A 57,671-nucleotide genomic window follows, 5' to 3' on the forward strand; every position below is an offset into this window, starting at 1 on the left:
GCTAGATTGAGTTCTAGACCATTAGCATGGAGTATAGTAGGTGCTGATCAAATGGCACGACTAAGAGTACATCGTGCCAATGGTGGGAAAGTATATGAAACAATGATAAAAAAGAGAAAAGAAAAGCAGAAAGAAAAAAGAATCGAGAAGTTAGATAAAAGAGTTGTAAAAAGAAAATTAAATAAAAAAGTAGAAGAAAAAATTGATAATATAACTGTTTTGAATATTGGGAAAAGAACTTGGGCTAGTGAATTACTCAAGTCTGTTCGTGGTGCTTAATTTCATCAGAACATAAGAATTTTTTTTAAATTTTTTTCCTACAGTATCTTGACACTATCATATGAAAAACTTTTGTTGAAGTTAAGTGAATTTTGATGTAAACTTGTCATAGAAAGAACCTCTTTTCGTGATATAGTTTTTGTTTTAACGCTTTAACTTTAACACAAAATTAGGTTCTTTTCTTTATTTTTTTGTTATTTCACCCAATGGGTGCAAAGTCCAATTTGTTGGACTACTTGTTAATACTACGATTCAATCATTTTTGATGTTTTCTATGAATAATTCAGGGTAAAATAAAAAAATTAAGGAAAACATATTACTGCTATGCTTTCCTTAAAATTTTTTATTAATCAGCAAGTTATTTGTTTGTAAAGTAATTGACATAGAAATATTTTAAATGATAAGATAGTATCAAATATAGTGATTTTGGAGTGAGAGTCGTGTTATCAAAGGATAAACTAGATAGAATCAATTTTCTTGCAAAAAAAGCAAAAACTGAAGGACTAACTAATCTGGAAAAGCAAGAACAAAAAAAGCTAAGGGAAGAGTATTTAAAGGTATTTAGAAAGAATTTTAGAAAACAGCTTGAATGTATTGAGTTTCAAGATTAATAAACACTATGTTAAAAGGGGGAATATTAGTGGCTGAGAAGCAATATGTAATATTTAAATTAGGAAATGAGGAATATGGTGTAGATATAATGAAGGTAAAGGAGATAAGTGAATTTAAGGATAGTACTAAGGTTCCCAATGCTCCATATTTCGTTGATGGAATAATTAATTTGAGAGGCGAGATTATTCCGATAATAAACTTGAAAAAGAGGTTTAATATATCAATTGGGGATATCGATTCTGACACAAGAATTATTGTTATCAATATTAATGACAAAAATGTTGGATTTGTTGTTGATGAGGCTTCTCAAGTGTTAAGGGTTAATGATGAAGATATTGATGCAGCTCCTGAGATAATAGCAGGAGTAGATAGGCAATATATCACAGGGGTAGGAAAAGTAGGAGAAAAAATTATTATCTTGCTAGATCTAGAAAGAATTCTTACAGATGAAGAAAAAGAAAAATTAGGAGATTTGGAATAATATTGTATTAAATGTTGATAAAAAAATCCCTTTTGACAACAGTATAAGTCATCATTTGCACTATATATAGTGTATAATCACAATATCAATACAATATATAGTGAGGTGGAAATGATGAAGAAGATACTGTTGTTATTTTTATTATTAGTAACTTTAATGATTAACAGAAATATGATATTTGCAGTTGAAAATATTTCTAATGATGTTAAACAAGAAGAAATCATTAAGGTTAAGAATGAGGTACATGATTTATTGAATAAAAGAGCTGCTTTATGGAACAAATTATTTTCTCAAAAAGTAGAATTGGAAGAAGTAAATAAGGAATTAAAGAAAATCGTTGCACCGCCTTTACTTACATACGATATGGAAGCTTTTAATGAGATTAAAACTAAACATACAAGTATGGAAAAGATATTGAAGGTTGATGTTTTAAAGGTAAAAGGTGTTAGTTTAGAAGAAGAAAAAATTATTGTTGATATAGAAGTTGAATGGCTAATGGAAGGATTTGAGGAAAACTATAAACAAAAAGTGGATTACCAGATGGTTCTCATTAAAAGAGAGGATATATGGAAAATAAGCGATTATGATGTTATATAGTTTGAAGCTATATAATAAAAAGCAGTTAAAATTTAAAACCATTATACTTGTGATGTGAACTTTCCATTCACATTTTTCTTTTTTGTAAAAATTAGATGTGTAATACTATTTCATATATTCTTGAGATTAGTTATAATAAAATAGTATTATTTTTATTAATAAGTTTTGAGGTGTTTTAATGACGAAAAAATTAGATGTTGAAGTTTTAAATGAGGTTATAAACAAAACTATTCAAGCTATTGAATCAGGAAAAAAAGAAATATTCGAGATTTCTGAATCTGCTAGAAAAGAATGTGATGACATCGAAAATGAGCTTATTGAACTAAAGAAAAAAGCTGCAAAGATAATTGAAGAAGTAGATTTGCTTGAAAGGCTTGAAAAAAGCAGCAGAAAAAAATTATTAATTGTTAGTAGAAATTTCAGCCAATTTGATGAGGAAGACATTAAAAGGGCATATGAGGATGCAAATAATCTTCAGCTTAGTCTTAGTTTAAAAAGACAAGAAGAAAAGCTACTAATCAGTCGAAGAAGTAATCTTGAAATGAAATTAAAAAGATATAAAGCTGTTGTTGAAAAAGCTGAGTCATTGACTTCAAAGGTAGGGGTAGTTCTAGGATATTTAAGTGGAAACCTTAAAGGAGTTTTTGAACAATTAGAGGATATTCAACAAAGGCAATTCATGGGAATCAAGATTATAAAGGCTCAGGAAGAAGAAAGGCAGAGAGTATCTAAGGAAATTCATGATGGACCTGCTCAGACAATGGTCAATGTTGTTCTTAAAGCAGAATTATGCGATAGACTTTTAGATATTGACAAAGAAAAGGCAAAGAAAGAATTGCAGTTATTAAAGGGAATTGTTAGGGATAGCCTAAAAGATATAAGAAAAATTATATATGATTTGATGCCCATGTCACTAGATGATTTAGGTTTGATACCAACTATTCAAAGATTAGTCTTAAATTTTAAGAATGATACTAAAACTGATGTAGATTTTATTGTTAATGAAAAAAATGAAATAAAAGAATCAATTATTCAACTTACAATTTTTAGAATAATCCAAGAAGCTCTTAATAATATAAAAAAACATGCTGAAGCTAATAGGGTTTTAATTAGACTAGATATTGGTATCCAAAAAATTTATCTTAAGATAATAGATGATGGAATTGGATTTAATGTGAATGAGAAAGTTAATTCGACAGATGATAAAAATGGTTTCGGGCTTTATAGTATAAGGGAAAGAGTAGATCTCCTGAATGGAAATATTGATATAGAGAGCGAAAATAGAAAAGGTACTATAATAAATGTTTCTATACCTTTATGTGAAGAGGAGGAGTAAATATGGAGCAAAATAAGATTAGGATTTTAATAGTGGACGATCATTCACTTATGAGACAAGGATTGAAGCAAATTTTAGAGATAGAAGAGGACATTGAAGTAGTGGGGCTAGCTGTAGATGGTGAAGAAGGTTTAGAAAAGTGTATAAAGTTAAAGCCCGATGTCATGCTTTTAGATATTAATATGCCTAATATGAATGGGATACAGACATTAAGGAGAATTAAGGATATGGGCATTGAAACAAAAGTGATTATGCTAACTATCCATGATGATAGAGAATATTTGTTTGAGACAGTTAACATTGGAGCAGAAGGCTATGTGCTAAAGGATGCTGAGTCAAGCAGCTTAATTAGTGCTATTAGAAATGTTCATTGTGGAGAATCCTATATTCATCCTAGCTTAGCATCAGAATTTGTTAGAGAATATAAAACTCGTGGGGCAGATTGTGAAAAAGAGCATAGTAAAAACAAGTTAACACGAAGAGAATATGAAGTTTTAACACTTATTGCTGAAGGACTTAATAATAAAGAAATAGCTGAAAATTTATTTATTAGCGAAAAAACTGTTAAAAATCATGTATCAAATATATTCAAAAAAATTGACGTTAATGATAGAACTCAAGCAGCTATTTATGCTTTTAAGCATAATATAAAAAAGATTTAGTCATTTGACTAAATCTTTTTTATGGAAAAATAGTAAATTTTTATAGAAATAGTAAAATCTATATTAAAAGAACTGTATTTCAAATGAAAAATTTTGCTTTATTTGGATAAAATAAAATTTAATAATAATATTACATAGGTGTAATTATGAAATTTATGTTATTGACAAATATCTACAAAAAAAATAATATTAAAGTATAAAAAAATATGTATATAAAAATATTTTAAGATGGAGGTTATTTATGAATAAAGAATTTAAAGAAGATCATGAGAGGATAATGTTTTGTTTTCAAAACGCATGGGAAGGATTAAATGAAGGGGAAAAGAAATCAATATTCAGTTTTGCAGATGAATACAGGGATTTCTTAGATAATGGAAAAACAGAAAGAGAATGTGTGGATGAAATAGTTAAAATTGCAAAGCTTAAAGGGTTTAGAAATATTCAAGAAATTATAAAAAATAATGAAGAGATAAAACCAGGTATGAAAATTTATGCCCATAATAAAGGTAAGACAGCTTTATTATTGGTGGTAGGACAGGAGAAAATTGAAAAAGGAATGAATGTAGTAGGAACTCATATAGATTCTCCAAGATTGGATTTAAAGCCATTTCCATTATATGAAGATGGTGGACTAGCTCTACTTAAAACCCATTATTATGGAGGAATAAGAAAATATCAATGGACGTCTCTTCCCCTTGCCCTACATGGAGTGATATTTAAAAAGAACGGGGAAAAAATTGACATAATTATTGGTGAAGAGGATAATGACCCAGTATTCTTTATAACAGATTTACTTCCCCATTTATCTAAGAATCAAAGCGAAAAGAAACTTGAGGAAGGTATAACTGGTGAAGGATTAAACATTGTAGTAGGTAATATACCATTAGGTGATAATGATATAAAGGATAAAGTTAAATTTAATATAATGAAAATTTTAAATGATAAATACGGTATTGAAGAAGATGATTTTACTGTAGCAGAAATTGAAGTAGTACCAGCTGGTAAAGCTAGAGATGTAGGATTGGATAGGAGTCTTTTAAGCGGATATGGTCATGATGATAGAGTGTGCTCTTTTGCGGCATTAAAGGCTATTCTAGATATAGAAAATCCTCAAAGGACTTGCGTATCATTTTTTGCTGATAAAGAAGAGGTTGGAAGTCAAGGAAATACTGGTATGGAGTCTATGTTCTTTGAAAATATGATTTCAGAACTTATAGCATTGCAAAATAAAACCTATAATGAATTGTTATTAAAAAGAGCACTTTCGGCTACTAGAGTCTTATCAGGAGATGTTGCAGCAGGATTTGACCCAAATTATCCAGATGTACATGATAAGAGGAATGCAGCCTTTATAGGTAAAGGAGTTGCTATAGTCAAATATACGGGTTCAAGAGGAAAATCAGGATGTAATGATGCAAATGCTGAATTTACTGCACAAGTAAGAAAAATATTTAGTGATAATAATGTAGTATGGCAAGTTGGAGAACTAGGAAAGGTTGATCAAGGCGGTGGAGGAACCATAGCCTATATATTAGCTAACTATGGTGCAGAGGTAATAGACTGTGGTACCCCAGTATTAAGTATGCATGCTCCTTATGAATTAATAAGCAAGGCTGATTTATTTATGACTTTTAAAGGTTACAAAGCCTTTTTAAAGGATGCGTAAGAATTATTTTAGTTCTAAGATTGATATCGTTTTAGAAAAAAACAATAGAAATAAATTCCACCTGTATTTAGGTGGAATTTATCTTACACGCTTATGAGACTGGCTTTAAAACTTGAAATTAAAATACGTCGAAGATGTCTTTATCCTTATTTGGATTCTAGAACAAATTTTTTGAAGGTCTCAGCTAAAGGAGACAATGCTCTACTTTTATGATAAACAAAATAAAACTTTCTTTTGACTTGAAAATCTTTTATATGAATGTCTTTTAAAAGTTCATTTTCAATATCCCAAGCAACTGCTTGATGCGATATAAATGTGAAGCCTAAGCCTTTTTTTACACATTGCTTTATTGTTTCTGTATTTTCTATATAAGCTACTATATTTAGATCATCTAAAGAAATATTATTTTTGCTTAATACATTTTCAACAATATTTCTTGTTCCAGAACCTTCTTCCCGTATAATAATGGGAAGCTTAAGAAGCTTTTCCAGTGTTATAGAATCAATATTTAAATACTTACCTCCTGCATTTGGTCCCACAAAGACAATTCTATCATCCATAATTTCTATATATTCTAATTGTTTATGTTCCTTCTTAGCACCTACAATACCGAAGTCTATCTCTCCATATAAGATTTTATCAATAACTTGACCAGTATCATATTTTTTTAAATCATATTTTACATGTGGATAAATTTTACTGAATTTCTTCAAAAGCTCAGGAAGAAAATATTGTTCAGGTATAGTGCTAGATGAAATTTCTAGTATGCCTTCAATTTTTCCTTTAAATTGATTAAGAGTAAAAATAGCATTTTCCTTTTTGTTGAGAATATCTATAGCATGCTTATAAAGTAATGCGCCAGCAGTAGTTAAAGTAATTTTTTTATTAGTTCTATTTATCAATACAGTATTAAGCTCTTTTTCAAGATTAATAATATGGTTACTTACAGTTGGTTGTGTGATAAATAGGTTTTCAGCAGCCTTGGAAAAGCTTTTAAGCTTTACTACTGCTACAAAGGTTTCTAGTTGTTTAAAATCCATAATTAACACCCCAATATTGTTATCATATGATAATATTAACATAATGAACTTTCAAAATAAAGATAATTGTGTTTACATGATAATTATTTTAAATGGCAAAATAAATTAGTTTAAATTTTAATTTAAGGATTAGCTTTTTCAATTTAATATATATTTTACAATCTTGAATATATAGGATTTACATAGTAATAGAGAAGTATAAAAAATATAGAATTGAAGGGGTTAAGATATATCAAAAATAAAAATTTTTATTTACATAATATTGTTAATAATGTATAATTTATATATAATTAGCATATGCCAATATTATGTTAATAGTTAATCTAAGGGACGGAGGGGATGAAATGGAAGCTATTTATGAAAGTGTTGAGAAATATTTTAAAGATTTACGAAATGGGTGCAACAATCTTATTGATTGTCAGCAGTTAAAAGAAAAAATTGTGGCAGGAGAAAAGCTATTTTTACTTGATATTCGAAAAAAGGAAGATTATGATAAAGGCCATATAGAAGGAGCTTTTCATGCAGAATGGCCAGAGGTATGGGATTTTATTCAAGAGGGAGTTTTTAGAAAAGACGAAAAAATAATTGTTATCTGCTATACTGGTCAAACAGCTGGACAGACTGTTTCTATACTTAAAATTTTAGGTTATGATGCTTGTTCATTAAAGGGCGGCATGAACAATGGATGGAATAAAGAGGATATGCCTATTCAAGCTAGTTGTAGTACATGAGATTAAGATTAAAGCTCTAGTTTAGAGATTAAAAAACCTAGGTCGAAGGGCCTAGGTTTTAGATTGTTAACAAAGTCAACAAGATAACAGGCTTTTGAGAAAGCCTAAGTTCGAGGCGTGCTGAAAAGGGGTGCAAGTGAATTGATGATAAAAATCGATTATAGTAAATGCAATGGATGCCTACAATGCTTAGAAGCTTGTCCTGTAAATGCGATTACTAAGGAGGGCACAGTTGTAATAGATTATAGCCGATGTATGAAGTGTAGAACATGTCTTATTTCATGTCCATTAAATGCCATTAATATTAAATAGAAAGGTTATAATCTTAGAATTTAAATATAAGTATGTATTTAAATACTGTCGTAAGGAGGTTGATCTTAATAGATAATGTAAGTCTATTTGACAAGATTACAGCTATAGTGGCAGGTGGGATTATACTAGTTTTTATAGTAACATTAATTATTTGTAGGGTTCGATATGAGTGGGAAAGAGAAGAACTTGATGAATATTGGAAAAAATGCAGAGATGATGACTGGTAGATAATATAAGGTGGAGGTATGCTGATTTTTATACAGTATGCCTTCACCTTATATATTTTAGAAAGCTGTATGGACTGCATAGTAACGGATATTATGATGAATATAAAATGAATAGAATAGAGTAAATAAAGAAAAATATACAAAATGTTCTTAAAATTTAATAAAATTCAAGAATTCTATTGACAGGAAAACGGTTTTGCTATATTCTATAATTAAATATGAAAGGTGATTCATGTTTCATGTTTTTTTCTATAAACTATACTTTGAAATATGGCTAGTATGACGTATAAGATCTTATAAATACAAAAAAAGGGGGATTGATAAATGGATGAGGTATGGCAGTAAAGTGGGTATCAAAGAAATGAATATTTAATTAAAGGGGGCATTGGAATGAATTTGAGTAAAAAAACAACATTGTTTATTGTACTGATTGCTATATTATGGGTAACAATTACAATTATGGGTTGGACGGGAAATTGGTTCCCAGCAATGTTTCTAGGACTAGTTTTAATGATATTACATATGATGCTAGGTTCAGCTCAAAATGGTAAGCTAAATAAGAGATTGTTTTTTTATCCCTTACTTTGTTGGCTTATATTATGGACTATGAGTTTTGCTCTTTCTTATCATTATGGAAATTTATTTGCAGGTAAATTACCTAACTTCACCATTCTTGGCTTCCATCCATCCTTTGCTTGGACAATTTTAACTTATTGGATAGGTGGGGTAGCTACGTTGTCTTTGGGCTTTGTTGTTCAGAAGGATTTATGGTTATCAGATAAAAACTGGGAAGAATTCAAGAGGAAGATAGCTAAAATGAATGAAGAGAAAGGTGGCGAGTATAGTGACGGCAGGAGTTAAAACCTTAATAGTAATATTTTCATTTGGTATGATTGTAGCATCTTTTCTTATTGGCTGGGTGGCAAAAAGAAAGGTTACATCAGCCCAGGCTTATTTCGGAGGGACAGGACTTTTTGGACCTTTTGTAGTTGGATTTTCAACCATGGCAGCAGTTGCTAGTGCCTTTGCAATAGTGGGAATTCCAGGAATTATTTATTCAACAGGAAATACGATGACATTTTGGATGCTTTCATCAGCGGCTTTTGCTATGGCCTATATGATACTTGGGAAAAAGGTTAGAGCAATGGCGGAATTGGGACCAGTAGCAAGCTTAGGAGACATATCGGATTTAAGATTCAATAATAATAGAGCAATTAAAGCAATAATGTCAATAGTATTATTCTTAGGATGTGTTGCCTATTTAGCATCTCAAATAAAAGCATGCTCTACGCTCTTTGCCCATTTACTTGGTTGGAATCCTATACTTGCAGGTTTTGTAATTTTTGGTGTTCTCACAATATATACTGCTATAAGTGGAGAAGTCGGAGGAATTTTAACACAAGCTTTCCAAGGATTGGTAATGGTAATAGCAGGCGTAATTATGATAGTGGCATTTTTTTCAATTACAAAGGGATTTGGACCTTTGCTTGAAGTGGTTTCAACAGCAGGAAAAGTAACTGATGGAGAAATAACTAAAGTGTTTAGTGCAGATATATTAAATGCATGGGGTGTATTTCCTGGATCTGTTGCAATGGCATGGATGATTATTCCTATTCTCGGGACTATAGGGCAACCTCAGGTTCTAACAAGAATGTATGCATTAAAAAATCCTAAGGATATGCCAAAGCTTGGTTTATATGCATCATTATCACATATGATAGTCGGATTTTTTGCAGTAGTTATGGGATATGGAGCACTATTTCTAGTTGGAAAAGGTTTGATTAAACCCTTAGCTAGTGGAGATCAAGCAGTTTTCGCTTTTGCGGATTATGTTGGTGTTCATGCTCAACTCTTTGTATATGCTGCTGTTTTAGCCGCTGCTATGTCTTCTGCCAGCTTGTTTCTTTCATTAACTTCAGGCATAATCTCAAGGGATTTACCGAGTGCATTTGGATACAGATTTTCTAGTGAAAAGCAAATGAAAATATCTAGAATAACAATATTTGTGTTAGGGGTTTTATCAATACTATTTGCATTAACAAGTAGTGAAATGGTAGCAATTCTAGGAACTTTTGGTTGGGGTACTTTAATGTCAGCTACTTTCCCAGTTTTTATAATCGGATTATTATGGAAGAAGGCAAGTAGCCAAGGCGTATTGGCAGGATTAATAACGGCATTGGGATTAAACATAATTTCATTGATATTGGTACGTACAGGATTTAAATGGCCAGGGGCTTTACCGTGGTATGTGAATGTAATTACAGCTTCTATTGCTGTTACAGTATTTATCTCATTATTCACTAAAGGAGCAACAGAAGAAGATTTGGATGAAAGAGTTAAGGCTGTAATAGATTTATAATGTTTAAGTTTAGCAGAGGAATACTACAAAAACCTCTGCTAGACAAAATATTTTCGGTTATTTCAAAATCAAGAAAGTTACTTTGAATTGGATGTGAAAGGAGAATGAAGTTGAAAATTATTGGTATTTGTGGTAGTCCCAGAGAAAAAAGCAATACGGAATTTTTTGTTCAATTGACATTAGATGAATTAAAGAAAAAAGGTTTTGATACTGAATTTATAACGCTTAGAAATAAAAAAGTTCAAGAATGTAGTGGCTGTTACTATTGTGCGAATAACAATGAATGTAAAATTAAAGATGATTTTGATGATATCTTTAGAGAAATGCTGCAGGCTGATGGTATTATTTTAGGCTCTCCAGTATATCATTCTTCAATAACTCCAAAGTTAAAGGCTTTACTAGATAGAGCAGGTTTTCTTGGACGATGGGTTGCAAATGATATGAAGGAAAAAAAACAGGCATATGATTGGAAGGGCACAGCTTTTTCAGGAAAAGTAGTATCTCCAATAACTGTAGCTAGAAGAGCTGGTCAAAACTTTACATTTGCGCAATTATTATTATGGGCAACAGTTAATGATTGTATAGTAGTTGGGTCTAATTATTGGAATGTAGGGGTAGCAGGCAAAGGTGGAAATGTTGATGCCCATGAAGACACGGAAGGAATAGGAATTATGAAGCATTTGGCAGAAAATATGGCTCATGTCATTAAACAATTAAATAAATAAAGGGGGCAGATTTTATGAAAAATTGCGGATGGATTGGGAATTATTCATATTTTAGGGCAAGAATATCTCCTAATAAAGAGGCAGTTTATGATTTAGATAATGATATTCATTACACCTACTATGATTTAGAAAATAGATCGAATATTGTCGCTAATTATCTAGCAGAAAAACTAAATGTTACTAAAGGAGATAGAGTAGCTTTTATAACTAGAAATTGTGTTGAATTAATTGATGCTTATTACGCTACAAGTAAACTAGGAGCTATACTTGTGCCATATAATGCACGTTTATCAATAAATGAATTAGAACAATTAATCAAAAATGAAAGTCCAAAGATTTTATTTTATGAAGAAATCTTTAAAGATACTGTAAATGAATTAAAGAAAAGAGTTGAAATAAGCAAATATATAGTTTTATTAAATGCTAAAGAAAAAACCGATGATTTACATTACGAAGAAATTATTAATTATGAAAATGATAAAATGCGATTTTGTAGTGAACTTGATTTTGAAGATGCACATCTGATTATACATACTGGGGGAACTACTGGACTACCTAAAGGTGCTATGATTTCTCATAGAGCAATGTTATTTAATTCAATAAATGAAGTTATTACTTGGAATATTTCCCATAATGATAGCGCCCATATTTTACTCCCATTATTTCATACTGGAGGATGGAATTTATTAACATTACCTTTATTGCATGCTGGGGGACGAATAATAATAAATAAGCAGTTTGATCCCAAGCTAGCCTTGAAGATTATAAATGATGAGAAGCCTACATTCGTTTTTGGAGCAGCTACTATCTTTAGGATGATGATTAATTTACCTGAGTTTGAAACCACAGATTTCTCATCGGTTAAATGGATAATGGCAGGAGCGGCACCTACTCCTATAAATATCATGCAGAAATTCTGGAATAAGGGTATAAGATTTGTTTTAGGATATGGAATGACTGAAGCTGGACCCAATAATCTTACTGCACCAGCTGAATTTATGGATTTTGAGCAGATAAAAGAGAAATATGCATCTGTTGGAAAACCCATGTATTTCACACAAGCAAAAATCGTTGATAATGAAGGTAATGAAGTTGGTATAGATGAGCCAGGAGAATTAATTTGGAGTGGTCCTCAGATATTTTCAGGATATTGGAATAATGAAGAGGAGACGAAGAAAACCTTGATAGACGGATGGGTTTATACAGGAGACATGGCTATAAAGGATAAGGATGGATTCTTTTATATTGTTGGTAGAAAGAAAAATATGTTTATCAGTGGCGGAGAAAATGTATTTCCACCTGAGATAGAAAAGATATTATATGATTTTCCAGAGATACATGAAGTATGTGTAATAGGCGTTCCCGACGAAAAATGGGGTGAAGTAGGTAAGGCTGTTATTACATTAAAACCAAATAAGAAAATTACTAAAAAAGAAATTATAGATAGATTAAGTATGAAATTAGCACATTATAAAGTTCCTAAATATGTGCAGTTTATTAATGAAATTCCTAAAAATAACGTTGGGAAAATAGTAAGAGCTAAGATTTTGGAATACTATGGGAAAGCAGAAGATTAGGAAGGAGAAGCATATATGGAAAAAAACAGTATAGTAGGCATAAAAAATATTGGAGTATATGTTCCTGAGAGTATTAGAGATGCAAATTATATTGCGGAAAAATCAGGTATTCCTAAGGATATTATTGAAAATAAGTTTGGAATAAAAAGAGTACACAAAGCAGGACTTAATGAACATGTTTCAGACATGGCGATAAAGGCTGCAAAGGAAGCTCTTGTTGACTTTGATCCCATGGACTTAGATTTAGTTGTATACTGTGGGAGTGAATATAAAGATTATTATTTATTTAATTTAGCTGCCAAGGTACAGTACTCTATTGGAGCGAAAAACGCCAATGCTTTTGAAATTCACTCACTATGCTCAGCGGGAGTTTTATCACTAAATGTTTTGAAAAGTATGATATTAAATAATCCCGATATAGAAAATGTTCTGCTGGTTTCCGCTTCCAAAGAAACAGATTTGATCGATTATACCAATCAAAGGGCAAGATTCATGTTCAATTTTGGAGATGGAGCAGCCGCAGCCCTACTGAGTAAGGGGTACATGAAAAATATAATATTGGCAACTCACATGATATCAGATGGAAGCTTTGCAGATGATTTAGCGGTGTTTGGTGTTGGCTCAAAAAATTATTATAACTATGATATGTTAGGCTATGATTTACGAAATCTAGATGTAAAGGATGCAAAATCAATGAAGGAAAGATTAGACCCTATATCACTAGATAATTTCTGCAAGGTTATCAGTAGATCCGTAGAAAAAAGCGGATATAGACCAGATAAAATAGATTTTATAGCTCCAATTTTCATGAAACGTTCTATACTGGGTAATATACTAGGACGGTTTAATTTAACGGAAGAAAATTCATTTGTTTTAGAAAACTACGGGCATTGTCAATCAGCCGATGCATATATTTCTCTTAAGGAAGCAAATAAATTGGGACGTTTAAAGGATGGGGATGTTGTTGTCATGCTGGGTGCAGGAACTGGTTATACTTGGGCGGCTACAACAATACTTTGGGGGGAGTCAAACGAAAATTATTATCAGTAAAATTTTAGAAGCAGGAATGAAGATTTTTCAGACCTAAAGAAATGACCTTGAAACTTGCAACTAAAAAGCATTGTTAGATGCCTTTGTCCATAATAAGATTATTATAAAAATCACTCAAATGAAATGTTAAAGCCCCTATGGCATTTTAACAAAGATTTTTTGTTTTTTAGCTGTATATGAGGAACGGATAATGTGATAGTTTTCAAGATGACGAGTTAGAATTTATTTACATAAAGTAATAAATATGATAAGCTAATTACTTGTAAAGGTGTATAGATTCTGTAGATAGTGTCAATATTTTACCTAAATAAATTATTCAGCTAAAAAGCATATATTGGAAATTATAATAAATGGGGTGTTTCTTTTGAGTGAAGTAAATCTACCAAAAACAAAAAGGGGTAAAGAGACATTAGATAAAATTTTAAAAGCTGCAGAGGTGCTTTTCAGTAGTCAAGGGTATTATAATACATCTATTACTGATATAACTAGAAAAGCCAATGTTGCATTAGGCACATTTTATATTTATTTTAAAGATAAAAAAAGTGTGTTTGCTTTTTTAATAAACGAATTGAGTAAATCTTTGAGACATGAATTATCATTAGCTATAAAAGAATGTAAAAGCAGATATGAGGCTGAATATATAGGTTTTAAAACTTTTTTTGAATTTGTTAAACAGCATAGAGGGTTATATAAAATTGTATGGGAGGCACAATTTGTTGATAAAAAGGTTTTTAGAGATTATTACGAGGGCATTGCAAAGGGATATATAGAAAGAGTTAACAAAGCAAAAACCTGTGATGAAGTAAAAAAGGAATTAGATACAGAAACAATTGTATATTGTTTAATTGGTATAGCAAACTTTATAGGGCTTAGATGGGTTATCTGGGAAAATGAACCTGTTCCTAATAGAGTTATTGAGGATATGATGAAATTTATCAAAGAAGGTGCTTTTAATTAGAAAAATTAAGAAATAAGAAACTGTATGCATAGTGATATGTTACAGTTTTTTATTTGTTTTTTGAAAAAAAATAAAAATGTATAAAAAAATAATTTTTTTGTAGCACTTTGATATTCTGAATCGTCTAAATATATGAAAATGAAAAACAAAATAAAAGGAGGAATTCTATCATGAACCCACTAAAATGTAAAAATGAAAGTATTAAAAGAGATTTAAAAAAATTGATAATTAAGAGTTTTTCTTTAATTCTTGCAATGACATTATTACTTACTATACCTGCAACTATAGCTTTTGCTGAAGGGAGTTTAGTCATTAGCACACCTTTCACAGGATTAGAAGTAAAAGCTGGAGAAACCCTTGAATTTCCTTTGAAAATTGAGAATAATACTGCAAGCTCACAAAAAGTTGGATTAACAATTAGTTCTATTCCAGATAATTGGAAATGGACTCTAGAAGGAAGAGGTAAATCAGTTAATAAAGTTTTTATAAACGATAAGTCATATGAAAACTTAGACCTTAGCATCGATATTCCTGTAGATGCTAAAAATGGTGATTACAAAGTTGTTGTTGAGGCTAAAGGAACAGGGATTTCCGATAAATTGATACTAGATATAAGTGTTAGAGAATTAACAGAGAAGGATAGCAAGCTTTCTGCTGAATATCCAGATTTAGAAGGAACTCCAACAACAAATTTTAAGTACAGAGTAGATTTAACGAATAATAGTAATAAACCTCAGTCATATAGTCTAGAAGCGAAGGTGCCAAGAGGATGGAAAGCAACCTTTTCACCAGCACATTCAAGTGAAAAGATTGCCAGTATTAGTGTAGAACCCAATACAAATCAAGGGTTAGATATAAATATTGATCCTCCAAAGCTTATTAGTGCTGGAGAGTATACTATCCCCATAATAGCAAAATCCGCTGATGAGACATTGAAACAAGATTTAAAGGTTGTAATCAAAGGCATCTATGAAATAAATATGACGACTCCTACGGGAAGATTAAGCGAAGATGCTTATGCAGGAAAGAAAAAAGAAATAAAGCTTGTTGTAAGCAATACAGGAAGTGGAGATTTAAAGGATATAGAATTTAGTTCATGGGAACCTAAAAATTGGGAAGTTGATTTTGAACCTAAAGAAATAGATATTCTAAAAGCTGGTGAAAGTAAGGAAATAAAGGCATATATAAAGCCTGACCAAAAAGCTTTAGCGGGTGATTATGTAGTTGAGCTGAAGGCTAGAACGCCTGAAGATAGTAGTAGTTCAGAGTTTAGAATTACTGTAAAAACCCCTACTACTTGGGGAATAGCTGGAGGGTTGATAGTAGTTGGATTAATAGTTGGACTATACTCTATATTTAAAAAGTATGGGAGACGATAGCTATGACTACTAATTATATTATAGAAACAAAAAATTTAACTAAAAAATATGATAAATTAACGGCTGTTGACAGTTTAAATCTCAAAATTAAAGCAGGAGAGATATATGGTTTATTAGGTCCTAATGGTGCTGGTAAGACTACAACTATCTTGATGATGTTAGGTCTATCAGAACCAACAGATGGGGAAGTTTTTATAGATGGATATAATTCAACTACAGAACCAATAAAGGTAAAGAGAATAGCAGGATATTTGCCAGATAATATAGGATTTTATGAAGATTTGACTGGTAGAGAAAATTTGAGATTCATTGCAGAATTAAATGGATTGCCTAATAAGGATTTAGATGAGAGAATAGATTCTGTACTAAAAAGAGTAGGGCTTTTAGATGTAGGAGATAAGAATGTAGGAGCTTATTCTAGGGGTATGCGTCAAAGACTAGGAATAGCAGATATACTTATAAAGAATCCTAAGATAGTAATATTTGATGAACCAACGCTGGGGCTAGACCCTGAAGGAATTGAAGATATTTTAAATTTAATTAGTGATCTTTCTAGAAAGGATGGGAGAACTGTTTTAATATCATCTCATCTACTATATCAGATACAAAAAATATGTGATAGAGTAGGGATTTTTGTAAAAGGAAAATTACTTGCATCAGGACCTATTGAATCTTTAGGTGCTCAGGTATTTGATCAGGAGTCTTTTATATTAGAACTTAAAGCTGATGATGAAGGAGATAGGTTATTTAATATTATTAATAGTATTCAAGGAGTAGATGAAGTTACTAAAGAAAATAATAAGATAATCATAAAGTCAGAGATAGATATAAGAAAAAAGCTGATGAAGGAGATGTATGAAAATAATTTTACAATTCTTCATTTAAAGCTGCTTGAACGTGAACTTGATGATATATATAAGAAGTACTTTGAAAAAAAGGAGGGATTACATGAAGCCCTTCATGTGTGATGGATTAAAGGTGCTATATAAGAAAGAAATTTCTGATCATTTAAGAAGTAAAAGATTTATAATAATATTAATATTAATTAGTATTATTGGATTTGCTAGTATATATAGTGCAGGTATAGGAATAAGGGAAGTTGTAAATAAAGAAAATAATGATTTTATATTTCTTAGACTATTTACTAGTAGTGGAGATTCTATACCGTCCTTTGTTTCCTTTATGTCATTTTTAGGACCATTGATAGGACTTTCATTAGGATTTGACCTAATTAATGGTGAGAGGGCAAGGGGGACTTTAAGCAGGTTATTGGCTCAGCCAATTTATAGAGATACAGTTATAAATGGAAAATTCCTTGCAGGAACGAGTATTTTAGCTATAATGGTAGTATCACTTGTATTGGCTGTTGGTGGACTTGGGATTATCTTGATAGGAATTCCACCAACACTTGAAGAAATTGGACGATTAACAGTTTATTTAGTATTGACCATACTATACATAGGAATATGGTATGCTATTTCTTTGATGTTTTCCCTAATATTTAAGCAGACAGCAACATCGGCTTTAGCAGGAATAGCATTGTGGCTTTTTTTAACAATTTTTATAGTACTTATTGCGGGTATAGTAGCAAATGGACTATATCCTGTTAATGATCATCCTGCAATTGATACTGTACTTAAGCATGAAGCTGTAAAGCGAAATTTGAGTAGGATATCACCTATAACTATCTATAACGAAGCAATGACTACTATATTGAATCCTGGAGTAAGAACCATGGGGTTAATCATGACCAGCCAGTTAGAGGGTGCTATAGCTAGTTCACTACCCCTTGGACAAAGCATATTGTTAATATGGGCACATATAGTTACAATGATTGCAATGATCATGGTTTGTTTTGCAATCTCATATATATTATTCATGAGACAAGAAATAAGAGCAATATGAATAATAATGAAGGCACACTAGTTTCTTAAAATAGTATTAGTGTGCCTTAAGGGCTTATGTTAATAAACTGGTATATATAATTTATTGTGTTGGAGTTGGTTTTATGATTGTTAAATCAAAACCTCAAATATCTGAAAACCATAATAAAAACGAAGCCTTGGAATATCTAATGAAGAGATTTGGTGATAAGATAATAAAATTAGCATATTATTACGTGAGAGATAGATATCAGGCGGAAGATATAGCACAAGAAGTATTTTGCAAGGTTTATGAGAATTTAGATGATTTTAGAGGAGATAGTTCCTATTATACGTGGATTTACAAAATTACGGTAAACAAATGTCGTGACTATCTAGCATCAGCAAAATTTAAAAAACTATTATTTTGGGATAATATAAAAAAGTTAGATAGTCTAAACAATCAATCTGATGTAAATCGATTATTTGAAGAAGCTGAAGGCGGAGAAGTATTTAGTAAAGTTATGGATTTGCCCACTAAGTATAGGATGGTTGTAGTTCTATACTATTTTGAGGAATTTACTACTGTCGAAATAGCAGGTATATTAAATCTTAAGGAGAGTACTGTTAGAACTAGACTTTGTAGAGCTAGAGAGAAGTTGAAAAATATTTTGGCTGAGGAGGCGATAATATGAATGATAAAGAGTTAGATAAAAAATTACAAATAGCCAAAAATCAGTCAAAGATATTTTTTGATAAATTCAATTTTGATACAAGTAAGAAAATCGTACATAAAAGAATCGATGCTAATAGGCATGTTAAAAGAAATCCCTTTGGAAAATATTTAACTAATAGGATATGGAGAAAAGGTGCTGTAATTATTTGTGCTATAACACTTATATTAATTGTTACAAATCAAATTGATAATAATAGATTTATGAATAAAGCAAACCTTTTGCTACAGCAAGCAGTAGAACTGGATGATGATCAAGATAGTTATTTAGTTAATTATTTTCGTGTAGATAATCCAAACAACAATAATAATCTATTAGCAATATTATGGCAGAAGAACTCAAAAGGAAATTATGAAATTATATATAGCAGTATGATGGAAAATACAGATATACCTAATCCAGTAGATGTTATCAATGCTACTGAGGGTAAATATGCTCTTGTTTCATCAAGCAATAAACAAGAAAATTTTATTCATTATAGGTTGGTAAAATATAGTAATAATTCTGTTAAGGCTTATTTAGAGGAAAACTATGTACCAGAAGGGAAGATTAAAGTTTGTAATGGTATGCTAATAGAAGAGAGAACAATACCTAAAAATTATTATTCAAATTACAACAATAGAAGTATGGATAAATTCAACAGAGTATATAGATATTTTATTCCAGTTGAATTAAGAAGTGATGGAAGCTTTGCCTTAACCACCAGTAAAGTCAAGTTAAAAAAAGGCGGCACATTAACATTAATCCTAGATGATAAAACTGTGCCTTTAGAATTTGAATACAATAATGATGTTTTAAATAGAACAGATAATAAATTAGAGCCTAACGAAACTATACAAGCTTATATAAATTTTGAAGCAAAAGAAACAGGATTTTCTAATCTAAAGATAAAACAAAAGAATAATATTCAAAAAGAAAATGAACTATTTATAGAGATAGTTGACTATTAAATCTTAGGGAGAGTCCTCATGTTTTTACTGTCATGAGGTTTAAAATGTGTTATAGGAGGGGAAATCTTTGGAAGAACAACAAATGGAAAGGACAAGCTTCTTTGAGGAGAAAAATGTAATATCCTTGTTAAAAGAAGAAATTAATAAAGTGATTATTGGACAGGATTATATGGTTGATAGAATACTTGTTGGTCTTTTAACAGGAGGGCACATTTTATTAGAGGGTGTTCCAGGATTAGCTAAATCATTGACTGTAAGTACTATTGCAAAGACTATTGGAGTGGATTTTAAAAGAATACAATTCACACCAGATTTGCTGCCAGCAGATATCGTTGGAACAGAAATATATAAACAAAATACTGGTGAGTTTGTAATAAAAAAGGGACCTATTTTTGGGAATTTGATACTTGCTGATGAAATAAACCGTGCTCCTGCCAAGGTTCAATCTGCATTACTTGAAGCAATGCAAGAAAAGCAGGTAACAATCGGTGAAGCAACCTATGAGTTAGATAAACCATTTTTAGTAATTGCAACCCAAAACCCCCTTGAACAACAGGGTACTTATCAGCTTCCAGAAGCTCAGCAGGATCGTTTTATGTTAAAGCTAAAGATAAAATATCCTAGCAAGGAAGAAGAAAGAGAAATTATTAAGCGGTTTTCAAGGGAAGAATCTAGTAAGCTTGAAGTAAAGGAGATATTGACTAGTAAGGATATTTTTAAAATGAGAAAGAAAATAGAAGATATCTATATAGATGAAAATATCGAAAATTATGTACTTGATATTATTTTCAAAACTAGGGAAGATTCAAAGTATATTGATTGTGGTGCATCCCCCCGTGCTTCTATTAACCTTATTAAAGCGGCAAAATGCAGGGCATTTATACAAGGACGTAATTATGTTGTTCCAGATGATGTTAAAGCTATGGTCTATGATGTTCTTAGGCATCGAATTTTACTTACATATGAGGCAGAAGCTGAGGAAATCACTTCAGAAGATATAATAGCAGAAATTTTAGAGCAAGTTAATTTACCATAGCTTAGAAATAAAGGTCAAAGGAGATGAAGTACAGAAGGAAGTGGTTAATCATGGTTTCTGGTGAATTACTCAAGAGAATAAGACAGATTGAAATACAATCTAACAAGTTGGTTGAAGAGATATTTAGCGGCGAATATCGTTCTGAATTCAAGGGAAGAGGAATGGAATTTGAGAATATAAGAAAATATTATAATGGGGATGATATTCGGAATATTGATTGGAATGTTACTGCCCGTCATAATAAAGCCTTTGTAAAAGAATTTTGTGAAGAAAGACAGTTGAATATGTTTCTCTTAATAGATATGTCCCGTTCCAACAGCTTTGGTAGAAAAAAGGACTTAATTGCCCAAATAGGGGCAACTCTTGCCTTTTCAGCCAATAAAAATAATGATAAAATTGGTGTGATTTTTTTTACTGAAAGGGTTGAAAAATTTATTCCTTCAAAAAATGGTAGGAAGCATGTATTGGGGATAATCGAAAACATACTAAATTTTACACCTATGGTTAGGGGAACTAATCTTACAAATGCACTTCAGCATTTTAACCGTATACAGAAGAAACGGAGTGTAGTGTTCCTGATATCGGACTTTCTTGACGAAGGTTATGAAAGGGATTTAAAAATCACTTTAGGTCGTCATGACTTAGTAATGATACGTGTTATAGATAGGGCAGAAGAGATGATTCCAGCTGGTGCGATTTTTTCCTTTGAGGATCTCGAATCAGGAGAGACAGTTGTGGTTGATAACCTTAAGAATGAATATAGAAGGTATAACCATTTAGATATACCTAGAAAGAATTTAATTGATATCTATACAGATGAGGATTATGTTAAGCCATTGAAACAATTTTTCAGAAGAAGGAGAAAAAGATGAAAAAGAAAAAGATTGCTTTATACCTTCTATTTTTAGTTTTATTTTTTGTTATTTCATCAATATGGGTATTAGCTGAAGAACGAAGTATTTATGTAGGTGATTTAATTCGAATTAAAGTTTCATCTGATAATATTTCCAGTGAAGAATTAAGAGATAAATTTAAAGCTTTTGAAATAGTTGATATTGAAGATGCTATGGATGGCTATTATATTACTTTGCGTAGCTTCGAAACTGGTAAGAAGAAAGTTCAATTAGGAAATAAAGAAATTGTGATTGATATCAAATCGACTTTAGATGAAATAAAAAGAGACAGTGTTTTTGAAGGAAATTTAAACATAGAAGAAGCTGTTTTTTTTATGAACTGGAAGTATGTGTTTTACCTATCGCTAATGATTTTTATATTAATAGGTGGAATAATTTTTGTAAGCTATATGAAAGATAGGAGAATAATTTTAAAAAGTCCATATCAACATTTTATGAATCAAGCTAATAATATTTCATTAGATGACGATAGCTATTTTGTTAAGCTTACATTTTATTTTAAAGAATATATTGAGTCATGTTATTCCTTCCAGATTAGAGGTAAAACATCCTCTGAAATAATTGATAAAATAAGCTGTTTATCTGGTTTAAGTGGAAGCTTATCAGCAATTAAGTCTTGGCTAGAAGAAAGTGACCGCTTTAAGTATGGCAATATCCATGCTTCTAAGGAGAAGAAACAGGAATTAAATAAAGCTTTAATAGAATTAGTTAAGAAAATTGAAGAGACTAAAGAGGGAGAATTATGATTCGTTTTGCAAATTGGTATTTTCTTATTTTAGTACCATTAATTATTTATATTTTTATGATTAGAAAGAAAAAGTCTGCTTTAAAGTTTTCTAGCGTTAAGCTGCTTAAAGGTCTTGGTTTAAAAAAGACTGCTAAGCATAGGATTGGAAAATATTTTATTGCTCTAGGGCTTATCACAGCAATAATTGCACTTGCAAGGCCACAATTAACGCAAGAGAGCAGTTTTATTAATCAAAATGGTATTGATATTGCAATGGTTTTGGATGTATCAGGATCAATGGAATCCGTCGATTTTGAGCCTAATCGTCTAGAGGTTGCTCGGAAAACCATAGAAGATTTTATAAAAGAAAGAACAAATGATAGGATTTCTCTTATTATTTTTGCAGGAACGGCATATACCAGAGTCCCATTAACTCTTGATCATAATATCGTAAGAGAATCATTAGAGGGGATAACATCTAGATCAGTAAATGAAGAGGGTACGGCTATTGGTATGGCCATTTCCGTGGGATTAAACAGATTAAAAAAGAGTGAAGCAGCATCTAAAATCATGATTCTTGTTACTGATGGTGATAACAATGCTGGAGCAATAAATCCAGATACTGCCAGTGAGTTGGCAAAGGAATTAGGTGTTAGAATTTATACAATTGGTGTAGGTACAGATAAGACTATAATTCCAGTACAAAGCTTTGGTAAAACCTTGTACAAGCAGTATGAAGGAGGATTGAATGAAAAATTGCTAAAGGAAATTGCAGAAACAACCAATGGACAATATTACCGTGCTAGGGATTCAAAGGCTCTCTCACAAATATTTTCTAATATAAATCAATTAGAAAAGACTAAATTCGAGCAGGATAATTTCAAGCAATATACAGAACTAGCTTTTTCTTTAATCAAAGTTGCTCTTGTTTTATTGCTGGTAGGTATTTTCCTAGATCGCTTCTATTTTGTTCAAATTCCTTAATTGCAGGGAATTTATAAGGGAGGTACAATACTGTTGAATCAGTTGGAATTTAAATATCCTTTAAATAGTATATATTTTTTAATACCAATATTAGTTTTGATATTACTAATTTTAGGTTATGGAAAAAAAGAGAAGATTATGAATACATTAAGAATAAGTACAAGGATAAGATTTAAGGTTAGTCGGGTCCTATTCATTACTTTAGGGTTATGCCTTATGGTTTTTTCTTTATTAGGCCCTCAAAGCTTTCAGGGATTTACCGAGGTGAAAAAAACTGGCATGGATATTTATGTTTTAATCGATACATCCAAGAGTATGCTGGTTGAAGATATTAAACCAAATAGAATTAGCAGGGCTAAAAAGATTATTGAAGGTATCATAGATAACCTTAAGGGAGATAGAATTGGATTTATACCTTTTTCATCGGATGCCTACATACAGATGCCATTAACTGACGATTATCGATTGGCTAAGATGTTTTTAGACGTTGTTGATACAGATATGATTGGAGGAGGGGGGACTAATATAGGAGCGGCAATTAAACTTGCAAATGATTCCTTTCAGCGGACTTCAAGTGCTGATCGGGTGATAATAGTTTTAAGTGATGGAGAAGAACATGATTCAGGCAGTCTAGAAACATTAAAAAAAATAAAGGATAAGGATATAAAGATATTTACCATTGGAATAGGAACAGAAAAGGGAGGGCTGATTCCTGTTTATGATGCCAAGAATGAAAAAAGAATTGGCTATAAAAAAGATGATAATGGTAATTTTATAACATCCCATTTGAAACCAGATATGCTTAAAAAAATATCTGATTTTGGTAATGGATGTTATTATCATTCTTCACTTTCAGGTGATGAGATTGATTTACTTTTAAAAGATATTTCTTCATTGAAAAGGGATACCTTAACAACAAAAAAAATAAGGAAATTTAGACAGTATTATCAGTATTTTTTGGGAATAGGAATATTATTGTTTTTGACAGCTTGTCTATTGCCGGAAAGGGGTAAAATGGAATGAAGAAAATCTTTTTTATTTCGGGAACAATTATGATAATTCTTCTGGCAATGTTTCTCATAGGAATTATTGATTTTAAAAATTGTAGTGGAGAAGCTCTTGTTAAAGGAAATAAACTATATGCTGATGGTAATTATAAGGATGCTTTAGAGGCTTATAATGAAGGATTAAAAGAAAAACCTGAAGATTTAAAATTGAATTATAATTCAGGTCAAGCAGCATATTCTTTAAAGGATTATGGGCAAGCCATTGAATATTATAATAAAAGTTTAGATAAAGTAGAAAAATATCTTAATTCAGGTAATGCTAGTCTTAAGCTAGGTGATACTTGTAATGATACTAATGAAAAACTAAAATATTACAATCAGGCTTTAGAAACCTATAAGGAAGGAATCCTTAAATTTCCACAGAACGTGGGTTTGAAATATAATTATGAATATATGAAAAATAAAATTGAGAAGCTACAGAAGGATATTGATAAAAAACAACAGAATAATAATAAAAAAGAAAAAAAACAAGAAGAAAAACAAAAGAATCATAATGTAGATAATCAAAAAGATAGTCAAGGGCAAGATAATGGGCAAAAAAACCAAAGCTCAAACAATAGCAAAAATGAGCAAGGTGAAGATAACAAAGAAAATAAGCAAGGTGAAAAAGCTCAAGAAAATAATCAAAAAGATACCCAGACAGAAAATTCTTCACAGCAAGATAATCAGGAACAAAATAAAGCAGCTTCAAAGAATCAGCAATCTTCTAGGTCTGAAAAGGAAAAGAATAATTCTTCTACTTTAAATCAATCAGAAGCTTCTGAGACTAAGCAAGAGCTTAATGAAATTGAGCAAGTCTTGGAAATGCTGGAGGAGCAAGAAAAAGACAGCCTTAAAAATAATCAGAATATCATAGGCAATGGTAAGGAGGAGGAATATGACTGGTAAAAAATCAAAATTAAGGATTTTTTTCATAATACTTATTATAGCTTCTATATTTTTTTTGATGCAAGGAAGCGTACTGGCAGAAACTCCTCAATTTAGGCTTGATATAGATAGCTTGAATCTGGAAAAAGGTGTAAGTACCAATTTGGTTCTTTTACTGGTAAATGCTAAAGGAGCTAAAGTAGTAGATATTAAAGGATTAGAGAATTTCGATATTGTATCAAAAAGTAATGCTACAACTACTCAGATTATTAATGGAGATATGACCTATGAAAAGAGATTCAATTATGTCATTATTCCTAAAAATATCGGAGAATTTATACTTCAAGGGAGTGTAGAATATAATGGTGTTACCTATCAAACCAATAAATTAAAGGTTAATGTCAGCAAGGCAAGTGCTTCTAAAAAAGAGGAGGTTAAAGATTTATTTGTTAAAACAATTCTTTCAAATGATACCATATATTTTGGACAGAAGGTAGCTTTGTCATATAAACTCTACTCTCGCTATAATATTGAGAGTTTTGGTTTTGCAGATAGTCCGAATATAAAGGATTTTATCAGCAATGATATTCCTGAGGATAAATTAAAGGCAAACTATATTTATCTTGATGGCAATAAATATGTTGAGTATGAAGCAAAACAAATGCTTCTTTCACCAATAAAAACAGGTACATTTACTATTCCAGAATATAATTTTCAAGTCAATGTGAGTACTGGCGATTTCTTTAATTCTTCTAAACCAGTTTATCTACAAACTGATGCCAAAGAATTAAAGGTAAAACCACTACCACAGGAAAATAGACCAAAGGATTTTTCAGGAATTGTGGGCAAGTTGAATTTAGAAGCAAAATATAATAAGCATGAGATTGATTATGGAGATTCACTAACACTTAGCATAACGGCCTTTGGAAATTGTAATCTTGATGATTTGAACAAAATAGTAAAAGATGATATACCTGGATTTTCAGTTTATGAGACCGAAAAGAATATGGAAGAAGGTATTGAAAACAATCAGTACAAAGCAAAAAAAGAATTTGAAGTGATATTAGTTCCAGAGCAAAATGGAGATATAAGCATTGATCCCATATATATATACTATTTTAATCCTGAGACAGGTAGCTATGAACAGGCAAAAATTCCTGGAACGACTATTACGGTTAATGGAGAGGTTCCTAAACTTCAAACAGATGCAAAGAATGAAGCATCAGAAGTTGAAACCATAAAAATAGAGCAGGTGAGCTATAAACCTTTGAATGAGGAGTATCTAACAATACAAATAAAAAAACAAAATTTAATAATAGTTTTAGTATTATTTGCATTTCTATTAATTGTTGCTACTATATTTTTTCTTATTATTCTATACAGAAGGAAAGGGAATAAAGAGCTAGAGGTAATATATAAACAAATAAAAACTACTAATAATCAAAATAAAATCTATAACTTATTTAATGATATGATAAAGCATAGCTTTAATATAAGCTTAAAAGCTAGTTCTAGGAATGATATTGCAAATTGCCTTGAAGGCCATAAAATTACTCAACCAGTGCTAGAAATTATGGATTATATGGAAAATGAAAAATATTATGATGATAAGGGTGAAAAATATTTAAAGGATAAAATAAAGGAAATTTATAGGATGATTAAATATAAGAATTGATGTTAAAAATGTGCTACTTTTTTAAAGTAGCATGTTTGTTTTTTAAGATTTCTAAAACCTTTGTTAGAAAATTGTTAGAGATAAACAACTTCAAGGTTTAATAAATTTCAAAGAAAAAATGTAGAAGCGTTCATTATTTTCTTTGAAATATATTTTAAATGTTAATGTTGTTTATCTATAGAAGAAAAATAATTGAAAAATGAATATATTTAGTTGTATATAAACATATAAAAATTGAATAAAAATTAGAAAATTGAGGGGGGTATTATATTTTAAAAGAGATATTTTTGTCCTTAGAAATTGCTTTTTGCTGGTGCTAATTTATGATAAAATGAATCTGAGGAGTTGATGAATATGGAAAATAAAACCTTTGAATTGCTTGAAAAAATGCATAGTGATATTCAAAGTAGGTTTGATATGATGGAGAATGAAATTAAAGAAGTTCGAAATGAGATGAGAAAAGGATTTGTTAGGCTTGAAAATAAAATGGACGAAAACCATAAAGTTCTTTATGATGGAATATAAACAGAGCATAGAAGGAATAAACGAACTTAGAAAATTAGAAAAGATGTAAAGGAATTGAAGAATACTGTTGAAAATCAAGAGATACAGCTACGTGTAATTAAAGGTGGCAAATAAAATATTACATAGATTCAAATGTTAATCCTAGTTATAATGATGATTAGGATTTTTATTTTGCATAAACAGGGGAAAAAGCCTTTAAACTCAAAGACTATAGTACAGACCTATAGAATACTTCATAAAGCATTTAAAAATAAAACTTGCTAGGGCATTTAACCCTAGCATTTTAGGTGGTGCCGAAGATGGGACTCGAACCCATACGGTATTGCTACCACCGGATTTTGAGTCCGGCGCGTCTGCCAATTCCACCACTTCGGCTAGTGACAAGTAATATGTTAACATATATTTTAACGATATGCAAGACATTTTTTATTAATTTTTATAATTATCTTATGTCGAATTATGTTGTGATAGGGGAGTTATATATGGTATACTTTTAATAGTATGAAAAAAATAACAGAGGGGTGACAAAATGGATCCAATCACACATGGGGTGATTGGGTTGGCAATATCCGCTTTTAATGGAGAACCTGTTAGCCTTATGAACCCAGTTAGTATAGGATGTGCCATTGGAGCAATGGCACCAGATATAGATGTAGTAGTTAGACTTTTTAAGGATGATTTTCATTATTTAAAGCATCATAGAGGACTTTCCCATTCAATACCATCTTTATTGGTATTGGCGGGTATAATTACTTTGGGAGTAGGACGTGTATTTGCTGATACAAATTATCTTAGTATTTTTATATGGACATTTTTAGGTGCTTTTTCCCACACGTTCTTTGATATATTAAATTCTTATGGAGCTAAGCTTTTAGCACCATTTACCCATAAAAAGCTAAAAGCTAGTTTATTAATGTTATATGATCCAGTTATAACTATACTTTGTCTCATGCTTATATTTAAAAGAAGCATTAGTAATACCTTTTTAATATCCGTATCAGTAACCTTTATCATATATATAGCTTTTAGATATGGTATGCGAAAGAGGGCAGAAAGGATTGCTTATAAGCACTATAATAATGGGTATAAATTGATAAAGGTAAATGTTTTACCGGCTTTAATGGCATTTCATAAATGGGACTTTGTAGTTGATACCAATAGTCATAATATTGTTGGACAGGTAAATATTATTAATAAAAAGATTATAGTTAGAGAAAAGTTTAAAAAGCCTAAGGATGAAATAGTAGAGCTGTTTAATAACACTAATGTTGGAAAATATTTCAATGACTTTTCTCCTACATTGCATATAGATTATTCAGAAGAAATGGGTAATTTAGTTTTGAAAATTATAGACTTGAGATATTATTTAAAGGATAATTTTATGCATCATGCAACAGTTGTTTTTGATGAACAAAGAAATATTATTGAATCATTTTTTCAACCATATGATATAAATAAATACATTCCTGTTGCTGAAGATATTTAAGCTGATTTTTTTACTTTATCTTTAGATTTAAGCACCTATATAATGGGTGTTTTTTTATTGCTAAGGAAGTCAAACTTTTTTGCAAGGAATTGCATAGATAAAACAAAGTAAAATAGAAGGTTGGAAGGAAAATAGAAACTATTATCAGTAAAATATTAGCAAAAAATTATTTTCTTTTTTTAAAACTTACAAGAAACACTCTAATACTTGCAACTAAAACCCATCATCAGACGCCTTTGTCCTATGAAAAATAGCTCTATTATAAAAAATAAAAAAAGAGGATAAATTTAAAAAATCGGGAACTTATTTATAAATGTTTACGTCCAATATATGATGTATATATAGTATTTTTAAAATTAATATTGCTTAGGCAAATTGTATAATTTTAGCTTAGACAAGCTGTATATGTCAATGTTATTTATAGTTCAATATTTAATGTTTAGAAAGGAGTGAGTAAAGTGTCAGTCCATGAAAAAGTTTTAATTGAAAAAAGTAAAAATGGAGATATAGAAAGCTTTGAAAAGCTTATTGAGAAATATCAAGTAGTGGCTTTCAATATCGCATATAGAATGGTAGGCAATAAAGAGGATGCTAAGGATATAGCTCAAGAAGCACTAATTAAAGTATATAAATCATTGAAGAGCTTTAAGGGAGATTCTAGCTTTTCTACATGGCTGTATAAAATTGTGACAAATACTTGTATTGATGCAATAAGAAAACTAAAAAAAGTTCAGACATATTCTTTAGATAAAGAATTTGAAACCGAAAATGGAAATTTTAGTTTTCAGATAGCAGATAATAAATATTTACCCGACAGGTTATACGAAGTTAAGGAAAAGAAGGAATTAGTACAAACTGCTTTAAATAAGATTGATGAAAAGTATAAATCGGTATTAGTTTTAAGAGATATACAAGGGTTTACATACGAAGAAATAAGTAAGATTACCCAAAACCCGATAGGTACCATTAAATCAAGAATAAATAGAGGAAGATTGCTACTTAAGGAAATATTGATAAAAGAATCGGAACTTTTTCTAGAAAATTAAGTCTAATTTAATGAGAGGAGGGATACTATGAGATGTGAAAAAGTTATGGAAATGTTATCACTTTATATAGATAATGAACTAAATGAGCAAGAAAAAAATGAAATAGAAAAACATTTAAAGGCTTGTGAAGAATGTAATAGGGAGTACGAAGACCTGTTAACCATAAAAAGATTATTATCTGAAGCACCAATATTACAATTACCAAAAGATTTTAAAGAAGAACTTCATCAAAAACTAGTAAAATGCAATACTGAGGATAATTTAGATAATAATGATATTATAGATTTAAAAGATGAGAAGAAAAAAAGCAAATACAAGAAGAAATCTAATTGGAAGATTTTGTATGGAATTGCTGCTGGGATTTTAGTTACTGTTATTTCGGTATCATCCTTAATTAATTTAATGAATAATGATATAGAGACTAAAGAGTTTGCTCAGATGGAAAACAAGGAGTCTAGATCAGAAGAAGCTGTACCCTTTAATTTGGCTATGGAAGAAGCTAATTATAAAACTGATGAAGAAGGAGCATCTAAACAATATTCAGGTGCAAATATGAAAATTGCAAGAACTAACTTGAAGGCTAAAAATAGAGCAGCAGATTTCCAAAATGAAAAAGTAGAAGAAGATATTAAAGCAATCCCTAAAAAAATTATCTCAAATGGATATATACAGCTTCAAGTTGAGGATTATGATTCTACCTACAATAAGTTAGTAAATCTGATCACTTCAAAGGGAGGCTTTGTGCAAAATTCAAATACTTCATATAAGAATTCGAAAACAAAAAAATTAGAAAAGCCACTAAAAAAAGGCCATTTGCTTTTAAGGGTTCCCAAAAATGAATTAGATAATATGTTTGATGAGATAAAGAACATGGGGAGTACTACCCGTGAAGATATAAATACAAATGATATGACAGACGAATATAAAGAGATTTTTGGTAAAAGAGAAAATTTAAAGCTGCAAGAAAAGAAACTGAGAGAAATAATGGATAATACAAAGGACTTCAAGGAAATTTCAAATATTGAGGAAGAATTGACCCAAATCATAGGTGAAATAGAAGGATTATCCCAAAAACTTTTAACCATAGATGATTTAGAAGCCTTATCTACAATAGATATATATTTAGATGAGATAAATTAACCTATTGTGCTAGTTTCTATCACTAGAGTTTTAATATTTCCTTTTCGCTCATTTAATAAACCTGTTTTTTATATTGTTTTAAAGGTGAAAACAGGTTTATAAAAATCACTCAAATGAAATATTAAAACTTTCTAAGGTATTTTGTAAACAAAAAATTTAATTAACTAGTACAAGAAGTTAAATTAAATATATATAAGGATTTTAAGATGTATTAAACAAGTATTCATAGGTTCTTATTCTTGTATTATGAAGGGAGGTAGGAAATTAATAAATAAAATTAAGAACTACTAGTTTTACATTTGACGTTTTTAAAAATAATTAGGAGGGAAATATGTCATGAAAAAAATTTTTTATATTCTAATGATTCCAATGTTGATTGCCAGTTTGTTTGTCTTCGATAGTTTAGATGTTTTTAGCAGTAAGGCAGCAGCCAATGAATTGTCAAAGTTTGAAGGTAATATTGTCACTGTCAATGGAATGGGAGCAGTAAAGGTTAAACCAGATATAGCTTATATAAGTTTAGGTGTTGAAACATTTAATGTTGATGCAAAGAAGGCACAAGAGGATATAGCTAAGCAAATGGATAAGATCGTTGATACCTTGAAAAAAAATGGTATTGAAGATGAAGATATTAAGACTACAGGATATAATATCTACAAAACAAGTAAATATGAGCCAGCTAATTTAGGAGAAAAGAAAAATAGAATTGAAGGCTATATTGCAAGAAATATTGCGGAAGTAACAATAAGAGATATTGATAAAGTTGGAAATGTTATTGACTTAGCAGGTAAAGCAGGTGCAAATATAATAAATAATATTAGATTTGGAATAACCAATGAAGAAGAATATTATAATAAAGCACTTAAGCTTGCTATGAAAAATGCTTCTGGTAAAGCAGAAGCTGTTCTAAGCACCTTTGGTGTAAAGCCTGAAAAGCCATATAGAATAATTGAAAATAGTTATGGAGCACCTATAGTATATAGAGATAATGCTATGATGAAGGCTTCAATGGTAGCTGAAAACTATGAAACACCTGTAGAAGCTGGAGAACTTGAAGTTACAGCAAGAGTAACAGTTGAATATAAATATTAAATTTAACCTCCCTTAATGGGAGGTTAAATTTTTTAAAAGAAGGATTTTTCATACAAGTTGCGAATATATCGAGTATATAAAGAAACTTTAACCTATAAAGTCTTCATAAAATTCACTTTTATTGATAGAATATTAATATTGAAGTATTAAGGAGATGATAGTTTGAAGAAAAGATTGGTAATTCTCGATGGCAATAGCCTTGTAAATAGAGCCTTTTATGCTTTGCCTGATTTGACTACAAAGGACGGTATACATACAAATGGTGTTTTTGGGTTTATAAAAATGGCTAATAAAATACTAGAGGACTATAAACCTGATTATCTGAGTGTTGCCTTTGATCTAAAGGCCCCAACCTTTAGACATCTTGAGTATAAAAATTATAAAGCTCAAAGAAAGAAGATGCCTAAGGAATTAGCTCAGCAAATACCTATTTTAAAGGAAATATTAGATGCATATAACATACATAGAACAGAGTTTGAAGGATTTGAAGCCGATGATTTGATAGGCACCATTGCAAGATTTTATGAAGAAAAAGATTTCGAAGTAATAATAGTTACTGGAGATAGAGATGCTCTACAGTTAGTATCGCAGAATGTGAAGGTTTTAATAACAAAAAAAGGTATTTCTAATATTGAAGCCTATGATGAGGAGAGGGTGAAGGAAAAATATGGAGTTACTCCAAAACAAATTATTGATTTTAAAGGTTTAGTAGGAGATAAATCCGATAATATTCCTGGAGTACCTGGCATAGGCGAAAAAACAGCTGGGAAACTTTTGAATGAATTCGGAACTGTTGAAGAACTAATAATGAATGTAGATAATATTACTAGTAAAAGGCATAGAGAAAAAATAAGAGAAAATGCTGAAATCGCACTACTAAGTAAGAGATTGGCCACCATAAAAACAGATATTCCTTTAGATATAAATGTTGAAGAGCTTAAGGTGGTTCAGCCTAATTTTAATAAGTTAATTGAGTTGTTTAAGAAATATGAATTTAATAGTTTAATAAAAACATTGACCAATGAAGGTGAAAGCAAAGAGGACGATGGTAAGGAAGCTCAAGATATAAAGATCATAGATATTGAGATTATACAAGACAAGGAAAAATTAACTAATGTAATTGATGCTATACAGAGTAAAAAAAGCTTTGCTGTGAAAATATTTAAAGAGGAAAATAATTTAAGAACCGATGATATTATTGGGATATCCTTGTGTTTGGACATAAAGCATAACTATTATATAGATGTAGAGGATAACGAGGAATTATTGATTTCTTTAAAAGAAATATTTGAAGATGGAGACATCAAAAAGCTAGGACATGGACTTAAAAAGGATATAATTTCCTTGTTAAGATATGATATTATTGTAGATGGAATAGAATTTGATAGCTTTATTGCCTCTTACCTTCTTGATCCATCTAGAAATGATTATGATGTATCAGATTTAGCTTTAGAGTATATTGGAGTTAGGATTAATAGTGAGGAAGAATTACTAGGGAAAGGAAAAAATGCTAAGAAATTTAGTGATTTATCTAAGGCTGTTTTATCACAATATGGAGGAAGCTGCTGCGCAATTGTAATAAAGGTTAAGGATATTCTTATTGAGGAACTTAAAAAGTTAGAATTAGATGATTTGTTTGAACAAGTGGAGATGCCCTTGATTGAGGTTTTAGCAAATCTTGAATATGAAGGTTTTAGAGTAGATCAAGAGATGCTAAAGAACATAGATGAAGAACTCTCTGTTAAGATAGAAGAAATTACTAATAAAATTTTTGCTTTATCAGGTGAAAAGTTTAATATCAATTCTCCAAAGCAGTTGGGTGTTGTTTTATTTGAGGAATTAAAGCTTCCTGTTATAAAAAAGACTAAGACTGGTTATTCCACAAGCCATGATGTTTTAGAAAAGCTATATAATCGACATCCTATAATACCTCTTTTAATAGAATATAGACAGCTTGTGAAATTAAAAAGCACCTATGTCGATGGCTTATTTAATTTAATTAACCCAGTTACAGGAAAAATTCATTCAAGCTTTAATCAAGCGGTAACTGTTACAGGTAGAATAAGCAGTACTGAACCAAATCTTCAGAATATACCTATTAAGCTGGAAATAGGTAGAAGAATACGTAAGGTTTTTGTACCTTCAAATGGTGACTATTTTTTGATAGATGCAGATTATTCTCAAATTGAATTAAGGGTTCTAGCCCATGTTTCACAGGATGAAAACTTAATTAAAGCATTTAAAGAAGATAAAGATATACATACTATCACAGCTTCCCAAGTTTTTAATGTTCCTATAGATGAGGTTACTTCGCTTGAAAGAAGCAGGGCAAAGGCAGTAAACTTTGGTATCGTATATGGTATAAGCGATTTTGGTCTTGCAGAAAACTTGAATATAACTAGGAAGGAAGCTAAAAAATATATCGATGAGTATTTTAAAAAATATAGTGGTGTTAAAAGATATATGGATGAAGTAGTACAAAAAGGAAGGGAAATGGGATATGTTACAACTATATTGAAAAGAAGAAGGTATATACCACAGCTAAAATCAAAGAACTTTAATTTAAGGTCCTTTGGTGAAAGGACTGCCATGAACACCCCTATCCAAGGAAGTGCTGCAGATATAATAAAGATAGCTATGATTAAAGTGTTTAAAGAACTAAAACAAAGAGGGATGAAGTCTAAATTAATCTTACAGGTTCATGATGAATTAATTATAGATGCCCATAAAGACGAAATAGAAGAAGTTAAAAAACTATTAAAGAATACTATGGAAGAAGCTATCAAGATAGATGTTCCCTTGAAGGTTGATATGAATATAGGTGATAATTGGTATAATACTAAGTAAAAGGAGAATATGATTTTAAGATGAAGGTGATCGGTTTAACTGGAGGAATAGCTTCTGGTAAAAGTACAGTATCTAATTACTTAAAAGAACTTGGTGCTATTGTTATAGATGCTGACGTTGTTTCTAGAGAAATTGTTGAAAAAGGTAAGCCTGCTCTAAAGGAAATTGTTAATTTTTTTGGTGAAAAGGTATTAAAAAGTGACGGGACTTTAAACAGAAAATATTTAGGGTCTATCGTTTTTAGTGATCCTCAAAAGCTTCAGGTTTTAAATAAAATCACACATAAAAGGATAATTGAAAAAATTGAAGATGAAATAAAATACTATAGGCACTCCCGTAATATTAAGGCGATATTCATTGATGCAGCCTTGCTGATTGAGATGAAAATGTATTATTTAACCGATGAGATATGGTTGGTTACTACCAGTAAAGAAATACAATTAAGAAGATTGATGCTAAGAGACAATATAACCTTTGAAGAAGCAATGAATAGAATTAATTCCCAAATGTCCTTGGATCAGAAAAAAGATTTTTCTGATGTTATTATTGATAATTCGAAGGATTTTGATTATTTGAAAAATCAAGTAAAAGAGCTATATACTAATGTTTTCGGGGGTGCTTAATTGAGGGTTCTAGATTTAAGGAGATACCGACTTTTATTTTTATTTATTGCTATCTGTATAGTATTTGGAGTTATAATGCTTGCCTGTAATTTTGTATTGAGAATACTATATCCTTTACACTATGAAAATCTAATTAAAAAATATTCACAAGAATATGATTTAGACCCACTTTTTGTAGCCTCGATAATAAGAGCGGAAAGTAAATTTGATGCAAATGCAGTTTCACCAAAGGGAGCAAAGGGACTTATGCAAATAGCAAGTATAACTGGCAAATGGGCTTCTGAAGAATTAAATATTTTACAATACAATGAACATATGCTTTTCAACCCTAATATAAACATAAAAATAGGCTGTTGGTATCTGAATAAATTAAATAAAGAATTTAATAATAATACTGAAAATGTGTTAGCTTCATATAATGCAGGTAGCGGAAACGTAACAAAATGGTTAAAAAATAATAAATATAGTATTGATGGGACTAAACTTAATGAAATTCCATTTGCTGAAACTAGAGAATATATTAAGAGGGTTAATAGAAATTATAATATATATAAATATTTATATAAAAAATAAACAATTGAAGAAATTACATAATTCTAACTTGGCAAAATTGCATATGCGAATATTATCTTTAATAATTTAGTTATTTATAGGTTGTTGAATAACTAAATTTGGAAACTGTTAATTTAGCTAATTCACTATATTACAGGCTTATAATTATTTTTATGAAAAATATCCGTAATAGTATAAACGCAGTATTTTACTGTTGGAAGAAATAGTTATTCAACAACCTGATTTAGAATAAAAATATTTCGATGGTATGGCTTTAGAGATTTTAAAACTATATGAAGTAGTTGATTTTTTAGGATGGTAATTATGCAATTTGCTTAATTGAATAAATTGTTAAACTTAGATATAATTGTTTTGCATTTTTTATAAAAAGACATTATTATATAAAGTATAATATTTTACTATAAAAACCTTAATTATCTTAAATGTACAAATTTATATTTTTGTTCCAAGAAAGGATTGGTTTGATGAAACAAATGAAGAGTCTTGATGATGTGAAAGCTTTACATATAAGTGAAGATAGAAGAATTCATTCTGCTACCCACGAGGAAATATTAAACTGTGCAACCACCGATATCTATTTTTTAAGGACTCTTGATATATTAAAGGAAATGGGTTTAGATAAAACCACAGTAACAGCTGAAATCTTTCCAAGAAAACCTGGAGTTTTTGCAGGAATAGAGGAAGTAAAGAATATTTTAAAGCATACAAATATCGAAATGTGGACATTAGATGAAGGTGATGAATTTAGTCCAAAGGATACAGTTGTTAGGATTAAGGGACCATATAGAGAGTTCGCAGCATATGAAACAGTAATACTAGGGGCGCTGGCAAGTGCGTGTGGATGGGCCACAGCAGCAAGGGAAATAAAGGAAGCTTGTGGAGAAAAGGACTTTCTTTGCTTTGGTGCTAGACATGTTCACCCTTCAGTAGCTCCAGTTATGGAGAGGGCTGCAGTTATAGGAGGAGCAACAGGTGCTAGTTGTATATTAGCTGCTAAATTGTTAAATATTAAGCCTTCTGGAACATTACCACATGCTGCAATGCTTATTGCGGGAGATACAGCAAAAATTGCCGAGGTATATGATAAGGTGATGCCACAATCTCATAATAGAACTGTTTTAGTTGATACCTTTAAGGATGAAGTGGAAGAAAGTTTAAGAATAGCTGAGCTTTTAGGAGAAAGATTATATGGGATACGTGTTGATACTCCAAGTGAAAGAGGAGGGGTTACTCCTGGACTTATTAAAGAGTTAAGGTGTAAATTAGATGCAGCAGGTTATAAGCATGTAAAGATTTTTGTGTCTGGAGGATTAACACCTGAAAAAATAAGGATATTATCTGAAGCTGGAGCAGATTCCTTTGGAGTTGGAAGTTATATCTCTGCAGCATCACCTATCGATATGACCATGGATATAAAAGAAGTAGAAGGCAGGGCTGTTGCAAAAAGAGGAAGATTACCAGGATTAGTTGAAAATCCAAAATTAAAGCGTGTACAGCTATAAGATTTGAGAGCATAGTAGCTCTCAAATTTTATAGCTGTAGCAAATTTATTGATTTTAGGTTTATTATGGCTTATAGCCTTATTTTGGAGTTTTAAATATCTTGACAATATGTTAAAAAAGTAGTATAATCATCTTTGTTACAAAGACGACTTTTTATACTATGCGGATGTGGCGGAATCGGCAGACGCGCTATCTTGAGGGGGTAGTGAGCGACGCTCGTATGGGTTCAAATCCCATCATCCGCACCAATTAATCTGAAATATTTGTGACTTTCATATTTTGAACCTACATTATGAAAAAGGGAGTTCAACATTTAGATGCGGATATGAACCATTACGTGAGACCTCTATATGGCAGTGAAGGAGATAGAAGCATCTGTGAGGACACCCACCTATCGATGAGATAGGTGTCAAAATATGAGGTACGGTATTTTGGATTACATAATAATAAATATTTAAGACTACTTAATCTTTTGGTTGGGTAGTCTTTTAATTTTGTATAGCAGTATTGGAAGATAATCTATTTAATAGAGTAAATTACATAATTACCATCTTGAAATATTCATTGATATATATATTTATAAAAAGCCCTAGAGCTATATTATTTCATCAATTAATTAATAAAATCAAAAAAATTAATAATAAATAATTATAAAATCTATTGAAATGTATTAAAAAAAACTGTATAATAAATACAGAATATTCAGAAAAAGAGAGGGAAAAGATATGACATCTAAAAGTGTTTTTTTACAGCAGCTGGAAGAACTAAGAAGTAATTATGATAAGCTTGATGAAGAAAATAAAAATAAACTTGAAGAAACAATACAGATGGTTTTAACAAAGTTTAAAAAAAGAGTTCAATAGAATAACAAAGTCTCAAAGCTGTGATAAAAAACAATCACGGCTTTGTTTTTTTATTATAATTAATATTGATTGAAAAATTTAGACTAATCTTAGAAAACAATAATATGATATAATATATGTGAATGAGAGGATGACATGATTTGTATAATGAAAATTGTGTAAAATCATCTAAATCCACAGCTTTATTTTATCTTAGGAGGGGTACATATGAGACAAAACAGGACAAAAACTAGGAAAAGAAGTCAAAAGAATTATATAACTATTATTGTACTTTTAGCTGTACTATTTGTAGGTGCGCCAACGATAGGGTATTTTGGGACAAAATATATCTTAATACCAAGGTATTTTAACAATCAAGATAGCAATACTGCTTCTGATGCTAGTAATACTAGTAATGAAGAGTTTCGAAAAAAAATTGAAGAAAAAACTAAGGTTTCTAATGACATAGATAAAAAAACCGATGAAAAAACTAATATAAATCAAGAACAATCGCTGGAAGAAAAAAAATATACCTTTGATGTGCCAGCATTGAGTATTTATAGTATACAAGTTGGAAGCTTTGACAATAAGGAACATGCCAATAATCAAGTAAAGGATTTAAATAATAAAGGATTGGGCGGGTATATTCTTCAATCAGATCGTTTTAAAGTTGTAGCAATGTCATTTACTGAAAGAAGTAATGCTGAAAAATTTAAAGAAATAATTAAAGAGCATTATTCTGATGCTTTTATTTCACCTAAGCAATTATCAACTAGAACAATAAAATATGGTGAGAAAGGTAAGAAATACAGTGAAGCTGCAGCTAAAAGCATAGGAGAATTGATGAAATATTATGAAAGCTTTTCAAGCTTTTTATCACAAAACGATATTTTGAATGGAGATTCAAATGAAATAACTCAATTCATTAATAATGAAATTAACAGATTAGAAGTTATATCAAATTCTATTTCTTCTGCTAATCCCTCTGAGGATTTTACAAGTTTCAACAATAAATTATCCAATATTGTAGAAACTGCTAAAACAAAGCTTATTCAATTAAAAAAATCTAATATTTCAGATAGGAAGCAGCTATTTGAAATTTATATGGAAAGCATAAATTCCTATGAAGATATATTATAAAAGATGCCTGTGAGGGGGTAAAAGACCTAAATGTTAATAAAAGATGTAAAAGAGCTACTAGACGGGGAATTTCTAACAGGACAAGAGTATTCTATGTGTGAAGTGAATGGAGCTTTTGGTTGTGATTTAATGAGTGATGTTTTAGCTTACGTTGAGGATAAAACATTATTGTTAACGGGTTTAACAAATCCTCAGGTGATAAGAACCGCAGAAATGCTAGATATCAATGCAATAGTTTTTGTAAGGGGCAAAGTTCCTTCAGAAGAAGTTATTGCAATGGCAAAGGATATAGGAATAGCTTTAATAGCAACAAAGCATACTATGTATACCTCATGTGGTATTTTATATAATAATGGACTAAAAGGTATACTAATTGGAGGAATATAAAAATATGCACTCAGAAAAAAAGGATATGGGTATAAAATTAGAATATGAAGTGATTAAAGAAGATTTTGGAAGAGCAGGTGAGGCTTCTAGCGATATAAAGAAAGTACTAAGGAAACTTGGAATTGACTCTGCTATTATAAGAAGGGTTGCTATAGCCACATATGAAGCTGAAATAAATATTGTTATTCATTCTGAAGGTGGGAAAATTACTGTTTATATTAAGCCAGACAAAATTGAAATTATTGCTAAGGATAAAGGACCTGGAATTAAGGATATTAATCTTGCTATGCAAAAAGGTTTTTCAACTGCATCAAATAAAGTAAGAGAATTAGGTTTCGGAGCAGGTATGGGGTTGCCTAATATGAAAAAATCCAGTGATGAATTCGATATAGAATCTAAGGTGGGCATAGGAACTACTTTAAAGATGATAATTTATTTTAATAAATAAAATTCAAGTTTTATTTGAATGTTAAAGGTAAGGCATCCATAGAAGATTATATAATTAGATTGAAAAAACAGTATATAAATAATGGGGGGAATATGATGTTAGTAAAGGATATAAAAGATAAATTTGATTTTAAAGTTGTAGCAGGTGAAAAAGGCTTAAATAATGAAGTTAAAGGATTGTACTGTTGTGATTTGCTTAGCTGGGTAATGTCCCATGCTAAAGAAAGAGATGCATGGATAACTGTGCAAACCCATATCAATATTGTTGCTATTGCGTCTTTACTTAATTTAGCGTGTATTATTGTTCCTGAAGCAATAGAAGTTGATGAAGATACAATTGAAAAGGCCAATGAAGAGAATATTACTATTTTTTCTACTGACCTTGATAACTTCAGAATTTTTTCAAAATTTTATGAAGCTGGTATGAGATAAATGAAAATATATTATGATCTTCATATTCATACTGCCTTATCTCCCTGTGGTGATAATGATATGTCGCCTATGAATATCGTTAATATGGCTATGCTTAAAGGCTTAGATGTAATAGCGATAACTGATCATAATTCTGTAAAAAATTGCTTGCCTTCTATAAAAGCAGCTGAAGATAACAATATTATAGTTATACCAGGGATGGAAATTCAAACAAAGGAAGAAGTACATTTGCTTTGTCTTTTTAGAGATATAAAAGCCGCCTTAGAATTTGGTAGTAAGATAGATAATTTAATACCTAACTATACCAATAATCCTGAATATTTTGGCGAGCAATTAATTTTCGATAATGAAAATAATATTGTAGGTAAGGAAAACAGGTTATTAATATCTTCGGTAGATATTAGTATAAGTAAAGTGTTTGAAATGGTTGACAAATTAAATGGAGTGGTTATACCAGCCCATGTAGACAAGAGAAACTATAGCATCATATCAAACTTGGGTTTTTTACCTTTAGACCTTGATATAACTACTATAGAAATTTCTAAAAATTGTCATAAAGAAGATTTTATTAACAGAAACAAGTATTTACAGAATTATAATATGATAATTAACTCTGATGCTCATTATTTAGGAGATATTTCAGAACCTGTTAATTATATGAATATACCTGAAAAAGACATAGAAGAAATTTTTAGATTTTTTAAATTGAAAAAATAAGTTATAGATGTTCCAGCAAAAGAGTTGATTTATACAAATCAAAAATCCTTAAAAACTCTGGATATTTTGATATGTATAAATTAAATTTTACTATTAGAAATCTATATACAAGGGGAAATAGATATGAGAGAATTATCTATGCATATATTAGATATAGCTCAAAACTCAATTAGTGCAGGTGCATCGGTTATAAAAATTGTTATTGATGAAAACCTTGACAAAGATATTCTTACCATTATAGTTGAAGATAACGGTAAGGGTATGGATAAAGAAGAATTACTTAGAGTAACTAACCCTTTTTTTACGAGTCGAACAACAAGAAGAGTAGGACTAGGAATTCCCATGTTTAAAGCTTCTGCAGAGGCATGTGATGGAACTTTTTATATTGATTCAGCAAAGGGTAAAGGGACCTATGTTAAAGCTACATTTAAACATAGCCATATAGATAGAGTACCACTAGGTAATATGGCTGATACTATGGTGGTATTGATTAGTTCAAATACAAACATTGACTTTGTATATAAGCATAAAAAAAATGATAAGATATATATGCTAGATACTAAGGAGATAAAAGAGGTACTAGGGGAGGTTCCTATAAATAGTATAGAAGTTCTAGAATGGGTAAAAAATAATGTTATTGAAGGGCTTAAAGAATTATAGTGAGCTTGTTTACCAAATCCAAAACATAAAGACCTCAGATGGAGGAACTATTCAATCTAAAGCAGAAAAGCTAAAGCTCCCACTTACAGAAGTAGGAGCTGTATTTTTACGGTTATAAATTTAGATGTAAATTTCTAGAAAAATAGTTTAGGGTATATCTTATAAGAATGTTAAAAAATTATTGAAGATTGACATTGAAATTAATTAGGGTTACCATATTATAGTACTAGATTATAGTGTAATGCATTGTGGTTATTTTTGATGTATTGATTTAAATTTCTCTTTATTTGTAGGCTTGTATACTGTATACTAATATTGTAACATTATACTTTTCAATTTTTTGTTTATAATTACTTTAAGAGGAGTGATTTATATGGGATTATTATCATTTAGAGGAGGTGTTCATCCTCCACACTTTAAAGAGCCTACTTCAAGACTCAAGGTTGAGAAGGCTTTAGAGCCAAAAGTTGTTTCTATTCCACTTAGCCAGCATATCGGAGCTCCATGTGAGCCGTTAGTAAAACCAGGTGACTTGGTTAAGGTTGGTCAAAAAATAGGTGAGGCAACATCCTTTGTGTCAGCACCAGTACACAGTAGTGTTTCAGGAGTAGTAAAAGCCGTAAAAAAAACTGTTACTGCAGGCGGAGAGGGTTTATGTGTGATTATTGAATCCGATGGCTTGAATACACTGGATGAAAGTGTTAAACCAAAGGGTGATATTGACAGCTTAAGTGGAGAGGAAATAAAAAATATTATAAAGGAAGCTGGCATAGTTGGAATGGGCGGAGCTGCATTCCCAACTCATGTTAAGTTATCTCCACCACCTGAGAATAAGGTTGATACAATTATCCTAAATGGAGCTGAATGTGAACCTTATTTAACAGCAGACCATAGGCTTATGTTGGAAAATCCTGATGATATTGTCTATGGATTAAAGGCTATGATGAAGGTTGTTAATGTTGAAAAGGCGTATATAGGTATTGAGGATAACAAGCCAGATGCTATTGAATCAATGAAGCAAGCAGTGAGAAATGAAAAATCAATTGAGATAGTAGGACTGCATACAAAATATCCACAAGGTGCAGAAAAGCAGCTTATATATGCTTGTACAAAGAGAGAAGTTCCTTCTGGTGGACTTCCAATGGCTGTGGGTGTAATTGTAAATAATGTTGCAACCGCAGCGGCTATTGCAAATGCAATAAAAACAGGCATGCCACTTATTGAAAGAATATGTACTGTAACTGGAAAAGGTGTAAAAGAACCTAAGAATTTATTGATAAAGGTAGGGACAAGTTTTAAGGAAATCATCGAACAATGTGGTGGCTATAATGGTAATGTAGGTAAAATCATTATGGGTGGACCTATGATGGGACTTGCTCAACATACTGATGAAATACCTGCTGTAAAAGCAACATCAGGAATATTACTTTTTACTCCTGACGAGGCATCACTTCCAAAACCAAAGAACTGTATTAAATGTGGTAAATGTGTAGAGATTTGTCCTGCATTTTTACAACCATTATATATTAGTGCTTATTCCTTAAACAATATGTTTGAGACTGCAGAAAAATATAATGCATTAGATTGTATAGAATGTGGCTCATGTTCATTTATTTGCCCATCAAAAAGACCACTTTTACAATCAATTCGTGTTGCAAAACGTGAAATCATAGCAAAAAAGAGAAAAACAAAGTAGTTAGGGGGTAATTTGATGGATACTAAATTAATTGTTTCCTCATCACCTCATATTAGATCTGAAGAAACCATAGGTCGTATAATGAGGGATGTTGTTATAGCATTGTTGCCAGCAACACTTGCAGGCATATATTACTTTAGATTTGGAGCAGTGAAGGTTATATTATTTGCTGTATTATCAGCAATCATAACTGAAGCTGCAATTCAAAAGATTAGAAAGCAAGAAGTTACAATAAATGATTGGAGTGCTGTTGTAACGGGATTACTTCTAGCATTTAATATGCCAGCGTCGGCACCATGGTGGATGCCTGTAATAGGATCAATATTTGCAATTGCTATTGTAAAGCAGTTGTTTGGTGGGCTTGGACATAACTTTATGAATCCTGCATTAGCCGCACGTGCTATGCTTTTAGCGTCATGGCCAGTGCAAATGACTAGCTGGGTAACTACTGGTCCAGATGCAGTATCGACAGCGACACCTTTAGCTATAATAGGAGGAGCTGAAGCTGTAGGTGCAGAGGTGCCTTCGTTATTTCAGCTTTTTATAGGTAACCATGGAGGTTGTATAGGCGAAACTTCAGCTTTAGCTTTAATAATTGGTGGCGTTTACTTAGTATATAGAGGAGTAATAACACCTCGTATACCGCTTATTTACATTTCGACTGTTGCCGTTTTAACCTTTATTATGGGTGGTTTCGATCCATTTTTTATGGTTTATCAGGTTTTAGCAGGTGGACTTATGATAGGTGCTATCTATATGGCTACTGATTATGCTTCATCGCCTGTAACTCCAAAAGGTCAGATAATATTTGCATTAGGCTGTGGGATAATCACAAGTATTATTAGGCTATATGGAGGTTATCCAGAAGGTGTATCATATTCTATTTTACTTATGAATGTGGCATCTCCATTAATAGATAAGTATACAAGCCCTAAAGTTTTTGGGGAGGTGAAGTAATATGAAGGAAATAATAAAATTAGGACTTATTTTATTATTGGTATGTGTTGTGGCAGCATTTGCCCTTGCTGTAACTAATGAACTTACCAAGGATCAAATTGCAAGTCAAAGAGAAAAAGCAAGTGAAGAAGCACGTAAAGCTATTTTACCTAACGCAGATAGCTTTAAATCTTTAGAAGAAATAGACAAAGATAAGTTCAATGAAATATTAAGTAACAATGATAAAATAGCAGAAGTTTTTGCAGGATATAAGAGTGATAGTATCGTTGGATATACCTTCAAGACACTACCATCAGGATATGGAGGAACTGTAGAAGTGATGACAGGGATTGATATAGAAGGTACAATTTCAGGGGTTAGGGTAGGTAATCACCAAGAAACACCTGGACTTGGTGCTAATGCAGAGCTTCCAGATTTTTATGATCAATATAAAGATAAAAGCATAGATAAAGAAATTGAGGTTTCCAAAGTAGAGCCAACAAAGGATAATGAAATTCAAGCGATTTCAGGAGCTACAATAACTTCAAATGCTGTAACCTCAGGGGTAAATATTGCTATAAATACCTTCAAGGAAATAACAGGTAAATAAAAGTGGAGGTGAAATATATTGAATCCATTTAAGAATTTGACAAACGGTCTTTTTAAAGAAAATCCCATATTTTTCCAATTATTAGGAATGTGTCCTACATTGGCGGTTACTACTTCTGCTAAAAATGGATTAGGTATGGGACTTGCATCAACAGCAGTTTTACTTTGCTCAAATATAGTTATATCATTGATTAGAAAACTTGTTCCTAGTAAAATTAGGATTCCAATATTCATTGTGGTAATAGCTACCTTCGTTACAATGGTTGGTATGGTCATGGAAGGATATATGCCGACGCTCTTTAAGGCACTAGGGTTGTTTATACCACTAATCGTTGTAAATTGTCTTATACTTGCAAGAGCAGAGGCTTATGCATCTAAAAATTCAGTAATAGGGTCAGCCTTTGATGGCATCGGTATGGGCTTAGGCTTCACATGGGCTTTGACATTGCTAGGAGCTGTTAGAGAATTATTCGGAGCAGGAAGTATTTTTGGTTTTAGTATTTTTGGTGCTGCATATAAGCCAGCTCTAATTATGATATTGCCTCCAGGTGCCTTCTTAGCACTAGGCATACTTTTGGCAATTAATAATGTTTTGAAGTCAAAGTCCGCTTAAGACTTAAGTAAGGAGGGTATGTTATGGAAAATGCGAGTATTTTTGTATTGCTTGTTAGCTCAATACTAGTAAATAACTTTGTTTTATCTAGGTTTTTAGGAATCTGTCCATTTCTAGGGGTTTCTAAGCAAGTAGAAACAGCCACAGGAATGGGAATGGCGGTTACATTTGTTATGACATTAGCAGGGATAATGACATATTTTGTTCAAAAGTTTATATTAATCCCTTTTCATATTGAATACCTACAAACTATAGCCTTTATATTGGTTATAGCGTCATTGGTGCAGTTTGTTGAAATAGTGCTTCAAAAGATGAGTCCTACTCTTTATCAGGCACTTGGAGTATTTTTACCCCTTATAACAACTAACTGTGCGGTTTTAGGTTTAGCTTTATTAAATATACAGTATAAGTTTAATTTAGTTCAGACAATATTTCATTCAATTGGTGCTGCTGTAGGATTTTCATTAGCCATAGTTTTATTTGCAGGTATAAGAGAAAAGTTAGAGGTTGCTGATGTACCTACACCATTTAAAGGTTTTCCTATAGCACTTATTACTGCAAGTTTAATGTCAATAGCATTTTTAGGATTTACAGGCTTAGTTTAAAGCTTATGTCCTTTTGAATGTGATAGAGAAAGGGTGATACTATGGATTTGAATAATATACTTATTGCAGGTGCAAGCTTAGGTGGACTGGGACTTTTATTCGGTGCTGGACTTGCCTTTGCTTCACAAAAGTTTGCAGTAGAGATAGATCCTAGAGCTCTTGCAATAAGAGACGCATTGCCAGGTGCTAACTGCGGTGGGTGTGGATATCCAGGTTGTGATGGATTTGCCAATGCAGTAGTAAAAGGAGAAGCTCCAGTTAATGGATGTCCCGTTGGAGGTCCAGAATGTGCAAGTAAAATTGCTGAAGTAATGGGTGTTGAAGTTGGTAATAGTGTAAAACAAGTTGCAAGGGTGATTTGTAAAGGTGATAATAAGAACTGTAAGGAGAAATATGAATACTTTGGTATTCAAGATTGTAAGGCTGCAGCTATGCTGGGCGGAGGAAGTAAAAGCTGTAGTTATGGATGTTTAGGTCTAGGTACTTGTGTTAAGGCATGTCCATTTGATGCAATAGAAATAACTGATGGAAATGTGGCTAAGATAAATCCAGAAAAATGTACTGCATGTGGAAAGTGTATCGAGGTTTGTCCAAAGAACGTTATTGATTTTGTTCCATACGAGCAGGATGTTATTATTGATTGTAACAACAAAGAATTTGGAAAGCCTGTTAAAGAAAAATGTAGTGTTGGATGTATAGGATGTCAGATTTGTGTTAAGGCGTGTCCTTTTGATGCCATAGAATTTGAGAATAACCTTGCTAAGATAAACTATGAAAAGTGTACAAATTGTATGATATGTGCTGAAAAATGTCCTACAAAGGCTATATATGCTAATTTTGAAAAGCGTAGAAAGGCTGAAATAATAGAAGATGATTGCATTGGTTGTACTTTATGTAAGAGGGTTTGTCCAGTAGATGCAATTGAAGGAGAAGTAAAAAATAAGCATAAAATAATTGAAGACAAATGTATCGGCTGTGGAGCTTGCGAAGAAAAATGTCCTAAAAATGCAATAAAACTGAAATAAAAAAATATGGTAATTAATGTAAACCTATGATATTCTATTGTATAGGAATATCATAGGTTTTTTATATAAAAAAAAGCAACCTATATATTATTTCCTTCTTACCTTGTGGAATTTATGACTAAGCTCCTATTATTTTTATTTGTAAAAAATACTACTTGTAATAACTTTTCCTAAATGCTAAACTTAAACTGTATACAAAGTTTAAGGCTAAGGTTTTCAATGTATTACTAGGTGTTTGATGTTTTAGAATAGTTTACTTTCAAATCCAAATAATAGATATTAATGTATCAATTGGATATAATAAAATATAGAGTGATATATTACTTAATGAGGAGGGGCATCTATAGTGAGAACTAAGAATAGAAACCCATGGCTTTTATTGCTCTTATTGCTAGTGGGATTAGTTATTGGAGGAGTTATTGGAGACATTTTTAGAGATAATGTAAAATGGCTAGGGTATAGTAAATCTATTGGAATCAGTCCAACAACTCTAGATCTAAATGTTTTAAAATTTACCTTTGGATTTATTATGAATATCAACTTGGCAAGTATTATAGGAATAGTGATTTCCTTATTAATATTCAGTAGATTGTAGGTGGATTATGAATAAAAAAATTGTTTTAGCTTCCTCTTCACCTAGAAGACAACAAATATTAAAAAACTTAGATTTGAATTTTGACATTATAAAGAGCAATATAGAGGAGAAAATTAGATATGAAGAATCTCCTGAGCATATTGTTATGGCATTGGCATTGGAAAAAGCTATAGATATATCTAATAGATTAAATGATAGGTCAATAATAATAGCTGCAGATACCATAGTATATAAAGATGAAGTTTTAGGTAAGCCCAAATCCTTTGATGATGCTTTTAATATGTTATCTAGATTACAGGACAATGCTCATCTTGTTTATACAGGATTAGCTGTTATTCAAGGAAATACCTATAAAAAAATTGTTACATATGAAAAAACAATAGTCAAAATAAAGAAGTTATCGGAAGATAAAATTAGAAGGTATATTGAAACTGGAGAAGTTTGGGACAAGGCAGGTTCATATGCTATCCAAGGGTCTGGTTCTACAATAGTAGAGTGGGTTAAAGGAGATTATTTCAATGTTGTGGGATTGCCCATATCAAAGTTGGACGATATATTATCTAACTATTTTGATATAAATCTTATTTAAGTATTAATCTGAATGTCCATTATTTAGTTAGTATATAATAATCAACTGATAGAAGTTTATTTAGGGGTATAGTATAATAAAAAAGATGATTTGTAGGGTTTAGTACTTTTGTTTTGGAGTGTTATTTATGGATAATTTTAATTTGACTATTAAAAGAATGCCGGAGAGTGAAAGACCAAGGGAAAAACTTATAAGATATGGAGCTGATACATTATCTAATAGCGAGCTATTAGCTATACTAATCAGAACTGGTACCAAAGAACACTCTGCTTTGGAACTTGCGAATATTTTATTAAGTCACGAAGATAATGGAATAAGATTTTTAGCCAATTCTACAATAGAAGAATTGAGTAAGATAAAAGGAATAGGTAAAACCAAGGCTTGTCAAATTATAGCTGCAGTAGAATTAGGAAATAGACTATCAAGGAGTCTATTGGAAGTGAAAAAGAGGATAAAGACTCCTAGGGATGTAACAGATATGTTTATTAACGATATGCGTTTTTTAGAAAAGGAGTATTTTAAAGTAATATTCTTAAATACTAAAAATGAGATAATAACTTACGAAACAATATCAATTGGAAGTTTAAATGCCTCCATTGTACATCCAAGAGAGGTTTTTAATAGAGCAATAAAAAAGAGCAGTGCATCTATAATACTTCTGCATAACCATCCAAGTGGCAATCCAGAGCCTAGCAAAGAGGATATCAATATAACAAAAAGATTGATTAAAGCAGGAGAGATAGTAGGTATAGAAGTGCTAGATCATATAATTATTGGAGATGGCAATTATTTTAGCTTAAAAGAAAATTCTTTAATATAAGATGCATGTTTCCTTAATGAATTAATTATAAAAGAAATGTTAAAATGCTTATTGTAGGAATTTAAGTAAAAATTTTAATTTATATGTGTATCAAAGGCTTAGAAATATTGGATTCTTATACATGTATAAATTAAGTTTTACTATGTAAATTCTATAATCTTGATTAAGATATAATTTTAAAGGTTTAGAACAATTGTTAATATTGACAACTGAGGAAGGAGTAAATAAATGGGACTATTCAATTTATTTGGTAAAGATATAGGAATAGACTTAGGAACAGCTAACACATTAGTTAATGTAAAGGGAAAGGGTATAGTTGTACGAGAACCATCGGTGGTGGCGATGCAGGTGGATACAAAGGATGTGCTTGCTGTTGGACTTGAAGCAAAGAAAATGATTGGCAGAACTCCAGGTAATATTGTTGCAATTAGACCTCTTAAAGATGGAGTTATTGCAGATTTTGATACAACTCAGAGTATGTTAAAATATTTTATAAAAAGGGCTAATCCTAAAAATTCAGTAATTTATAGACCTAGGGTTTTAGTTTGTGTTCCCTCTGGAGTTACAGAGGTTGAGAAAAGAGCTGTAATAGATGCTACAGAGCAAGCTGGGGCAAAAGAAGCCTATCTAATCGAAGAACCAATGGCTGCAGCTATTGGAGCAGGACTGCCAGTTGCTGATCCTACAGGGAGTATGGTGGTTGATATTGGAGGAGGCACAACAGAAATAGCTGTTATTTCCCTTGGTGGAATAGTAACTAGTAAATCCATCAGAATAGGTGGAGATGAAATGGATGAAGCAATAGTTCATTATATAAAAAAGGAATATAATCTAATGATAGGAGAAAGAACTGCTGAAGAAACGAAAATTGCTATTGGATCGGCTTTTCCAAAAGCTAAGGAAGAAAAGATGGAAATAAGAGGCAGGGATCTTGTTACTGGATTACCAAAGACACTTACTATTACATCGACAGAGATATTAAATGCTTTAAGCGAACCAGTGAATTCCATAACAGAAGGTATAAAGATCACACTTGAAAAAACACCACCTGAACTCGCATCAGATATAATGGAACATGGTATTATGCTTACGGGTGGGGGAGCACTTTTAGATGGGTTAGACAGGCTTATAAAGGAAGAAACGGGTATGCCCGTAAGAATAGCTGAAGAACCCTTAGATTGTGTTGCCTTAGGAACAGGTGTTGCATTAGAAAATTATGATTTGTTGAGAAGGGTTTTTATATCTCCAAGAAAAAATATTTAAAGTGGTGGTATATAAATGAAAAACTTTTTTAAAAGTAGAATAATGATAGTAACAGTAGTTACTATCATTTTACTAGTTATGATAGGAATTACTTTTGGAGGAAGAAACGATATAACAACAGTTGAAAAGCTAGTTGGAAATGCAATAACTCCAATTCATAAATTTTTTTATCTAGGTAGTAATTTCATGGCGGACATTATAAATCCAGTTATAAATGTATGGAAGCTTGATGAAGAAAACCAAAAACTACGAGAAGAAAATATTAAGCTTCAAAATGAGATAATAAAGTTAAAGCTTAAGATACAGGAATTTGGCGATTTAAAAGGCTTAGAAAGGGCATTAAACTATACAAGAAAAGAGCAGATTGATAATTATGTTACTTGTAATGTTGTAGGGAAAGACCCAGGAAATTGGTTTAATTTATTTACTATAGATGGGGGATTAAAAGATGGTATAACCAAAAATAGTACTGTCATGAATGGTGATGGGCTAATTGGATTAGTTTATGAAGTTGGTGATAATTGGGCAAAGGTTATAGCTATTATTGATAATAGAAGTAGGGTAAGCTTTGAAATACTTAGTGAAAAAAATGATAATATAGGATTAATTAATGGTAATGGAGAAGAACTTTTAAAGGGTTATTTATTTGATACAGAAGCCCAAGTAAGAATTGGGGATGAAATAATAACCTCTGGGTTAGGACTGTATCCAAAGGGTATCTTGATAGGTAGAATAAAAGAGATTATTGTTAAAGAAGATGAACTATTAGAAGGGATTATAGTTGAGCCAAGTGTTAATTTCAAAAAATTGGACAGAGTTTTTGTGATACCAAAACAATAATATGGCTAATTAAAGGGGTTTAAGATGAATGTATATTTATTAATACCGATGATTATATTTAATTTTATTATTCAGGCTACTGTTTTGCAGCATTTTCGCATTGCTGGTATTTTACCTAATACTGCATTGATAATAGTAGTTACTATAAGTATTTTATATGGCAGAAAAAAAGGGATTTTAACAAGTTTTATTGCTGGTTTTTTACAAGATTTATTTTTCAGCAAGGGGATAGGTATAAATATATTAATATATTTATCTATAGCATATTTAATTGGAGGAGTTGAGAACAGGGTTTTTAAAGATAATTATCTTACTCCATTTCTATTGATATGCTTATCTACATTTTTCTATCATAGTGTATATTTTGTTTTAATGCATTTTTTAAGACATCCAGTAAACTATTTGTTTGTTCTAAAAACTATTGTTTTGGGTGAGACAATCTATAATTCCATTTTAGGAATTATCTTTTATAGAATATTTTATAATCAGGTGTATTATAGATAGATTTGGAGGAGAAATATGCTTGACAAATTAAAGGATAGAAATAATCAAGTTATTCTTGGTTTAATATTAATTTTCCTCATTATTTTTGTTCGATTATTAAATTTAACTATTGTAGAAGGAGAAGCAAGGAGGGCAGCTTCTGAAGATATTAGGAAAAAGAATATTTCTATAGTTGCACCTAGGGGAGAAATAAGGGATAGAAATGGTATTTTAATAGCTGGTAATGTCCCTAGCTTTACTGTACAATTAGTTAGAAGTGAATTGCAAGAATTAAATGAAGTAGCAATTAAAATCATTGATATATTAGATAAAAATTCTGAAGAACATATTGAATTTCCAATAATAATTCGGGATGGGGAATATGTATATTCTTATGATTTGGAAATTAATAATTGGCTTGCTTCATTGGGAGAAGAATATGAAAACTTAAGGGATGCTGAAGCAGTTTTTAATAAAATTGTTGCTGATAACTTGCCGATTGAAAATCTAGATAATATAAAAGCTCAAGAATATCTAATTGCAATGGGGATAACCCCTCCTATTTCAGTTAGTAAAATGAAGTTTTTGCCACAAATAAAAAAAGAAAATTTTCTTAAAAACTATGAATTAGATATAAATATAGATGCCAAAGAAGCATTTAGGAAAATAAGAAAGAAATATAAAATAGATGATGAATATTCTGATATAGATGCAAGGAAAATTTTAACTATAAGACATGCATTGAATCAATTAGGATATCTTCAATATAAACCTTTAAGAATAGCAAATGATATTTCTGAAAAAACTGCGATACTCATAGAGGAAGCAGGAATGGATTTACCAGGTATAAGTGTTGTTATTGAACCTAAAAGATATTATCCTAAGGGAGAAATGGCTGCTCACATACTAGGCTATCTTGGGAAAATATCCAATGAATATGAAATAAAGAAATATGTTAATGAAAATAGTTATTCGAGAAATGATATAATTGGAAAAACAGGGATTGAAGGTAGATATGAATTAGTATTAAAAGGAGAAAATGGTATTAAATCTGTTGAAGTTGACACCTATGGGAGAACGGTAAAGGAACTGGATTATGAGAAAAAACCAAAACCAGGTAAAGATATATATTTAACTATAGATTCAAATTTACAAAAGGTAGCAGAGGAATCCCTCAAGCACGCTCTTGAGGAAATACAAAGGGGTGGAACCTTTAAAAGTAAATGGGGAGATTATAAGTATAAAGAAAGCTTTCCAAATGCAAAGGCAGGTGCTGTAGTGGTTACTGATGTAAATACAGGGGAAGTTTTAGCTTTAGCAAGCTATCCAGCTTATGACCCCAATCTTTTTGCCTCAGGTATATCTAGTAAAGATTGGCAAAGTTTACAACCTGTAAATAAGAGAGACCCTATAGCACCAAGTCCCCTTTTGAATATTGCTACTATCACAGCGGTACAACCAGGATCAATATTTAAAATGATTACGGGTTTAGCTGCAGCTGAAGAGGGCCTTGACCCTAATAAAAAGTTATATGATGGTGGGGTCATAAGAAGGGGTTCTAAAACCTTTGGATGTTGGCTTTGGAATCAGTATAGAGCTTCCCACGGATATGTAGACTTGATAAAGGCTATAGAACATTCATGTAACTATTATATGTATGATGTAGTCAATGGATATGACTATTATAAAAACGAACCATTGGGAATAGATATGAATGTTAACAAGCTAATAGATTATGCCAAGCTCTTTGGTTTAGGTGAAAGTACAGGTATTGAAATTTCAGAGATAGCTCCTGGAGTTCCCGATCCTGACAAGAAATCGGAAACTATATTACTATACATGGAAAGAAGACTTTATAAAATTAGTAAAGACTATTTTCCAGAGGACATATTAAATGATGAGAGTAAATTAAAGGGCTGTATAGACGAAATATTAAGCTGGGCCGATGAAAATCCTTCTAGAGGTGAGATAATAAGAAGACTTATAAAAATGGGTGTGGAAGAATCAAAATTAGACGGTCTAGCAGATATAATAAAATTTGATTACTTTAATCAAATGGATTTTAAAGAGGGAGATGCCTTTAATCTGGCAATAGGACAAGGGTCACATGCTTATACTCCCGTTCAAATGGCTAGATATATTTCTGCAATTGCTAATGGTGGTTATTTAAATGAATTGACTTTAATAAAGAAGATTGCAGATGAAGAACAATCAAAGGAAGATAAGAAACGAAAGATTGAATTTAATAATGAAAACATTCTTGATTATATAAAAGAGGGTATGAGAAGGGTCAATGCAACTGGTACAGCTAGAGGGGTATTTAATGGATTTATAGGCGTTGCAGGAAAAACGGGAACGGCTGAAAGAGATGGAAAAATCCCTCCTTTAGATGAAGTAAAATATTTAAAACAGCATTTAAAGGATATTGCTCCTAATCTTTCGTTAAACACCATTACAACTGAATCATCTGCAATATTTAAACAGCGAAAGGAAGAATTATTGGCATTGCAAAAAGAATCAGAGATACTTCAAGAAAAAATCTTATCGTTAAAGCAGCAACATGAAAAAGCTAATAATGAAAAAGAAAAAGAACAAATTAATAAGGATATGGAAGAAGTAAAAAATAGAAAAAACAGAGTAAAGAATGAGATTATCAACAAGTTGACCCGTGGCTACTTTGATGAGGGTTCAATAATGAGAGAAGCCATAAAAAGATTAACAAATAATAATATCACAGATGAGATGATTGATAAATTTAAAAGTGATTATGATAACTTTGCATGGTTTGTTTCCTTTGCACCATATGAAAAGCCTGAGATAGCAGTTGTAGTATTGCTATTTCAAGGAGGCCATGGAGGGTATGGCGCACCGATAGCCAAGGAGATAATAGGGACATATTTAGAAACAAATGCTCAAAATTTACCAGAAGATGTTAAAAATTTTCTTAATCCAAATGATCATTTGAATTAAGAGGATCAATAGCTGAGGATACATAGTACCTCGGCATTATTTATAATAAAATCTTTTTTTAAAAGAAGGAATATGTAATCCGTTGAAGAATAATAAATATATCCTATTTTTTATTTTGAATTAAAATAAAGTTGAGTGGTATTCTAATAATATAGATATTACATTAAAATAGTTAATTTATACGCATCAAAACCATTTAGAAGCACTTGATATTTTGATATGTAGAGATTATTAGAAATCTATGTATTGGTTTTGAATATGGAGGTAGCATTAAATGGCTCTAAAAAACAATATAGAATTCAAGGGGACAAAGGATGGGTTAATTATTCATTTTAATGAAGCTTGTGAATATGAAAAGCTAAAGGAACAATTGATAGAAAAAATAGAAAATGCAAGGAGTTTTTTTAAGGGAGCTAGAATTGCTGGAATAGAGGGAAAAAGCTTAAGCAGTAATGAAGAAAGTGAAATTATTGACTTGATAAATAATAGATATGGAATGATTATGGTAGAAAAACCAATAACATTATCTAAAAAAGAAGAAGTTTTTATGGGGCTTGATGAAGGGATAACTAGGTTTATAAAGTCAACTGTACGTTCAGGTATTAAAATTGAATTTAAGGGTAATTTGGTGATTATGGGAGATGTAAATCCAGGTGCTGAAGTTGTTGCCTATGGCAATATAGTTGTAATGGGTACGTTGAGAGGAACAGCACATGCTGGTGCAAACGGTAATAATAAAGCCTTTGTATCTGCTATCAAACTAGTGCCTACTCAGCTAAGAATAGGGAAATTCATAGCTAGAGCGCCAGATAATGGATGTAATGATCCTAAATATCCAGAAAAAGCTTTTATAAAGGATGACATGATCCAAATTGAACCCTACATTACGAAAAGTAGATAATTAAAGTAGGAGGGAATTACCATGGGAGAAGTTATTGTTGTTACATCTGGAAAAGGTGGAGTTGGTAAAACAACTACTACAGCAAATATTGGTGCAGCTCTTGCAATGCAGAATAAAAGTGTTGTTGTTATTGATGCTGATATAGGACTTAGAAATTTAGATGTCGTTTTAGGATTAGAAAATAGAATAGTATATGACCTTGTTGATGTAGTTGAAGGAGTTTGTCGACTTAAGCAAGGATTAATAAGGGATAAAAGATTTGATGGGCTTCATTTGTTACCAGCTGCACAAACAAAGGATAAGACAGCTGTTTCACCTAAACAGATGATAAATCTATGTAAAGAACTTAAAGAAATGTATGATTATGTTTTGGTTGACTGTCCAGCAGGTATTGAACAAGGCTTCAAGAATGCTATAGCTGGTGCTGATAGAGCTATTGTAGTAACTACACCAGAAATATCGGCTGTAAGGGATGCCGACAGAATTATTGGATTATTAGAAGCAGCTGAAATTAATAATCCTATGCTGATAATAAATAGGATAAGGATAGAAATGGTAAAAAAAGGAGATATGATGAATATTGAAGATATGACAGATATATTAGCCATAGACCTTTTAGGAATAGTTCCTGATGATGAATATATCGTTATATCTACGAATAAAGGTGAACCAGCAGTTAGGGATGAAAAATCCATGGCTGGACAAGCCTTTAGAAATATTGCTAAGAGACTAATAGGGGAAGAGGTTCCCTTTATGGATTTAGAGATACAGGAAGGCTTTATAGGTAGGCTTGCTAAGTTGTTCGGGATAAGTAAATAAGGGGGGTAACAGATGTTAGATGTATTTAAATTCTTTGGTAAAGATGAAGGGAGTAGTAAAGACCTTGCTAAAGAAAGATTGAAATTAGTATTAGTTCATGATAGAACAAATTGCTCACCTAATTTTTTAGAAATGGTAAAAGGAGATTTGCTTAATGTAATTTCAGATTATATGGAAATCGAAGAAGACGGATTAGATATTAGAATTACTAAGACAAAACGAAGCGATGATAGCGTTATGCCTGCACTTATTGCTAATATTCCAATAAAAAAGATGAAAGATAGGTAGTTAAGTTTGTTTTTGCCCCAATAATTTGGGGTTTTTATTTGCATAAATTAACATATAATATGTTATTTTTAATATTGGTAGGTGCATTTTTTTATGTTATAATTCAGTAAAGGTTATATGTTGTAATGAGGTGTTTTATGTTTGACAAAAGACTAATAAAAAATATTGATTTTGGATTGATAGGTGTTGTAGTGGTAATTTTCCTCATTGGAGTAATTATTATTACAAGTGCAACAAATGTTATTGATTTATCAAAAGATATGACATTCAAAGATAATTTAGAAGAAATAATGAATAATGGTATTAAAAGACAACCTAAAATTCAAGTTATTGCTTTTATAATAGGAATATTG

Annotated in this window: 61 protein-coding genes, 2 tRNA genes, 1 other RNA gene and 1 pseudogene (1 of these 65 running past the window's edge); 63 read left to right on the top strand and 2 right to left on the bottom strand. The window is 31.0% G+C overall.

All coding sequences use genetic code 11. From position 1 onward, the window contains the following. The 7 genes and pseudogenes from BUB36_RS05575 to BUB36_RS05605 all read left to right on the top strand — a co-directional run. Window positions 1-279: pseudogene (locus BUB36_RS05575) on the top strand (UPF0236 family protein); the annotation flags it as partial. 440 nt (window positions 280-719) lie between these two features. Then, complete coding sequence (locus BUB36_RS05580; RefSeq protein WP_073147870.1) at window positions 720-890, top strand: DUF896 domain-containing protein; 171 nt, start codon at window positions 720-722, stop codon at window positions 888-890. Window positions 891-919: 29 nt separating this feature from the next. Further along, entirely contained in the window at window positions 920-1,372 is a 453-nt protein-coding gene (locus BUB36_RS05585) for a chemotaxis protein CheW (protein WP_207550768.1), read from the top strand. Window positions 1,373-1,486: 114 nt separating this feature from the next. Continuing rightward, window positions 1,487-1,969 carry a hypothetical protein gene (locus BUB36_RS05590; protein ID WP_073147874.1) on the top strand — a complete coding sequence of 161 codons (483 nt, stop codon included), beginning with the start codon at window positions 1,487-1,489 and terminating at the stop codon, window positions 1,967-1,969. A 178-nt stretch (window positions 1,970-2,147) separates the two neighbouring features. Beyond that, window positions 2,148-3,305, top strand: coding sequence for a sensor histidine kinase (locus BUB36_RS05595; RefSeq protein ID WP_073147876.1), 1,158 nt, complete (start codon window positions 2,148-2,150; stop codon window positions 3,303-3,305). A 2-nt stretch (window positions 3,306-3,307) separates the two neighbouring features. Beyond that, window positions 3,308-3,967, top strand: a complete 660-nt coding sequence (locus BUB36_RS05600) for a response regulator (RefSeq protein ID WP_073147878.1) — start codon at window positions 3,308-3,310, stop codon at window positions 3,965-3,967. Window positions 3,968-4,208: 241 nt separating this feature from the next. Then, complete coding sequence (locus tag BUB36_RS05605; RefSeq protein WP_073147880.1) at window positions 4,209-5,633, top strand: aminopeptidase; 1,425 nt, start codon at window positions 4,209-4,211, stop codon at window positions 5,631-5,633. Between the two features lie 146 nt (window positions 5,634-5,779). Here BUB36_RS05605 and BUB36_RS05610 read toward each other — a convergent pair whose 3' ends face one another. Continuing rightward, window positions 5,780-6,673, bottom strand: coding sequence for a selenium metabolism-associated LysR family transcriptional regulator (locus tag BUB36_RS05610; RefSeq protein WP_073147882.1), 894 nt, complete (start codon window positions 6,671-6,673; stop codon window positions 5,780-5,782). A gap of 308 nt (window positions 6,674-6,981) precedes the next feature. Between BUB36_RS05610 and BUB36_RS05615 the strand changes: the two genes are divergently transcribed. The 22 genes from BUB36_RS05615 to BUB36_RS19625 all read left to right on the top strand — a co-directional run bounded on the left by BUB36_RS05615 (window position 6,982) and on the right by BUB36_RS19625 (window position 27,332). Continuing rightward, the gene (locus BUB36_RS05615; protein ID WP_207550769.1) at window positions 6,982-7,404 is read left to right on the top strand and encodes a rhodanese-like domain-containing protein; all 423 of its coding nucleotides are present in this window, start codon (window positions 6,982-6,984) and stop codon (window positions 7,402-7,404) included. Window positions 7,405-7,521: 117 nt separating this feature from the next. After that, window positions 7,522-7,716, top strand: coding sequence for a 4Fe-4S binding protein (locus BUB36_RS05620; RefSeq protein WP_131821215.1), 195 nt, complete (start codon window positions 7,522-7,524; stop codon window positions 7,714-7,716). Between the two features lie 59 nt (window positions 7,717-7,775). Beyond that, entirely contained in the window at window positions 7,776-7,943 is a 168-nt protein-coding gene (locus BUB36_RS19620; RefSeq protein ID WP_165613038.1) for a hypothetical protein, read from the top strand. A gap of 390 nt (window positions 7,944-8,333) precedes the next feature. Continuing rightward, on the top strand, window positions 8,334-8,804 hold the full coding sequence (locus tag BUB36_RS05625; protein ID WP_073147888.1) for a hypothetical protein: 471 nt from the start codon (window positions 8,334-8,336) through the stop codon (window positions 8,802-8,804). Then, on the top strand, window positions 8,764-10,302 hold the full coding sequence (locus tag BUB36_RS05630; protein WP_084111757.1) for a sodium:solute symporter family transporter: 1,539 nt from the start codon (window positions 8,764-8,766) through the stop codon (window positions 10,300-10,302). Before BUB36_RS05625 ends, BUB36_RS05630 begins: the two co-directional genes overlap by 41 nt. A gap of 104 nt (window positions 10,303-10,406) precedes the next feature. Next, complete coding sequence (locus BUB36_RS05635) at window positions 10,407-11,027, top strand: flavodoxin family protein (protein ID WP_073147892.1); 621 nt, start codon at window positions 10,407-10,409, stop codon at window positions 11,025-11,027. A 14-nt stretch (window positions 11,028-11,041) separates the two neighbouring features. Beyond that, the gene (locus BUB36_RS05640; protein WP_073147894.1) at window positions 11,042-12,604 is read left to right on the top strand and encodes an AMP-binding protein; all 1,563 of its coding nucleotides are present in this window, start codon (window positions 11,042-11,044) and stop codon (window positions 12,602-12,604) included. Between the two features lie 15 nt (window positions 12,605-12,619). Then, entirely contained in the window at window positions 12,620-13,654 is a 1,035-nt protein-coding gene (locus BUB36_RS05645) for a 3-oxoacyl-ACP synthase (RefSeq protein ID WP_073147896.1), read from the top strand. 364 nt (window positions 13,655-14,018) lie between these two features. After that, complete coding sequence (locus tag BUB36_RS05650) at window positions 14,019-14,612, top strand: TetR/AcrR family transcriptional regulator (RefSeq protein WP_073147898.1); 594 nt, start codon at window positions 14,019-14,021, stop codon at window positions 14,610-14,612. 170 nt (window positions 14,613-14,782) lie between these two features. Then, the gene (locus BUB36_RS05655; protein ID WP_084111759.1) at window positions 14,783-15,991 is read left to right on the top strand and encodes a COG1470 family protein; all 1,209 of its coding nucleotides are present in this window, start codon (window positions 14,783-14,785) and stop codon (window positions 15,989-15,991) included. 2 nt (window positions 15,992-15,993) lie between these two features. Beyond that, window positions 15,994-16,959: an ABC transporter ATP-binding protein gene (locus BUB36_RS05660; protein ID WP_073147900.1), complete on the top strand. Its 966-nt coding sequence runs from the start codon at window positions 15,994-15,996 to the stop codon at window positions 16,957-16,959. Continuing rightward, on the top strand, window positions 16,940-17,896 hold the full coding sequence (locus BUB36_RS05665; protein ID WP_084111761.1) for an ABC transporter permease: 957 nt from the start codon (window positions 16,940-16,942) through the stop codon (window positions 17,894-17,896). The genes BUB36_RS05660 and BUB36_RS05665 overlap by 20 nt, the downstream gene beginning before the upstream one ends. Before the next feature lie 103 nt (window positions 17,897-17,999). Continuing rightward, window positions 18,000-18,548, top strand: coding sequence for a sigma-70 family RNA polymerase sigma factor (locus BUB36_RS05670; protein WP_073147902.1), 549 nt, complete (start codon window positions 18,000-18,002; stop codon window positions 18,546-18,548). After that, a complete protein-coding gene (locus tag BUB36_RS05675; RefSeq protein ID WP_073147904.1) occupies window positions 18,545-19,537 on the top strand; it encodes a hypothetical protein in 993 nt (330 codons plus the stop codon). Before BUB36_RS05670 ends, BUB36_RS05675 begins: the two co-directional genes overlap by 4 nt. 67 nt (window positions 19,538-19,604) lie before the next feature. Continuing rightward, window positions 19,605-20,573, top strand: coding sequence for an AAA family ATPase (locus BUB36_RS05680; protein WP_242655725.1), 969 nt, complete (start codon window positions 19,605-19,607; stop codon window positions 20,571-20,573). A gap of 23 nt (window positions 20,574-20,596) precedes the next feature. Next, complete coding sequence (locus BUB36_RS05685) at window positions 20,597-21,445, top strand: DUF58 domain-containing protein (RefSeq protein ID WP_242655726.1); 849 nt, start codon at window positions 20,597-20,599, stop codon at window positions 21,443-21,445. Further along, a complete protein-coding gene (locus tag BUB36_RS05690; RefSeq protein WP_073147908.1) occupies window positions 21,442-22,233 on the top strand; it encodes a hypothetical protein in 792 nt (263 codons plus the stop codon). The genes BUB36_RS05685 and BUB36_RS05690 overlap by 4 nt, the downstream gene beginning before the upstream one ends. Next, window positions 22,230-23,198: a VWA domain-containing protein gene (locus BUB36_RS05695; protein WP_073147910.1), complete on the top strand. Its 969-nt coding sequence runs from the start codon at window positions 22,230-22,232 to the stop codon at window positions 23,196-23,198. The genes BUB36_RS05690 and BUB36_RS05695 overlap by 4 nt, the downstream gene beginning before the upstream one ends. Before the next feature lie 33 nt (window positions 23,199-23,231). After that, the gene (locus BUB36_RS05700; RefSeq protein ID WP_084111763.1) at window positions 23,232-24,221 is read left to right on the top strand and encodes a vWA domain-containing protein; all 990 of its coding nucleotides are present in this window, start codon (window positions 23,232-23,234) and stop codon (window positions 24,219-24,221) included. Next, window positions 24,218-25,153, top strand: a complete 936-nt coding sequence (locus BUB36_RS05705) for a tetratricopeptide repeat protein (protein ID WP_073147912.1) — start codon at window positions 24,218-24,220, stop codon at window positions 25,151-25,153. Before BUB36_RS05700 ends, BUB36_RS05705 begins: the two co-directional genes overlap by 4 nt. Then, window positions 25,143-26,807, top strand: a complete 1,665-nt coding sequence (locus BUB36_RS05710) for a BatD family protein (protein ID WP_073147914.1) — start codon at window positions 25,143-25,145, stop codon at window positions 26,805-26,807. Before BUB36_RS05705 ends, BUB36_RS05710 begins: the two co-directional genes overlap by 11 nt. Before the next feature lie 354 nt (window positions 26,808-27,161). Next, on the top strand, window positions 27,162-27,332 hold the full coding sequence (locus tag BUB36_RS19625) for a hypothetical protein (protein ID WP_165613039.1): 171 nt from the start codon (window positions 27,162-27,164) through the stop codon (window positions 27,330-27,332). Window positions 27,333-27,620: 288 nt separating this feature from the next. Here BUB36_RS19625 and BUB36_RS05715 read toward each other — a convergent pair. Continuing rightward, window positions 27,621-27,707, bottom strand: a tRNA-Leu gene (locus BUB36_RS05715). Window positions 27,708-27,861: 154 nt separating this feature from the next. Between BUB36_RS05715 and BUB36_RS05720 the strand changes: the two genes are divergently transcribed. The 34 genes from BUB36_RS05720 to rodA all read left to right on the top strand — a co-directional run. Further along, window positions 27,862-28,818 (top strand): metal-dependent hydrolase, encoded by a 957-nt coding sequence (locus BUB36_RS05720; protein ID WP_073147916.1) that lies wholly within the window; start codon window positions 27,862-27,864, stop codon window positions 28,816-28,818. 458 nt (window positions 28,819-29,276) lie between these two features. After that, a complete protein-coding gene (locus tag BUB36_RS05725; RefSeq protein ID WP_073147918.1) occupies window positions 29,277-29,864 on the top strand; it encodes an RNA polymerase sigma factor in 588 nt (195 codons plus the stop codon). Window positions 29,865-29,891: 27 nt separating this feature from the next. Next, the gene (locus BUB36_RS05730) at window positions 29,892-31,004 is read left to right on the top strand and encodes a DUF4349 domain-containing protein (RefSeq protein ID WP_073147920.1); all 1,113 of its coding nucleotides are present in this window, start codon (window positions 29,892-29,894) and stop codon (window positions 31,002-31,004) included. 336 nt (window positions 31,005-31,340) lie between these two features. After that, window positions 31,341-32,096 carry an SIMPL domain-containing protein gene (locus tag BUB36_RS05735; RefSeq protein ID WP_073147922.1) on the top strand — a complete coding sequence of 252 codons (756 nt, stop codon included), beginning with the start codon at window positions 31,341-31,343 and terminating at the stop codon, window positions 32,094-32,096. A gap of 162 nt (window positions 32,097-32,258) precedes the next feature. After that, window positions 32,259-34,943 (top strand): DNA polymerase I, encoded by a 2,685-nt coding sequence (gene polA / locus BUB36_RS05740; RefSeq protein ID WP_073147924.1) that lies wholly within the window; start codon window positions 32,259-32,261, stop codon window positions 34,941-34,943. A gap of 20 nt (window positions 34,944-34,963) precedes the next feature. After that, entirely contained in the window at window positions 34,964-35,566 is a 603-nt protein-coding gene (gene coaE / locus BUB36_RS05745; RefSeq protein WP_073147926.1) for a dephospho-CoA kinase, read from the top strand. After that, on the top strand, window positions 35,567-36,139 hold the full coding sequence (locus BUB36_RS05750; RefSeq protein ID WP_073147928.1) for a lytic transglycosylase domain-containing protein: 573 nt from the start codon (window positions 35,567-35,569) through the stop codon (window positions 36,137-36,139). 464 nt (window positions 36,140-36,603) lie between these two features. After that, the gene (locus tag BUB36_RS05755; RefSeq protein ID WP_073147930.1) at window positions 36,604-37,641 is read left to right on the top strand and encodes a nicotinate phosphoribosyltransferase; all 1,038 of its coding nucleotides are present in this window, start codon (window positions 36,604-36,606) and stop codon (window positions 37,639-37,641) included. Window positions 37,642-37,803: 162 nt separating this feature from the next. After that, window positions 37,804-37,889, top strand: a tRNA-Leu gene (locus BUB36_RS05760). Beyond that, window positions 37,890-38,083, top strand: a non-coding RNA gene (gene ssrS / locus BUB36_RS05765) — 6S RNA. It abuts the tRNA gene before it with no gap. A 283-nt stretch (window positions 38,084-38,366) separates the two neighbouring features. Further along, entirely contained in the window at window positions 38,367-38,504 is a 138-nt protein-coding gene (locus BUB36_RS19630; RefSeq protein ID WP_165613040.1) for a hypothetical protein, read from the top strand. 207 nt (window positions 38,505-38,711) lie between these two features. Then, window positions 38,712-39,623, top strand: coding sequence for an SPOR domain-containing protein (locus BUB36_RS05770; protein WP_073147932.1), 912 nt, complete (start codon window positions 38,712-38,714; stop codon window positions 39,621-39,623). Between the two features lie 30 nt (window positions 39,624-39,653). After that, window positions 39,654-40,010, top strand: coding sequence for a DRTGG domain-containing protein (locus BUB36_RS05775; RefSeq protein WP_073147934.1), 357 nt, complete (start codon window positions 39,654-39,656; stop codon window positions 40,008-40,010). Window positions 40,011-40,014: 4 nt separating this feature from the next. Further along, window positions 40,015-40,458 (top strand): ATP-binding protein, encoded by a 444-nt coding sequence (locus tag BUB36_RS05780; protein WP_242655727.1) that lies wholly within the window; start codon window positions 40,015-40,017, stop codon window positions 40,456-40,458. Window positions 40,459-40,550: 92 nt separating this feature from the next. Then, on the top strand, window positions 40,551-40,889 hold the full coding sequence (locus BUB36_RS05785; protein WP_242655728.1) for a DRTGG domain-containing protein: 339 nt from the start codon (window positions 40,551-40,553) through the stop codon (window positions 40,887-40,889). Beyond that, the gene (locus BUB36_RS05790) at window positions 40,890-41,606 is read left to right on the top strand and encodes a PHP domain-containing protein (RefSeq protein WP_073147938.1); all 717 of its coding nucleotides are present in this window, start codon (window positions 40,890-40,892) and stop codon (window positions 41,604-41,606) included. It begins immediately after the preceding gene. Between the two features lie 123 nt (window positions 41,607-41,729). Further along, window positions 41,730-42,266: an ATP-binding protein gene (locus BUB36_RS05795; protein WP_073147940.1), complete on the top strand. Its 537-nt coding sequence runs from the start codon at window positions 41,730-41,732 to the stop codon at window positions 42,264-42,266. Window positions 42,267-42,639: 373 nt separating this feature from the next. Beyond that, window positions 42,640-43,962 carry an electron transport complex subunit RsxC gene (gene rsxC, locus BUB36_RS05800; protein ID WP_073147942.1) on the top strand — a complete coding sequence of 441 codons (1,323 nt, stop codon included), beginning with the start codon at window positions 42,640-42,642 and terminating at the stop codon, window positions 43,960-43,962. Between the two features lie 15 nt (window positions 43,963-43,977). After that, the gene (locus BUB36_RS05805) at window positions 43,978-44,919 is read left to right on the top strand and encodes an RnfABCDGE type electron transport complex subunit D (RefSeq protein ID WP_073147944.1); all 942 of its coding nucleotides are present in this window, start codon (window positions 43,978-43,980) and stop codon (window positions 44,917-44,919) included. Between the two features lies 1 nt (window position 44,920). Further along, a complete protein-coding gene (locus BUB36_RS05810) occupies window positions 44,921-45,508 on the top strand; it encodes an RnfABCDGE type electron transport complex subunit G (protein ID WP_073147946.1) in 588 nt (195 codons plus the stop codon). Window positions 45,509-45,526: 18 nt separating this feature from the next. After that, window positions 45,527-46,120, top strand: a complete 594-nt coding sequence (rsxE, locus tag BUB36_RS05815) for an electron transport complex subunit RsxE (RefSeq protein WP_073147948.1) — start codon at window positions 45,527-45,529, stop codon at window positions 46,118-46,120. Window positions 46,121-46,143: 23 nt separating this feature from the next. After that, entirely contained in the window at window positions 46,144-46,725 is a 582-nt protein-coding gene (rsxA, locus tag BUB36_RS05820; RefSeq protein ID WP_073147950.1) for an electron transport complex subunit RsxA, read from the top strand. A gap of 41 nt (window positions 46,726-46,766) precedes the next feature. Next, window positions 46,767-47,750, top strand: a complete 984-nt coding sequence (gene rnfB, locus BUB36_RS05825) for an RnfABCDGE type electron transport complex subunit B (RefSeq protein ID WP_073147952.1) — start codon at window positions 46,767-46,769, stop codon at window positions 47,748-47,750. 346 nt (window positions 47,751-48,096) lie between these two features. Next, on the top strand, window positions 48,097-48,345 hold the full coding sequence (locus BUB36_RS05830) for a DUF4321 domain-containing protein (protein ID WP_165613041.1): 249 nt from the start codon (window positions 48,097-48,099) through the stop codon (window positions 48,343-48,345). A gap of 7 nt (window positions 48,346-48,352) precedes the next feature. After that, the gene (locus BUB36_RS05835) at window positions 48,353-48,934 is read left to right on the top strand and encodes a Maf family protein (RefSeq protein ID WP_073147956.1); all 582 of its coding nucleotides are present in this window, start codon (window positions 48,353-48,355) and stop codon (window positions 48,932-48,934) included. A 127-nt stretch (window positions 48,935-49,061) separates the two neighbouring features. Beyond that, entirely contained in the window at window positions 49,062-49,754 is a 693-nt protein-coding gene (gene radC / locus BUB36_RS05840) for a RadC family protein (protein ID WP_073147958.1), read from the top strand. 228 nt (window positions 49,755-49,982) lie between these two features. Next, on the top strand, window positions 49,983-51,017 hold the full coding sequence (locus BUB36_RS05845) for a rod shape-determining protein (protein WP_073147960.1): 1,035 nt from the start codon (window positions 49,983-49,985) through the stop codon (window positions 51,015-51,017). A gap of 15 nt (window positions 51,018-51,032) precedes the next feature. Next, on the top strand, window positions 51,033-51,857 hold the full coding sequence (gene mreC / locus BUB36_RS05850) for a rod shape-determining protein MreC (protein WP_073147962.1): 825 nt from the start codon (window positions 51,033-51,035) through the stop codon (window positions 51,855-51,857). 24 nt (window positions 51,858-51,881) lie between these two features. Next, window positions 51,882-52,361, top strand: coding sequence for a rod shape-determining protein MreD (gene mreD, locus BUB36_RS05855; protein ID WP_073147964.1), 480 nt, complete (start codon window positions 51,882-51,884; stop codon window positions 52,359-52,361). A 15-nt stretch (window positions 52,362-52,376) separates the two neighbouring features. Then, window positions 52,377-55,310: a penicillin-binding transpeptidase domain-containing protein gene (locus BUB36_RS05860; RefSeq protein WP_073147966.1), complete on the top strand. Its 2,934-nt coding sequence runs from the start codon at window positions 52,377-52,379 to the stop codon at window positions 55,308-55,310. Window positions 55,311-55,584: 274 nt separating this feature from the next. Continuing rightward, entirely contained in the window at window positions 55,585-56,211 is a 627-nt protein-coding gene (gene minC, locus BUB36_RS05865; RefSeq protein ID WP_073147968.1) for a septum site-determining protein MinC, read from the top strand. A 21-nt stretch (window positions 56,212-56,232) separates the two neighbouring features. Next, window positions 56,233-57,030 (top strand): septum site-determining protein MinD, encoded by a 798-nt coding sequence (gene minD, locus BUB36_RS05870; RefSeq protein WP_073147971.1) that lies wholly within the window; start codon window positions 56,233-56,235, stop codon window positions 57,028-57,030. 12 nt (window positions 57,031-57,042) lie between these two features. Then, window positions 57,043-57,318 (top strand): cell division topological specificity factor MinE, encoded by a 276-nt coding sequence (minE, locus tag BUB36_RS05875; protein WP_073147973.1) that lies wholly within the window; start codon window positions 57,043-57,045, stop codon window positions 57,316-57,318. A gap of 137 nt (window positions 57,319-57,455) precedes the next feature. After that, window positions 57,456-57,671 carry the start of a rod shape-determining protein RodA gene (gene rodA, locus BUB36_RS05880; protein ID WP_242655729.1) on the top strand. The gene runs 942 nt beyond the window's last position, so 216 of the gene's 1,158 nt are visible here — the first part of the coding sequence; its start codon is at window positions 57,456-57,458; its stop codon lies beyond the right edge, outside the window.

Origin of the sequence: Paramaledivibacter caminithermalis DSM 15212, assembly GCF_900142245.1 — a bacterium.
In the GTDB taxonomy this organism is placed as follows: Bacteria; Bacillota; Clostridia; order Peptostreptococcales; family Caminicellaceae; genus Paramaledivibacter; species Paramaledivibacter caminithermalis.

Coding starts and splice junctions, on each gene's coding strand:
- BUB36_RS05665 (WP_084111761.1), top strand. CDS start 16,940: ATGAAGCCCTTCATGTGTGATGGATTAAAGGTGCTATATAAGAAAGAA.
- mreC (WP_073147962.1), top strand. CDS start 51,033: ATGAAAAACTTTTTTAAAAGTAGAATAATGATAGTAACAGTAGTTACT.
- BUB36_RS05705 (WP_073147912.1), top strand. CDS start 24,218: ATGAAGAAAATCTTTTTTATTTCGGGAACAATTATGATAATTCTTCTG.
- BUB36_RS05805 (WP_073147944.1), top strand. CDS start 43,978: ATGGATACTAAATTAATTGTTTCCTCATCACCTCATATTAGATCTGAA.
- rnfB (WP_073147952.1), top strand. CDS start 46,767: ATGGATTTGAATAATATACTTATTGCAGGTGCAAGCTTAGGTGGACTG.
- BUB36_RS05635 (WP_073147892.1), top strand. CDS start 10,407: ATGAAGTTGAAAATTATTGGTATTTGTGGTAGTCCCAGAGAAAAAAGC.
- BUB36_RS05625 (WP_073147888.1), top strand. CDS start 8,334: ATGAATTTGAGTAAAAAAACAACATTGTTTATTGTACTGATTGCTATA.
- BUB36_RS05610 (WP_073147882.1), bottom strand. CDS start 6,673: ATGGATTTTAAACAACTAGAAACCTTTGTAGCAGTAGTAAAGCTTAAA.
- BUB36_RS05770 (WP_073147932.1), top strand. CDS start 38,712: ATGAGACAAAACAGGACAAAAACTAGGAAAAGAAGTCAAAAGAATTAT.
- BUB36_RS05600 (WP_073147878.1), top strand. CDS start 3,308: ATGGAGCAAAATAAGATTAGGATTTTAATAGTGGACGATCATTCACTT.
- BUB36_RS05690 (WP_073147908.1), top strand. CDS start 21,442: ATGAAAAAGAAAAAGATTGCTTTATACCTTCTATTTTTAGTTTTATTT.
- mreD (WP_073147964.1), top strand. CDS start 51,882: ATGAATGTATATTTATTAATACCGATGATTATATTTAATTTTATTATT.
- BUB36_RS05660 (WP_073147900.1), top strand. CDS start 15,994: ATGACTACTAATTATATTATAGAAACAAAAAATTTAACTAAAAAATAT.
- BUB36_RS05810 (WP_073147946.1), top strand. CDS start 44,921: ATGAAGGAAATAATAAAATTAGGACTTATTTTATTATTGGTATGTGTT.
- BUB36_RS05685 (WP_242655726.1), top strand. CDS start 20,597: ATGAAGTACAGAAGGAAGTGGTTAATCATGGTTTCTGGTGAATTACTC.
- BUB36_RS19630 (WP_165613040.1), top strand. CDS start 38,367: ATGACATCTAAAAGTGTTTTTTTACAGCAGCTGGAAGAACTAAGAAGT.
- BUB36_RS05655 (WP_084111759.1), top strand. CDS start 14,783: ATGAACCCACTAAAATGTAAAAATGAAAGTATTAAAAGAGATTTAAAA.
- BUB36_RS05630 (WP_084111757.1), top strand. CDS start 8,764: ATGAAGAGAAAGGTGGCGAGTATAGTGACGGCAGGAGTTAAAACCTTA.
- BUB36_RS05640 (WP_073147894.1), top strand. CDS start 11,042: ATGAAAAATTGCGGATGGATTGGGAATTATTCATATTTTAGGGCAAGA.
- BUB36_RS05835 (WP_073147956.1), top strand. CDS start 48,353: ATGAATAAAAAAATTGTTTTAGCTTCCTCTTCACCTAGAAGACAACAA.
- BUB36_RS05720 (WP_073147916.1), top strand. CDS start 27,862: ATGGATCCAATCACACATGGGGTGATTGGGTTGGCAATATCCGCTTTT.
- BUB36_RS05795 (WP_073147940.1), top strand. CDS start 41,730: ATGAGAGAATTATCTATGCATATATTAGATATAGCTCAAAACTCAATT.
- BUB36_RS05695 (WP_073147910.1), top strand. CDS start 22,230: ATGATTCGTTTTGCAAATTGGTATTTTCTTATTTTAGTACCATTAATT.
- BUB36_RS05790 (WP_073147938.1), top strand. CDS start 40,890: ATGAAAATATATTATGATCTTCATATTCATACTGCCTTATCTCCCTGT.
- BUB36_RS05670 (WP_073147902.1), top strand. CDS start 18,000: ATGATTGTTAAATCAAAACCTCAAATATCTGAAAACCATAATAAAAAC.
- BUB36_RS05730 (WP_073147920.1), top strand. CDS start 29,892: ATGAGATGTGAAAAAGTTATGGAAATGTTATCACTTTATATAGATAAT.
- minC (WP_073147968.1), top strand. CDS start 55,585: ATGGCTCTAAAAAACAATATAGAATTCAAGGGGACAAAGGATGGGTTA.
- rsxC (WP_073147942.1), top strand. CDS start 42,640: ATGGGATTATTATCATTTAGAGGAGGTGTTCATCCTCCACACTTTAAA.
- rsxA (WP_073147950.1), top strand. CDS start 46,144: ATGGAAAATGCGAGTATTTTTGTATTGCTTGTTAGCTCAATACTAGTA.
- BUB36_RS19625 (WP_165613039.1), top strand. CDS start 27,162: ATGGAAAATAAAACCTTTGAATTGCTTGAAAAAATGCATAGTGATATT.
- minE (WP_073147973.1), top strand. CDS start 57,043: ATGTTAGATGTATTTAAATTCTTTGGTAAAGATGAAGGGAGTAGTAAA.
- BUB36_RS05775 (WP_073147934.1), top strand. CDS start 39,654: ATGTTAATAAAAGATGTAAAAGAGCTACTAGACGGGGAATTTCTAACA.
- minD (WP_073147971.1), top strand. CDS start 56,233: ATGGGAGAAGTTATTGTTGTTACATCTGGAAAAGGTGGAGTTGGTAAA.
- BUB36_RS05595 (WP_073147876.1), top strand. CDS start 2,148: ATGACGAAAAAATTAGATGTTGAAGTTTTAAATGAGGTTATAAACAAA.
- BUB36_RS05845 (WP_073147960.1), top strand. CDS start 49,983: ATGGGACTATTCAATTTATTTGGTAAAGATATAGGAATAGACTTAGGA.
- BUB36_RS05590 (WP_073147874.1), top strand. CDS start 1,487: ATGAAGAAGATACTGTTGTTATTTTTATTATTAGTAACTTTAATGATT.
- BUB36_RS05735 (WP_073147922.1), top strand. CDS start 31,341: ATGAAAAAAATTTTTTATATTCTAATGATTCCAATGTTGATTGCCAGT.
- BUB36_RS05710 (WP_073147914.1), top strand. CDS start 25,143: ATGACTGGTAAAAAATCAAAATTAAGGATTTTTTTCATAATACTTATT.
- coaE (WP_073147926.1), top strand. CDS start 34,964: ATGAAGGTGATCGGTTTAACTGGAGGAATAGCTTCTGGTAAAAGTACA.
- BUB36_RS05780 (WP_242655727.1), top strand. CDS start 40,015: ATGCACTCAGAAAAAAAGGATATGGGTATAAAATTAGAATATGAAGTG.
- BUB36_RS05615 (WP_207550769.1), top strand. CDS start 6,982: ATGTTAATAGTTAATCTAAGGGACGGAGGGGATGAAATGGAAGCTATT.
- BUB36_RS05605 (WP_073147880.1), top strand. CDS start 4,209: ATGAATAAAGAATTTAAAGAAGATCATGAGAGGATAATGTTTTGTTTT.
- BUB36_RS05785 (WP_242655728.1), top strand. CDS start 40,551: ATGATGTTAGTAAAGGATATAAAAGATAAATTTGATTTTAAAGTTGTA.
- BUB36_RS05645 (WP_073147896.1), top strand. CDS start 12,620: ATGGAAAAAAACAGTATAGTAGGCATAAAAAATATTGGAGTATATGTT.
- BUB36_RS05860 (WP_073147966.1), top strand. CDS start 52,377: ATGCTTGACAAATTAAAGGATAGAAATAATCAAGTTATTCTTGGTTTA.
- radC (WP_073147958.1), top strand. CDS start 49,062: ATGGATAATTTTAATTTGACTATTAAAAGAATGCCGGAGAGTGAAAGA.
- BUB36_RS05675 (WP_073147904.1), top strand. CDS start 18,545: ATGAATGATAAAGAGTTAGATAAAAAATTACAAATAGCCAAAAATCAG.
- BUB36_RS05755 (WP_073147930.1), top strand. CDS start 36,604: ATGAAACAAATGAAGAGTCTTGATGATGTGAAAGCTTTACATATAAGT.